This is a genomic window from Oceanicola sp. D3 (genome assembly GCF_006351965.1).
Taxonomy (GTDB): Bacteria; Pseudomonadota; Alphaproteobacteria; order Rhodobacterales; family Rhodobacteraceae; genus Vannielia.
This window is the reverse complement of sequence record NZ_CP040932.1, coordinates 3057012-3111937: the sequence shown is the minus strand read 5'-3', so window position 1 is coordinate 3111937 and position 54926 is coordinate 3057012. Positions and strand designations below refer to the sequence as shown.

56 protein-coding genes (2 of these 56 cut by a window edge) are annotated in these 54926 nt (G+C 65.0%); 22 read left to right on the top strand and 34 right to left on the bottom strand.

Annotation, left to right across the window (positions count from 1 at the left end; genetic code table 11):
- The 3 genes from FHY55_RS15580 to FHY55_RS20570 all read right to left on the bottom strand — a co-directional run.
- Nucleotides 1-1090 carry the 5' portion of a CTP synthase gene (locus FHY55_RS15580; protein WP_140015064.1) on the bottom strand. The gene continues 554 nt to the left of window position 1, outside the view, so 1090 of the gene's 1644 nt are visible here — the first part of the coding sequence; it begins with the start codon at nt 1088-1090; its stop codon lies beyond the left edge, outside the window.
- A 234-nt stretch (nt 1091-1324) separates the two neighbouring features.
- Nucleotides 1325-1699, bottom strand: a complete 375-nt coding sequence (secG, locus tag FHY55_RS15575; RefSeq protein WP_140015063.1) for a preprotein translocase subunit SecG — start codon at nt 1697-1699, stop codon at nt 1325-1327.
- A 122-nt stretch (nt 1700-1821) separates the two neighbouring features.
- Entirely contained in the window at nt 1822-1983 is a 162-nt protein-coding gene (locus FHY55_RS20570) for a hypothetical protein (RefSeq protein WP_168223025.1), read from the bottom strand.
- Between the two features lie 67 nt (nt 1984-2050).
- Between FHY55_RS20570 and FHY55_RS15570 the strand changes: the two genes are divergently transcribed.
- Complete coding sequence (locus FHY55_RS15570) at nt 2051-3346, top strand: adenylosuccinate synthase (protein ID WP_140015062.1); 1296 nt, start codon at nt 2051-2053, stop codon at nt 3344-3346.
- 14 nt (nt 3347-3360) lie between these two features.
- Nucleotides 3361-3576 (top strand): DUF2842 domain-containing protein, encoded by a 216-nt coding sequence (locus FHY55_RS15565; RefSeq protein ID WP_140015061.1) that lies wholly within the window; start codon nt 3361-3363, stop codon nt 3574-3576.
- Nucleotides 3577-3766: 190 nt separating this feature from the next.
- On the opposite strand, the gene FHY55_RS15560 is transcribed toward FHY55_RS15565, so the two are convergent.
- Nucleotides 3767-7333 carry a hypothetical protein gene (locus tag FHY55_RS15560; protein ID WP_140015060.1) on the bottom strand — a complete coding sequence of 1189 codons (3567 nt, stop codon included), beginning with the start codon at nt 7331-7333 and terminating at the stop codon, nt 3767-3769.
- A 138-nt stretch (nt 7334-7471) separates the two neighbouring features.
- Between FHY55_RS15560 and FHY55_RS15555 the strand changes: the two genes are divergently transcribed.
- Entirely contained in the window at nt 7472-8152 is a 681-nt protein-coding gene (locus FHY55_RS15555) for a thiamine diphosphokinase (protein ID WP_140015059.1), read from the top strand.
- Here the strand turns inward: FHY55_RS15555 and FHY55_RS15550 are convergent.
- The 3 genes from FHY55_RS15550 to FHY55_RS15540 are packed head-to-tail and all read right to left on the bottom strand — an operon-like array spanning nt 8082 to nt 10482.
- On the bottom strand, nt 8082-9014 hold the full coding sequence (locus FHY55_RS15550) for a DMT family transporter (protein WP_140015058.1): 933 nt from the start codon (nt 9012-9014) through the stop codon (nt 8082-8084). The two genes, FHY55_RS15555 and FHY55_RS15550, sit on opposite strands and share 71 nt — an antisense overlap.
- 51 nt (nt 9015-9065) lie before the next feature.
- Nucleotides 9066-9494 (bottom strand): YqaA family protein, encoded by a 429-nt coding sequence (locus FHY55_RS15545; RefSeq protein ID WP_140015057.1) that lies wholly within the window; start codon nt 9492-9494, stop codon nt 9066-9068.
- A 37-nt stretch (nt 9495-9531) separates the two neighbouring features.
- Nucleotides 9532-10482: a murein L,D-transpeptidase catalytic domain-containing protein gene (locus FHY55_RS15540; RefSeq protein ID WP_140015056.1), complete on the bottom strand. Its 951-nt coding sequence runs from the start codon at nt 10480-10482 to the stop codon at nt 9532-9534.
- A gap of 582 nt (nt 10483-11064) precedes the next feature.
- Between FHY55_RS15540 and FHY55_RS15535 the strand changes: the two genes are divergently transcribed.
- From FHY55_RS15535 to FHY55_RS15525, 3 genes are read left to right on the top strand one after another with little or no spacing between them, the layout of a single operon-like run.
- Nucleotides 11065-11331, top strand: a complete 267-nt coding sequence (locus FHY55_RS15535; protein WP_140015055.1) for a hypothetical protein — start codon at nt 11065-11067, stop codon at nt 11329-11331.
- 29 nt (nt 11332-11360) lie between these two features.
- A complete protein-coding gene (locus tag FHY55_RS15530) occupies nt 11361-12143 on the top strand; it encodes a hypothetical protein (protein ID WP_140015054.1) in 783 nt (260 codons plus the stop codon).
- On the top strand, nt 12140-13009 hold the full coding sequence (locus tag FHY55_RS15525) for a helix-turn-helix transcriptional regulator (RefSeq protein ID WP_140015053.1): 870 nt from the start codon (nt 12140-12142) through the stop codon (nt 13007-13009). Before FHY55_RS15530 ends, FHY55_RS15525 begins: the two co-directional genes overlap by 4 nt.
- A gap of 320 nt (nt 13010-13329) precedes the next feature.
- Here the strand turns inward: FHY55_RS15525 and FHY55_RS15520 are convergent, their stop codons facing one another.
- Entirely contained in the window at nt 13330-14547 is a 1218-nt protein-coding gene (locus FHY55_RS15520) for a M24 family metallopeptidase (RefSeq protein ID WP_140016145.1), read from the bottom strand.
- A gap of 159 nt (nt 14548-14706) precedes the next feature.
- Between FHY55_RS15520 and FHY55_RS15515 the strand changes: the two genes are divergently transcribed.
- Entirely contained in the window at nt 14707-15360 is a 654-nt protein-coding gene (locus FHY55_RS15515; RefSeq protein WP_140015052.1) for a pyridoxamine 5'-phosphate oxidase family protein, read from the top strand.
- Between the two features lie 218 nt (nt 15361-15578).
- Here the strand turns inward: FHY55_RS15515 and FHY55_RS15510 are convergent, their stop codons facing one another.
- Together FHY55_RS15510 and FHY55_RS15505 are read right to left on the bottom strand one after the other, a co-directional pair.
- Nucleotides 15579-15899: a thermonuclease family protein gene (locus FHY55_RS15510; protein WP_254695340.1), complete on the bottom strand. Its 321-nt coding sequence runs from the start codon at nt 15897-15899 to the stop codon at nt 15579-15581.
- 393 nt (nt 15900-16292) lie between these two features.
- Nucleotides 16293-17666 (bottom strand): L-serine ammonia-lyase, encoded by a 1374-nt coding sequence (locus FHY55_RS15505; RefSeq protein ID WP_140015051.1) that lies wholly within the window; start codon nt 17664-17666, stop codon nt 16293-16295.
- A 293-nt stretch (nt 17667-17959) separates the two neighbouring features.
- On the opposite strand from FHY55_RS15505, the gene FHY55_RS15500 reads away from it, so the two are divergent.
- The 7 genes from FHY55_RS15500 to FHY55_RS15470 all read left to right on the top strand — a co-directional run bounded on the left by FHY55_RS15500 (nt 17960) and on the right by FHY55_RS15470 (nt 25627).
- Nucleotides 17960-18877, top strand: a complete 918-nt coding sequence (locus FHY55_RS15500; protein ID WP_140015050.1) for a cation diffusion facilitator family transporter — start codon at nt 17960-17962, stop codon at nt 18875-18877.
- 75 nt (nt 18878-18952) lie between these two features.
- Nucleotides 18953-19732: a ribose-5-phosphate isomerase RpiA gene (gene rpiA, locus FHY55_RS15495; protein WP_140015049.1), complete on the top strand. Its 780-nt coding sequence runs from the start codon at nt 18953-18955 to the stop codon at nt 19730-19732.
- Between the two features lie 35 nt (nt 19733-19767).
- On the top strand, nt 19768-21138 hold the full coding sequence (gorA, locus tag FHY55_RS15490) for a glutathione-disulfide reductase (RefSeq protein ID WP_140015048.1): 1371 nt from the start codon (nt 19768-19770) through the stop codon (nt 21136-21138).
- Nucleotides 21139-21252: 114 nt separating this feature from the next.
- The gene (gene hflK, locus FHY55_RS15485) at nt 21253-22479 is read left to right on the top strand and encodes an FtsH protease activity modulator HflK (protein WP_168223024.1); all 1227 of its coding nucleotides are present in this window, start codon (nt 21253-21255) and stop codon (nt 22477-22479) included.
- Nucleotides 22479-23693, top strand: a complete 1215-nt coding sequence (hflC, locus tag FHY55_RS15480) for a protease modulator HflC (RefSeq protein ID WP_140015047.1) — start codon at nt 22479-22481, stop codon at nt 23691-23693. Before hflK ends, hflC begins: the two co-directional genes overlap by 1 nt.
- A gap of 3 nt (nt 23694-23696) precedes the next feature.
- Nucleotides 23697-23891: a DUF2065 domain-containing protein gene (locus tag FHY55_RS15475; protein WP_140015046.1), complete on the top strand. Its 195-nt coding sequence runs from the start codon at nt 23697-23699 to the stop codon at nt 23889-23891.
- A gap of 335 nt (nt 23892-24226) precedes the next feature.
- Complete coding sequence (locus FHY55_RS15470) at nt 24227-25627, top strand: Do family serine endopeptidase (protein ID WP_140016142.1); 1401 nt, start codon at nt 24227-24229, stop codon at nt 25625-25627.
- A gap of 113 nt (nt 25628-25740) precedes the next feature.
- Here the strand turns inward: FHY55_RS15470 and FHY55_RS15465 are convergent, their stop codons facing one another.
- Nucleotides 25741-26688 carry an alpha/beta fold hydrolase gene (locus tag FHY55_RS15465; protein WP_254695339.1) on the bottom strand — a complete coding sequence of 316 codons (948 nt, stop codon included), beginning with the start codon at nt 26686-26688 and terminating at the stop codon, nt 25741-25743.
- 3 nt (nt 26689-26691) lie between these two features.
- Complete coding sequence (locus FHY55_RS15460; protein ID WP_140015045.1) at nt 26692-26979, bottom strand: SCP2 sterol-binding domain-containing protein; 288 nt, start codon at nt 26977-26979, stop codon at nt 26692-26694.
- 81 nt (nt 26980-27060) lie between these two features.
- On the opposite strand from FHY55_RS15460, the gene FHY55_RS15455 reads away from it, so the two are divergent.
- The 5 genes from FHY55_RS15455 to FHY55_RS15435 all read left to right on the top strand — a co-directional run bounded on the left by FHY55_RS15455 (nt 27061) and on the right by FHY55_RS15435 (nt 32164).
- The gene (locus FHY55_RS15455; protein WP_254695338.1) at nt 27061-27696 is read left to right on the top strand and encodes a tetratricopeptide repeat protein; all 636 of its coding nucleotides are present in this window, start codon (nt 27061-27063) and stop codon (nt 27694-27696) included.
- 32 nt (nt 27697-27728) lie between these two features.
- Nucleotides 27729-30641 (top strand): helicase-related protein, encoded by a 2913-nt coding sequence (locus tag FHY55_RS15450; RefSeq protein WP_140015044.1) that lies wholly within the window; start codon nt 27729-27731, stop codon nt 30639-30641.
- Nucleotides 30638-31024, top strand: coding sequence for an RNA-binding S4 domain-containing protein (locus FHY55_RS15445; RefSeq protein WP_140015043.1), 387 nt, complete (start codon nt 30638-30640; stop codon nt 31022-31024). The genes FHY55_RS15450 and FHY55_RS15445 overlap by 4 nt, the downstream gene beginning before the upstream one ends.
- A gap of 46 nt (nt 31025-31070) precedes the next feature.
- Nucleotides 31071-31406 (top strand): ferredoxin FdxA, encoded by a 336-nt coding sequence (gene fdxA / locus FHY55_RS15440; RefSeq protein WP_140015042.1) that lies wholly within the window; start codon nt 31071-31073, stop codon nt 31404-31406.
- A gap of 248 nt (nt 31407-31654) precedes the next feature.
- Nucleotides 31655-32164 (top strand): CarD family transcriptional regulator, encoded by a 510-nt coding sequence (locus tag FHY55_RS15435; RefSeq protein ID WP_140015041.1) that lies wholly within the window; start codon nt 31655-31657, stop codon nt 32162-32164.
- 68 nt (nt 32165-32232) lie between these two features.
- Here FHY55_RS15435 and FHY55_RS20670 read toward each other — a convergent pair whose 3' ends face one another.
- The 4 genes from FHY55_RS20670 to FHY55_RS15420 form a co-directional block, all read right to left on the bottom strand.
- A complete protein-coding gene (locus tag FHY55_RS20670) occupies nt 32233-32442 on the bottom strand; it encodes a glutathione binding-like protein (RefSeq protein WP_210410494.1) in 210 nt (69 codons plus the stop codon).
- 84 nt (nt 32443-32526) lie between these two features.
- Entirely contained in the window at nt 32527-32781 is a 255-nt protein-coding gene (locus FHY55_RS20665) for a glutathione S-transferase family protein (RefSeq protein ID WP_210410493.1), read from the bottom strand.
- Nucleotides 32782-32924: 143 nt separating this feature from the next.
- Nucleotides 32925-34808 carry a cation:proton antiporter gene (locus FHY55_RS15425; protein ID WP_140015040.1) on the bottom strand — a complete coding sequence of 628 codons (1884 nt, stop codon included), beginning with the start codon at nt 34806-34808 and terminating at the stop codon, nt 32925-32927.
- 237 nt (nt 34809-35045) lie between these two features.
- On the bottom strand, nt 35046-35792 hold the full coding sequence (locus FHY55_RS15420; RefSeq protein ID WP_140015039.1) for a YebC/PmpR family DNA-binding transcriptional regulator: 747 nt from the start codon (nt 35790-35792) through the stop codon (nt 35046-35048).
- A gap of 144 nt (nt 35793-35936) precedes the next feature.
- Here FHY55_RS15420 and FHY55_RS15415 point away from each other — a divergent pair, with 144 nt between their 5' ends.
- Entirely contained in the window at nt 35937-37715 is a 1779-nt protein-coding gene (locus FHY55_RS15415; protein WP_140015038.1) for an SLC13 family permease, read from the top strand.
- A gap of 24 nt (nt 37716-37739) precedes the next feature.
- On the opposite strand, the gene FHY55_RS15410 is transcribed toward FHY55_RS15415, so the two are convergent.
- Nucleotides 37740-38615, bottom strand: coding sequence for a LysR family transcriptional regulator ArgP (locus FHY55_RS15410; protein WP_371706932.1), 876 nt, complete (start codon nt 38613-38615; stop codon nt 37740-37742).
- Nucleotides 38616-38692: 77 nt separating this feature from the next.
- Between FHY55_RS15410 and FHY55_RS15405 the strand changes: the two genes are divergently transcribed.
- Both FHY55_RS15405 and FHY55_RS15400 read left to right on the top strand, forming a co-directional pair.
- Nucleotides 38693-39319, top strand: coding sequence for a LysE/ArgO family amino acid transporter (locus FHY55_RS15405; protein ID WP_140015036.1), 627 nt, complete (start codon nt 38693-38695; stop codon nt 39317-39319).
- A 42-nt stretch (nt 39320-39361) separates the two neighbouring features.
- A complete protein-coding gene (locus FHY55_RS15400; RefSeq protein ID WP_140015035.1) occupies nt 39362-40282 on the top strand; it encodes a DMT family transporter in 921 nt (306 codons plus the stop codon).
- Nucleotides 40283-40344: 62 nt separating this feature from the next.
- On the opposite strand, the gene FHY55_RS15395 is transcribed toward FHY55_RS15400, so the two are convergent.
- The 17 genes from FHY55_RS15395 to FHY55_RS15315 all read right to left on the bottom strand — a co-directional run.
- Nucleotides 40345-41025 carry an SDR family NAD(P)-dependent oxidoreductase gene (locus FHY55_RS15395; protein ID WP_140015034.1) on the bottom strand — a complete coding sequence of 227 codons (681 nt, stop codon included), beginning with the start codon at nt 41023-41025 and terminating at the stop codon, nt 40345-40347.
- A gap of 1 nt (nt 41026) precedes the next feature.
- On the bottom strand, nt 41027-41479 hold the full coding sequence (locus FHY55_RS15390) for a DUF1178 family protein (protein ID WP_140015033.1): 453 nt from the start codon (nt 41477-41479) through the stop codon (nt 41027-41029).
- Between the two features lie 36 nt (nt 41480-41515).
- Nucleotides 41516-42007, bottom strand: a complete 492-nt coding sequence (locus tag FHY55_RS15385) for an NUDIX hydrolase (protein WP_140015032.1) — start codon at nt 42005-42007, stop codon at nt 41516-41518.
- A gap of 87 nt (nt 42008-42094) precedes the next feature.
- Nucleotides 42095-43369 carry a 3-deoxy-D-manno-octulosonic acid transferase gene (locus FHY55_RS15380; protein ID WP_168223023.1) on the bottom strand — a complete coding sequence of 425 codons (1275 nt, stop codon included), beginning with the start codon at nt 43367-43369 and terminating at the stop codon, nt 42095-42097.
- A gap of 69 nt (nt 43370-43438) precedes the next feature.
- The gene (locus FHY55_RS15375) at nt 43439-44545 is read right to left on the bottom strand and encodes a thiolase family protein (protein ID WP_140015030.1); all 1107 of its coding nucleotides are present in this window, start codon (nt 44543-44545) and stop codon (nt 43439-43441) included.
- Nucleotides 44542-45729 (bottom strand): AMP-binding protein, encoded by a 1188-nt coding sequence (locus FHY55_RS15370; protein ID WP_140015029.1) that lies wholly within the window; start codon nt 45727-45729, stop codon nt 44542-44544. Before FHY55_RS15370 ends, FHY55_RS15375 begins: the two co-directional genes overlap by 4 nt.
- Entirely contained in the window at nt 45726-46526 is an 801-nt protein-coding gene (locus FHY55_RS15365) for a metal ABC transporter permease (RefSeq protein ID WP_140015028.1), read from the bottom strand. The genes FHY55_RS15370 and FHY55_RS15365 overlap by 4 nt, the downstream gene beginning before the upstream one ends.
- Before the next feature lie 50 nt (nt 46527-46576).
- Complete coding sequence (locus tag FHY55_RS15360; protein ID WP_140015027.1) at nt 46577-47353, bottom strand: metal ABC transporter ATP-binding protein; 777 nt, start codon at nt 47351-47353, stop codon at nt 46577-46579.
- A complete protein-coding gene (locus FHY55_RS15355) occupies nt 47350-47835 on the bottom strand; it encodes a transcriptional repressor (protein ID WP_140015026.1) in 486 nt (161 codons plus the stop codon). The genes FHY55_RS15360 and FHY55_RS15355 overlap by 4 nt, the downstream gene beginning before the upstream one ends.
- A 54-nt stretch (nt 47836-47889) precedes the next feature.
- Nucleotides 47890-48333, bottom strand: coding sequence for a D-aminoacyl-tRNA deacylase (gene dtd / locus FHY55_RS15350; protein WP_140015025.1), 444 nt, complete (start codon nt 48331-48333; stop codon nt 47890-47892).
- Entirely contained in the window at nt 48330-49256 is a 927-nt protein-coding gene (locus FHY55_RS15345; RefSeq protein WP_140015024.1) for a carbohydrate kinase, read from the bottom strand. The genes dtd and FHY55_RS15345 overlap by 4 nt, the downstream gene beginning before the upstream one ends.
- A gap of 123 nt (nt 49257-49379) precedes the next feature.
- On the bottom strand, nt 49380-50486 hold the full coding sequence (locus FHY55_RS15340) for a TFIIB-type zinc finger domain-containing protein (RefSeq protein WP_140015023.1): 1107 nt from the start codon (nt 50484-50486) through the stop codon (nt 49380-49382).
- Between the two features lie 68 nt (nt 50487-50554).
- Nucleotides 50555-51025 (bottom strand): cytochrome b, encoded by a 471-nt coding sequence (locus tag FHY55_RS15335; protein WP_140015022.1) that lies wholly within the window; start codon nt 51023-51025, stop codon nt 50555-50557.
- 79 nt (nt 51026-51104) lie between these two features.
- Nucleotides 51105-52310: an SPFH domain-containing protein gene (locus FHY55_RS15330; protein WP_140015021.1), complete on the bottom strand. Its 1206-nt coding sequence runs from the start codon at nt 52308-52310 to the stop codon at nt 51105-51107.
- An 82-nt stretch (nt 52311-52392) separates the two neighbouring features.
- Entirely contained in the window at nt 52393-53115 is a 723-nt protein-coding gene (locus FHY55_RS15325; protein ID WP_140015020.1) for a hypothetical protein, read from the bottom strand.
- A 38-nt stretch (nt 53116-53153) separates the two neighbouring features.
- Nucleotides 53154-54089, bottom strand: a complete 936-nt coding sequence (locus tag FHY55_RS15320) for a DUF2927 domain-containing protein (protein ID WP_140015019.1) — start codon at nt 54087-54089, stop codon at nt 53154-53156.
- Between the two features lie 28 nt (nt 54090-54117).
- Nucleotides 54118-54926, bottom strand: the 3' portion of a protein-coding gene (locus FHY55_RS15315) for a toxic anion resistance protein (RefSeq protein ID WP_140015018.1). The gene runs 391 nt beyond the window's last position; only the last 809 of its 1200 coding nucleotides appear in the window; its start codon lies off the right edge, out of view — the gene reads right to left on this strand; its stop codon occupies nt 54118-54120.

Sequence of the window (54926 nt, the reverse complement as noted above, 5' to 3'; positions counted from 1 at the left end):
TGATCTTGCCTTCCGTGCCGCGCTCGCCAAAGCCGCCGGGCACGAGGATCGCGTGGAACCCCTCCAGATGCGGCGCGGCATCCTCGCGGTCAAACAGCTCGGCATCGACCCATTCGATCTTCACCTTCACCCGGTTTGCCATGCCACCGTGCGTCAGCGCCTCGGCGATGGATTTATAGGCATCTTCCAACTGGGTGTATTTGCCGACGATGGCCACCTTCACCTCGCCGTCGGTCTTGTGGATGCGGTCATAGACATCCTCCCAACGGGTCAGGTTGGGGCGCGGGGCAGGGGAGATCTGGAAGGCATCCAGCACCGCCTGATCCAGCCCCTCGCGGTGATAGGCCAGCGGTGCCTCGTAGATGCTCTTTAGGTCGGGCGCGGCGATCACCGATTCCGGGCGCACGTTGCAGAACAGCGCCAGCTTCTCGCGCTCCTTCTGCGGAATGGCCCCCTCGCCACGGCAGACAAGGATATCGGGCGCGAGGCCGATGGAGCGGAGCTCCTTCACCGAGTGCTGCGTTGGCTTGGTTTTCAGCTCGCCGCTGGCCTTGATGAAGGGCAGCAGGGTGAGGTGCATGAAAATGCACTGGCCGCGCGGCTTGTCCTGCGCAAACTGGCGAATGGCTTCAAAGAACGGCAAGCCCTCGATGTCCCCCACCGTGCCGCCAATCTCGCAAAGCATGAAATCCACCTCATCCTCGCCGATGGAGATGAAATCCTTGATCTCGTTGGTGACGTGCGGAATGACCTGAATGGTCTTGCCGAGGTAGTCGCCCCGGCGCTCCTTCTCCAGCACGTTCGAGTAGATCCGCCCGGAGCTGACCGAGTCCGTCTGCCGTGCCGCAACCCCTGTGAAGCGCTCATAATGGCCAAGGTCGAGGTCGGTCTCGGCACCATCGTCGGTTACAAAAACTTCGCCATGTTCAAACGGGCTCATCGTGCCCGGATCGACGTTCAGGTAAGGGTCCAGCTTGCGCAGCCGCACCGAGTAGCCCCGCGCCTGGAGCAGCGCGCCCATGGCCGCCGAGGCGAGGCCCTTGCCGAGCGAAGAGACCACACCGCCGGTGATGAAAATAAATCGTGCCATGTGGTGTGGGGCTCCCGTGTATTCGCCTTGAAATGCGCTGCGGCGTGGCCTCAAACCACGCTGCATCACGGGATTTGAGGTATAGAAGATTCGCGGACCAAAGTCCACACGCGCCGCAACATGATGTTGAGCTTTGTCGGGTTGCCCCAACGTCTTGTGGGTTGATGGTTAGGGCGCTGGTTCCACCCCTTGAGGTGGGCGCCATTACAGCCCCTTTGGCCGGGGCGGGCCACCTCAGTCGGCGGCTTGGGGCACCAGCGGCGCGTCGCCATCCGCAGAGGGCGGCAGCAGGTCTTCGCCTGCGGGCAGCGCGCCCTCATCGGCTGGGGCGTCTTGCGTGCCGGTGTCGGTGACGCGGTCCACAACCGAGGAAGACCCCGCATCGGCCGCAGCCAGCACGGTGAGCGCAATGGAGGTGCAGATGAAGCCGATGGCAAAGATCCACGTCAGCTTGGCCATGGCCGTGGCCGCCGCGCGTCCGGTCATCACACCGCCGCCGCCACCGCCGCCACCCATCGAGCCCATGCCGCCCTCGGAGCGCTGAAGCAGCACCACGCCGATCAGGCAAAGTGCCAGAATCAGGTGGACGATGAGGATGACATTTTCCATGAAGCTTTCCCGCGTGGTTCGGCGGGGTATCTAATCCGTCCGGCCCCACGCCGCAACCCCTCGCCGCCCCTGCTTGCCTGCGCCGCCCATGCCTTTTTTCTCCCCCGCGCGTTCCCTGCGCGTCATGCCCTTGCCACCGCCGCAGGGCAGGGCGGTGCAACCGAGGTGACGCAGGCCGCCCCTGCGCGCTTGAAGCGCTGCCCGGAGCCGCGCTGGCGCTCAGGGTGGTCACGCGGATCGCCCGCGCCAGCCGCATATTCAAGGCCCCGCGCGGGCTGCGGCATATTTGAGGTTTCGCCGCCCCGCCCGCCCCGATATACGGGCGCGGGCTTCCCATGCAGGAGATTAATCATGGCAAACGTTGTCGTCGTCGGCGCCCAATGGGGTGACGAAGGAAAAGGCAAGATCGTCGACTGGCTCTCGGAGCGGGCCGATGTGATCTGCCGCTTCCAAGGCGGGCACAACGCGGGCCATACGCTGGTGATCGACGGTGAGGTGTTCAAGCTGCACGCGCTGCCTTCGGGCGTGGTGCGCAAGGGCAAGCTCTCGGTTATCGGCAACGGCGTGGTGCTCGATCCGTGGCACCTGCTGAAAGAGATTGGCACCATCCGCGACCAAGGCGTCGAGATCACCCCCGAAACCCTGATGATCGCCGAGAACACGCCGCTCATCCTGCCCTTCCACGGCGAACTCGACCGCGCCCGCGAAGAGGCGGCGAGCAAGGGCACCAAGATCGGCACCACCGGCCGCGGCATCGGCCCGGCCTATGAGGATAAAGTGGGCCGCCGGGTGATCCGCGTGGCCGACCTTGCCGACGCCGCGACGCTGGAGGCCCGGGTGGACCGGGCGCTTCAGCACCACAACCCGCTCCGTAAAGGGCTGGGCGTGGAGGAGATCGACCGCGAGGCGCTGCTGGACCAACTCAAAGAGATTGCGCCGGGCATCCTCGAATACGCCGCCCCCGTCTGGAAGGTGCTCTCCGAGAAGCGCAAGGCGGGCAAGCGCATCCTCTTCGAAGGCGCACAGGGCGCGCTGCTGGATATCGACTTCGGCACCTACCCCTTCGTCACCTCCTCCAACGTGATCGCCGGACAGGCGGCCACCGGCGTGGGGATGGGGCCCGGCGCGGTGGATTACGTGCTGGGCATCGTGAAGGCTTACACCACCCGCGTGGGTGAGGGGCCCTTCCCGACCGAGCTGCACGATGATGACGGCCAGCGGTTGGGCGAGCGCGGCCACGAGTTTGGCACCACAACCGGGCGCAAGCGCCGCTGCGGCTGGTTCGATGCCGCCCTGGTGCGCCAGACCTGCGCGATCTCGGGCATCAACGGCATCTGCCTGACCAAGCTCGACGTGCTCGACGGCTTCGACACGCTGAAAATCTGCGTGGGCTATGAGCTTGACGGCAAGACGCTCGATTACCTGCCCACCGCCGCAGACGAGCAGGCCCGCTGCACGCCGGTCTACGAAGAAATCCCCGGCTGGTCCGAAAGCACCGAAGGCGCGCGCTCGTGGAACGACCTGCCCGCCGGCGCGATCAAATACGTCAAGCGGGTGGAAGAGCTGATCGGCTGCCCGGTGGCTCTGCTCTCCACCTCGCCGGAGCGCGAAGATACCATCCTCGTCACCGACCCCTTCGCGGATTGAGGAGGGCAGGGCGCATGGCACTCAGCTACAAGGCACGGCGGCGTTGGTCTCTGGTGATCCTGCTGATCGGGCTGCCGGCCTACATTGCCTTTGCATGGTGGCTGACAAGCCTGCTGCCCGACCTGCCGGTGCTGGTCGAGCTGCTGGTTTTCGTGGTGCTCGGCGTGGCCTGGACGATCCCGGTGCGCAAGGTCTTCTACGGTGTCGGCAAGGACGACCCCGACGCCTGAACCAAGGCACGCCGCACCCGGCGCAGGGCTGCTGTTTGATCGCGCGCCCTCACGGGCGCATTCCATCTAGTGTCGGTCGCCCGGCAGCGCCGTCGCGCGCCAAATCCAACCACCGCACATGAAAAGGCGGGGCGTGCCAGATTGGCCGCCCCGCCCAAACTCATAACCCGACGTTGCGCGGGCTGAAGCCTCAGAGCATCGCTCGGCGCTGCTCCTGCGTATAGCGAGAGGTTTGAGAAAGCGTGAACTGGCCGCGGCTCAGCTTCCGGATCTTGCCCTGGCGGAGAAGCTGGCCAAAGCTGCGCAGGCTGTCCTCGCGGGTAAAGCTCTCCACTTTGCCCAGTTCGGCCACCTGCTGCATGATCTGCGGGTGCGAGAAGTGGCCGCTGCCCTGCACGTAGGAGGTATAGGCCGCCGCGCATTCCAGCAGGTCTTCCAGGCCCTTGGCCCCCATCTTCTCGGAGAACTCCTCGAAGTTGGCGCAATCGGCGAAGATGCCGCTTGCTTCAGCGTCGGTCTTCACCATCTCGCCGGTGCTCTCGGGCTGTTCGGCAACGGCATCGAGTGTGCGCTCGGTCACGCGGCGCGGGCGAACAGGGGTGACGCGGCTAGCAGCCGCCTCTGCCTCTGCCTTGCCGGCCTCGTCGCTGCGCTGCTCGGTGACCAGCATCAGCGGCGTGGTCGCGCGCGGGCGGCGGGTTTCGGCCTTGCGCAGCACCGGGCGGCGCGGACGGGCCGGGGTGGCCGGTGCCGGTTCGGCGCTGTCCTTGGCCTCGGTATCCGCAGCCTCCGGGGCAGATGCCTCTTCCACGGGGGCCTCGGCCTGCGCTTCAGCTTGCGCCGAAGGCGTCGCCTCAGCCGTCACCTCAACCTCGGTTTCCACCGGTTTGGGGCCTGCGGCCTCTTCGGCCTCCGGGGGCGTGGCGTCGCTTTGCGTCGGCGCATCCTGCTCGCGCAGCGGGCGCACCACCGAAGCGAGGTCGTCCCGATAGACGCGGGCGTCGTCGTCACCCTCGTTCAGACGGTCGCCCTCGGCCTTGGTCGCGGCCACTGCGGCCTTGAGATGCGCGATAGCCGACCGGCGACGCTCCATTTCGGGGCCGCGCAGCTTGCCTTCGGTTTCGCTCATCAGGCGGTCCATGCGGGCGTCGGCCTGCTCGGTCTCGACAATGCGGTCGCGGCGGAACCGGGCAGCCTCATAGCGCGCTTCGCTTTTGGCTTCGGCAGCCATCTGGGCCACAAGGCTTTCAACGCCCGTGTCCGTCTGGTCTGCTTCCGGCTCGCTGGCCTCGGCCTCCGTCGGCGCGTCTGCCTCGGCAGCCTCCGGCGCGTCCTCGGCGGTCTCGGCTTCGAGCGCCTCGGGTGCGTCTTCGGTCTCCGCAGGCTCGGCAGTTTCCGCAGCTTCCTCCGCCTCGGCCACCTCAGCAGCCTCAACCGGCACCTCCGGCTCTTCGAGGTCGATCACCTGCGAAGCCAGCTCTTCCAGCGCCTCGGGGGCCATCTCGTCGCCCTCGTACGCCTCATCGGCCTCCGCAACGGGCTCGGCGTCTACCGTCACCTCCTCGGCAGGGGCCTCGGCCTCTTCCTCGGGCGCAGCGTCTTGCATTTCCGGCTCGGCAGCCTCGCCGCTTAGCTCCTGCTCAACGGCAGCGAGCTCGGCCAGAAGGTCGGCTTCGGCTTCCGGGGTCAGGCTGCTTTCGCCTTCAATCGCGGGCGCGGTTTCGGCGGGGGTGGCTTCAGCCGTCTCTTCGGCCTCTTCCTCAGCCGGTGCGTCACGGCGCAGGCCGATGGCAGCCAGGGCGGAGGCCATGGCCGACCGCTTGACCTTGATCACCCGCGTGCGGCGCGGCGCGGCGGCCTCGGCGCTCTCTTCCGGGCTCTCGGGCTGCGCGTCAGCCTCGGCGCTTTCTTCGCCGGATTGGGCCTCGGCCTCCTCCGTCGTTTTCAGCGCACCAAAGCCATAGTCTTCTTCCGAGAGCGCACCGATGACATCGGCCATATCGACCTCGCCATCTTCAGTCGCACCCTCAGCAGGCGCGGCCTCTTCGGCAGGTGCCTCCTCTGCAGCCTCTGCATCTTCGGCCACGGCCTCCTTGGTGGACGCCTCCGCCTCGGCATCAAAGCCTGCAAGCAAATCGTCAAAGTCACCGGTGGCCGCTTCGGCCTGAGCGGGGGCTTCCTCAGCCGCAGCCTCAGCCACGTCCTCGGCAGGGGCTTCTTCAGCCGCAGCCTCAGCCACGTCCTCCGCAGGCGCTTCCTCAGCAGCCACCTCAGCCACGTCCTCGGCGGGAGCTTCCTCAGCCGCCACCTCAGCTACGTCTTCGGCAGGCGCTTCCTCAGCTACGTCTTCAGCAGGCGCTTCTTCAGTCGTAGCCTCAGCCACGTCCTCGGCAGGTGCTTCTTCAGCCGCAACCTCAGCCACGTCCTCGGCAGGGGCTTCTTCAGTCGTAGCCTCAGCCACGTCCTCGGCAGGAGCTTCCTCAGTCGCAGCCTCAGCTACGTCTTCAGCAGGAGCTTCTTCAGCCGCAGCCTCAGCCACGACTTCGGCAGGGGCTTCTTCAGCCGCAACCTCAGCCACGTCCTCAGCAGGCGCTTCCTCAGTCGCAGCCTCAGCCACGTCTTCGGCAGGAGCTTCCTCAGTAACAGCCTCAGCCACGTCCTCGGCAGGTGCTTCTTCAGCCGCAACCTCAGCCACGTCCTCGGCAGGGGCTTCCTCAGCCGCGGCCTCAGCCACGTCCTCGGCAGGGGCTTCCTCAGCCGCAGCCTCAGCTACGTCTTCAGCAGGAGCTTCCTCAACCGCAGCCTCAGCCATGTCCTCAGCGGGGGCTGACTCAGCCTCAGCAACCTCTTCGCTATCCGCAAGCGATGCCAGAACGGCCTCGGTGGTCTTGTCGGCCTCGGGTGCAGTCTCTTCGGCAACTTCTGCAGTCTCTTCCTGCAGGTCGCCAGCGTCTTCAACCGGGGCGGCCAGCGGGGCGGTGGGGAACTCTTCTGCCATGCCCTTGGCAAGATCCTCGCTCACCGGCGCATCTTCCGACAGGAAGGCCTGGGGCACATCCTCTTCAAAGCTCTCCGGCTGCAAGGCCTCGCTCACGGCGGGGGCGCTGTTCACCACGGCGCGGATGCGCGCCAGCTTGGCGGCCACGCTGTCAGGTGCGGCGGCAGCAGCAGGGGCCGGCAGATCAGCATAGGGATCGTCCGCATCCAGCACCGAAAGCGGCTCAACCTCAACCTCCGGCGTGGGCTTGGCCTTGGCCTTTCCCTTCGCCTTGGATTTGGAGCGCGACTTGCCCTTGCCCTTGGACTTGCCCTTTGCCTTCGGGGCCTCGGCCACCTCCGGCTCGGCGTGTTCGTCTTCGGCAGAAGCCTCGATGTCGGTACTAGGCTCGACAACACCCGAAGGAGCAGCCTCCTCGGCGTCAGCCTCACCGGCCTCCGCCTGTTCGTCGGCAGCAACCCGGTCGGCGGGGGCTTCAACGGCAGCGACAGCGGCCCCGGCGCCTTCGGCCGCGCGCAGCAGGATGCCCGTATCCGAAACCTGCGCCTCGACCCGGCGGGAAATCTCCTTTTCGGCGATCCGCTGAAGCATGTCAGCGTCCGGCGTGGGCGGCTCTGCGCCAAAATACCTGTCGTCGGCGGCAAGGTCGCGGAAATACTCCGCAATTGCCTTCATCGTGCCGAAAGAGTCATCAAACCCTTCCAGCGTGCACGAAAAGGTGCCGTAGGACACCGTCAGAATCTTGCTCGATCCGATCATCTGTGTGCTCGCTTTCTCATAGCCCAGCGGGGTCTGTTTACCACGTATTGGTTCGAGAGAAGCAACAGACTGGGGAATTTTCGGGTATGATAATTGGGCTTCATTGTGACCTCGGGGGAAACCGGGCATACCCTTCGCATGGCGCAAATCCTCATCGATTCACCAGATATTATTACCCTTTTGGGTGGTGGAGAGGTTAACGACCACCGCCTTAATCCAGCCTTAATCCGGGCCCCCCGGCTGGTGGCCGCCGATGGCGGGGCCGATGCGGCGCTGGCGAGAGGGTTAACGCCCGAGGCGGTGATCGGTGATTTCGACAGTCTTAGCGCCGAGGCCCGCGCCAGCCTGCCGCCCGAAACTCTGCACCACGTTGCGGAGCAGGACAGTACCGATTTCGAGAAGGTGCTTCAACGGGTGCGGGCGCCGATGCTTCTGGCGGTGGGCTTTCTCGGGCGGCGGCTTGATCACCAGCTTGCTGCCTTGAGCGCCCTTGTGCGCCACGCCGCGCGCCCCTGCCTTCTGCTCGGCGCCGATGACATCGCCTTCGCCGCGCCGCCGGAGATCGCGCTCGACCTTCCGGTGGGCAGCCGCCTGTCGCTCTACCCGCTGGCCCCTGTGACGGGCCGCTCGGAAGGGTTGGAATGGCCCATCGAGCGCCTCGCCTTCGCGCCCTCGGGGCAAATCGGCACCTCCAACCGGGTCACAGGCCGTGTGCGCCTCAGCTTCGATGCGCCGGGTATGGTGGTGATCACGCCGCCGGAGGCGCTGGACGCTCTGCTGGAAGGCTTTGCCGCCCTGCCACCTGCTCGCGCCAGATGATGTAGAGCCCGGCGCAGATCGTTACGCCGATTCCGGCCAGTGCGAGGCCATCGGGGAACTCCTTGAAGATCAGCCAGCCGATAAGGGTCGAGAACGGGATTTCGAGATATTGCATCGGCGCCAGCGTGGCCGTGGGCGCATGGCGCAGGCTCCACGTCATCAGCAGATGCGCCGTGGTGCCAATGCAGCCCATCGCCGCGATCAAGACCCATGTGCGCGGGGCTGGGGCGATCACGTCAAACTCCGCCCACCAGCTGCCGTCCGCAATCAGCAGCAGCGGCGCCAGCAGCGCGGTGCCCATCAGCCCGCTCACCGATTGCATGGCAACCGGGTCCACCTCGGCCCGCATCATCCGCGTGACCAGCATGAAGAAAGAGAAGTTCACCGCCACCAGCACCGGCAACAGCGCCGCCCAGCCAACCTCCACAAAGGAGGGCTGAATCACCATGCAGGTGCCGGCAAAGCCCACCGCGCAGGCCGTCAAACGCCGCACGCCCACCTCCTCGCCCAAAAAGAACCAGCCGAGCAGCAGCATGAAGAAGGGCATCACGAAAGCGATGGCCACCGCATCGGCCAGCGGGAGAAACCGCAGGGAGAGAAACATCGACCCGATCCCGACGATATGCAGCACCGTGCGAAGCGCGGTAAACCCCAGCGCCCGTCGGCTCATTCGCAGCGTGCCGCCCGCCAGCAGCACGATCGGCACCAAGATCAGCGCCTGAATCGCAAAGCGAAAGAACACAAGCTGGCTCAGCGGCACATGCCCGCCCAGCAGCTTGGCCACACTGTCACCCAGGGGTGCCAGAAGGCAAAACCCAAGCATGAGCGTGATACCAAGAAGCGGGCGATCGGCCTGTTGCATGACGGAGTCATATGTCTCCCGGCCCGCCCGGGCAAGGGGCCGCGGTCCCGCCTAAATCCACGCGAGAGCCGCAGCCACCACAGCAAGGTAACGCCCCGCCTTGGCGAGGGTGACGATCAGCAGAAAGCTCGGCAGGGGCTCCCGCAGCACCCCCGCCACCACCGTCAGCGGGTCACCGATAAACGGCACCCAACTCGCCAGCAGGCTCCAGCGCCCCCAACGGTGATACACCGCCTCGGCCCGGGCCATCCCCTTGCCCGAGACCGGAAACCACCGCCTGTCCTGAAACCGCCGCAGGAACCGCCCGCAAAGCCAATTCACCACCGAGCCCAGCACGTTGCCCACCGTGGCAACGCCAAGCAGCAGCGGCACCGAAAGGGCAGGGTCCGTGACCAGATAGGCCAGCACCAACTCCGACTGCGCCGGCAGCAGCGTGGCCGCGACCAAGGCCGCGACGAAGAGGCTGAAATAGGGGGTCATGCGCGCTCGGCCGTTTGTTCAGCCCCGGCTCACCGGCTCACCGGCAAATCGGCAGTTCGCGCGGCTCGGTCTTTGGCAGCGACCTGCGCCAGCGGTTGATCACAGGCTGCAACTTGCGCTTGGGCCAGAAGCGTGGCGCACCGATCTCCCGCAGGCAGGCGCTGTTCCAATACAGCCCCGCATCCGCCAGCGAGGCCCGCGCCTTCACCGCCCTCGCCACCGCGTCGATGTCACGCCCCTCGGGGTAGATATAGAGCGTCGTCGGGCTGTTCTCGACCAGCCGCAAAATCTCCCGCGTCGCCTCGCCCGACCATGTGGTGCAGCCATTGCTCCGCCCGCCGGTATAATCCACCAGCCGCCCCACAGGCACATAGCCCTCCTCATCGGCGTAGGGGCTTCTTGGCATCTGCATCCGGCACTGCCACTTCACGAAGACTGCCTGATGCCCGCCAATCGCCCGCTCCCGCGCATTTGAGGTTTCTCCGCGCCCGTCAAACAGCAGGAAGGTGCGGTGAAACGGCGTCAGCTTGCCCGACTGGCGGACATAGCCCTTGAAAGAGGTGCGCGTCTTGGCGGTGACGTATTCGCCCCCCATCGTCAGCTTCGAGCCCTCCGCATTGCTGAAATGCCGCGCACATTGCCGCCCGTTGGCAAAATTCGCCCGCTGCAACTTGCGCCCGTTGCCATGCCCCGAAGACACCGCCCGAAACACCCGCTGCTTCTCGCAGATAATGTAATAACGGCCCGACCCGCCGGGCCGCGTGGCATCCTTCGCCATGTAACAGGGGTTGCGCACCTCGCGCCGCTTCACCCGCTCTTGGTAAAGCGCCCGCGCCCGGCTGAGCACCACAGGCGCAATCTGCCCTTCGCCGGTGCCGACATGAGCCTTGAGCCAGCCGGGAATGCCGGATTGTGCCGCGGATATGCCGGGCACCGCGCCACTCAGGGCGAAAATCACGGCAACGAAAATGCGCATTCTGCGTCTCATGGAAACCTCCTGCTCGGTGGGCCTTGCGGGGAGGGTAGCATGAGGACGGGCCGGGTGGGGAGGGGGATGGGGTGCTCTGCCGTTCGGACTGACACAGCCCGATGGTCAGGGTGTGCGGACAAAGCCGTCGTTCTCTGCACGCGCAGTTTGGGGCGCTCCGAGCGGCGGCTTTTTACAGGTAGCTATCGGGCGGTGGCCCTCCCGGTAGCTGCTGTGCGGCATAGAAGATTGCCGTGCGCGTCATTCTGGTCCGAATACTTGGCCCACTGAGGGTGGCGCATTTCGCCCGCATCCATCCTAGATGTCGCAACATCTCCGATGTCAGAGCTTGGCGCATTAAATGCAAGGGGCCGTAGATCATTCGATTCTAAGTGTGCTTGGGCTCTTTTTCGGAGCGCAGATTGCGCCCAAGCCCCTGCTGCAGGCGCTATTGTTTCATCTGATTGTGATATATGTGCTTTAATGTCAGATAGTTAGAATCCCTTCGGGCGGGGAAAAGTATGTATTGCTCTATCGTATGTATTTATTGTTGACTGCGAGAATAGTATATCAATATGTTATCTCCATACTATGGAGATCGACATGGAACTTACGAAGCATGCAAGGCAGCGCGCAGCACAGCGTTCAGTCCCCGAATCTGTGATCGCCGCGATCTATGCCTTTGGCACCCCCTACAGTGCGCGCGGCTGCACAGGCCTGAGGCTGGACCGCACCTCGATTGAGCTGGCGGCCGACGATTTGTCTCCGCAGGAGCTTGCGCGGCTTCGTCGATTCCATGGCGTCTACCTCGTCACCTCGGGGGCGACAGTCGTCACGGTCGCACATGCAACTTCTCGTCGCTTTCACTAAACCAACCCTTTCCCAAAGGATTCTGAACCTTGGAAAACTCCAACTTCCCCCAGAAATACCTCTCCTTGATCGCAACTAACGCTGCTGAGGCCCACCTCGCATCGCCTGCCCTGACTATCGCGGAAGAGGGCGAACTTCGGATCAAGTACGCGCCCTTTGACCACGTTACACTGAACGCACGTCTCGTCATCGTCGGCATTACTCCGGGCGCTACTCAAGCCAATGCTGCACTCAAGGCCAGCCGCGCGGCAATCCTCGCGGGTGCTGATTTGCCCGACGCCCTGGTTCGGGCCAAGTCCCACGCCAGCTTCAGCGGCCCGATGCGCGCCAACCTCGTTGCGATGCTGGATGCGATCGGCGTGGCCGAATACTTCAGTCTTTCGTCCTCGGAGCAATTGTTCGAAGCGGACAGCGAGCAGGTTCATTTCACCTCGGCGCTGCGCTATCCGGTGTTCCGGCAGGGCAAGAACTATAATGGGACGCCGAACATGCTGAAGACGCCGCTACTCCGACAGATGATCGACACCTGCTTGGCCGAGGAGGCGCGGCAGCTCCCTGAGGCGCTTTGGCTTCCGCTGGGGCCCAAGGCTGGGGAAGCCCTGCAGCATTTGGTGCAGTGCGGCCTTCTGCAGGGGGATCGTGTGCTTGCCGGGATGCCGCACCCTAGCGGCGCCAACGCGGAACGCGTCGCGGTCTTTCTTGGGCGCAAGTCACCGCAGGCAGCGTCACGCCAAACAAAAGGGGCTGCCCTGTGCACCGCGTTCAAGCGGCTGGGGAAGCAGATATCCGAACTGAAAGGAGGCCGCCAATGAGCCGTCGCACAACTTCTGCCCCGTCCGCTGATGAAATCATGGGCGAAGCGCTGAACGATCTGCGCGGGGTGCTTCTCGGCATCGCTTGCCAGATCGTCGTGACCTCCGGGGATGATGAACAGGCCGAAACCTTCCTTGGCATCTCTCTAGAAGACTTCTCTTTGGGGTCCATGCCGGGAGATGCCGATACCCAACTCCGGAACATTGATCTGAGCCGTTTCTGGATTGCGCGGCAGATCGAACGTGCCTGTTCCTTTGCCTTGCAGACCGGCACCGCGACCGAACGTGCCGCCTTCGATGAAGACGACTGGAATGACCTAGCGATCTTCTTGGAAGGAGCACCTCGAACCAGCTTCGCCGGAGAGCTGACCGCCTTGGTGCATGCGGACAGCGCGCTGCGCCGGACGCTTGAGATGGCCCTCGCCCGCATGAAACTGATGCATGGCGCGGCCCTGACCATCCGTGAGTTGTCGCTGCTTGCCGGGATCGGTGAAACAGCGGTGCGGACCTCTCTGAGCGCTGATGGCATCAAAACCGAAGGCAAGCCTGCACGCGTCAGTGCAGAACTGGCGGATCCCTGGCTGCTGCGTCGGAGGGGGTTTGTCCCGACCCTTCAGCTTGAAGGCGAGACGGAAGCCGCCTCTCCGCTAATCTTGGAAATCAGGACCCTGCTGACAGAGCGCCAGATGGAGGTCGAGGACCTAATCGCAAAGGCGGAGGTCGATGCGACTTGGCTGACAGAGTTGCTGTCAGGTGATCCTGTTGCTTGTGACGTCGAGCGTTTGTGTCGACTGGCGTCCGCTCTGGGGATCGACCCTGCTGCTTTCGCGGGCCGCGCAGTCGAGGCACTGCTAAAAGCGCGCTAAGCAGCGAAGTAGGTTTGCTCCTGCTATGGACAAGCCTGCGTGTCAGAGCAGCGAGTCCAGGGATTGGAAATAACGCACTGCACATCGAGTGCCGCGAAATCTCCATTCAATTTTGGCTGACGGCCACGAGGAAGTTTATCGCCAGGCAACGAAATCCCAGTTTGAAAGCGTGAAATGAGGTTTTCGCTTTCAGGCCGGGTGGTCGGCTAGTCTCGCCTAGGATCAGACGAATGCACTCGCAGCGAAGGTTCGGCAAGGTCGCGAAAGTTCGGGCTCGAAACGGACTTTCGGCAGATAGATCGCCTACAGCCCACACCGCCCTACGGCTTCACCACCAACCCCGGCGGCGTGGTCGCAAGATACTCCGCGCTCACCTCGTTGATCAGCATCGTTTCGGTCAGCTCGATCCCGCCGTCATCCAGCCAGAGCCCCGGCATGAAGTGAAACACCATGCCCGCCTCCAACTCTGTCTCGTCACCTTCCCGCAGGCTCATCGTCCGCTCGCCCCAGTCCGGCGGGTAGCTGAGGCCCACTGAATATCCACACCGGCTGTTCTTCTCAAAGCCATAGCGGTTGAGCGTCTGGGTGAAGGACAGCGCCACCTCGGCGCAGGTCGCCCCGGGCCGTGCCGCCCCCATCACCGCCGCCGTGGCCGCCATCAGCGCCTCCTCGGCCTTGCGATACTTGTTGGGCGGCTCGCCAAAGAACAGCGTGCGCGACTGCGGGCAATGATAGCGCCGGTGACACCCCGCGATCTCGAAGAAGGTCGGCGTCCCACGCAAGATCGGCGCGCCGTCCCACGTGAGATGCGGTGCCGTGGCATCCATCCCCGAGGGGGTCATCGGCACAATCGCCGGATAGTCGCCCCAGGCGCCCCGCGTGCCCAGCGCCCCGGCTTTCAGGATCTCCGCCACCAGCGCGTTCTTCTGCATCCCCGGCTCGGCAACCTCGGCGATCACCCGATGCATCTCGGTCACGATCTCGCCCGCACGCCGCATGTAGCTGATCTCGGCGGGCGACTTCACCGCCCGGCACCAGTTCACCAGCCCCGTCGCATCGGCCACATCCGCATCCGGCAACCCGGCGGTCAGGGCCAGATGGGCGGCGGCGGAATAATAGTAATTGTCGAGCTCCACCCCGATCCGCGAGGCCCCGTGCCCGCTGTCGCTCACCAGTTGTGCCAGCACGGTCATCGGGTGGGCATCCGGGTTCTGCACCAGCCAGTCCTCGTAGCCGAAGATATGATCCTGGCTCATCCAAACCGTCCGCCGCGCCCCCGCCGCATCCATCCCGCGCCCCCACCAAACCGGGTCGTCCTTCATGCTGACGATCACCGCCTGATGGACGTAAAACGACCAGCCGTCATAGCCCGTCAGCCAGTTCATGTTGGACGGGTCGGAAATGACAAGCACCTCCAGCCCCTTCTCCTCCATCGAGGCCCGCACGGCGGCGAGCCTCTCGTGGTATTCGGTGCGGGCGAAGGCGAGGGCCGAGGAGGGCAGGGAGGCCGCCGGGGCGGCACCGCCCTGCAGTGCCATCGGGGCGGATCGGGTGTGAGGCTTGGTGGTCATGCGGCGAGAGTGGGGGAGAGCGCGCGGCGGGGCAAGCGGAAGATGCACCCCGCGCACCTTGCCTCCATGCGGCCTTCATGCCTGAATGGCCCCGCGCCACAGCCCGGCGCCCCGAGGGAGGATGACATGGCCGAAGATACCGCACTCAACCCCGACTACCTGATTGCCGATGAGGCCGAGCTCGCCGCGCTCTTCCCCGCCACCCACCAGCTGGCGATCGACAAATGCATGCCTGCGCTCGACGCGCATTCCCGCGCCTTCATCGCCCGCGCGCCCTTCCTCTGCATCTCCACCCAGTCGCCCGACGGGCTGGCCGATGTCAGCCCGCGCGGCGACCCGGCGGGCTTCGTCCGCGTGCTGGATGACCACACGCTGCTCATCCCCGACCGGCCCGGCAACAACCGGCTCGACACCCAGCGCAACATCCTCGCCAACCCCGCCGTCGGCCTGATCTTCATGGTGCCCGGCTTCGACGAAACCCTGCGCGTCAACGGCACCGCCCGCCTCACCCGCGACCCGGCGCTGCTGGCCACGATGGAGGTGCAGGGCCGCCGCCCCACCACCGCCATCGCCGTCACGGTGCACGAAGCCTTCCTACACTGCGCCAAGGCCTTCCGCCGCTCCCGCCTCTGGGACCCGGCCACCCTGCAAGACCGCAAGGCCTTCCCCTCCCTGCGCGCCATGATCCACGACCAGACAACCGGGCGGCCCGCAGACCCGGCGGAGCTGGAAAAGCTGGATGCCGACCTCGAAGAGGCTTATCGGAGGTCGATGTATTAGGGGTGGTCACCAAGACGTTCCGACCCCACCGACCAAACCGTGAAATAAACCCAAGGCCAGCGCCCGTCCCGCATGGGGCGCCTCGCTACAAGCGCCTCAATCCCAGCCGCGCACCGCGGTGAAGTTCAGCCGAACCCTACCCAAGCGCTCGCCCCGTGGGGGGCGGGACAGAGGCTGGCCGGCGGTGCCGACCGGGTGAGTGGAGAACCCCTCTCCTATCAATCCTTCCGCCTGCTCTGCTCATAATTGAACTGCTCGAAAATGTGCATCCGACCATTGTGGCGGGCGTCGGCAAGCCACAACTTCTTTCGGACATCTGGAGGTTCAAAAGACTGGTATTTACCGCCCGAAAATTTTGGCCAGTCTATGGCCATCCCGATTTTCACCATCTCTTCCGACAAATCACGACCATCGGGCAGGGCGCACTTCGCTACTGTCCGACCATGGTGGTCGATATCTGTGATTTCTGCACGTATCAACTTTCCCTTGCAGAGTTTGACCAACGCCCATTTTGCTTTTTGACCATAAGGATGATTCAATTCGGGAGCATCTATTCCGAACAGTCGTATCTGAGTCTTTGCAATGACGATAGAATCGCCGTCTATGACCCAAGCAGGGCCCCGTATCTCTCCCCGAGGCCGAACTTTAGAAGAAGTTGTCGTATCGAAGCGCCCTCGCGGCAGTGAGGACCTGTTAGGCCTTGTCAGTGGTTTGACACGCCTCCGATAACCTCCCTTTATCGACCGTCGAATCGTCCTTCTAGCTGACTTCTTCAGCTCTGCTGCGGCCAATGCGGCTAAGAGCAACCCGGCGGCGGTCAATATAGCAACTATAGCTTCCAACAACCGGCTCCAATAAAAGCCAGCATGGTAGTCTGTCAGAACAATTGTGCAAGAATATTGGCGCCCGAACCATCCCGAGCGCCGGACCCCTCAACAATTCGGCACATTCACCGCCAGCCCGCCCAAACTCGTCTCCTTGTACTTCTCGCCCATATCCCGCCCGGTCTCCATCAGCGTCTTGATGCAGGCATCCAGCGGCACTAGATGCGAGCCATCCCCCCGCAGCGCCAAGCTCGCCGCCGACACCGCCTTGATCGCCCCCAGCCCGTTGCGCTCGATGCAGGGCACCTGCACCAGCCCGCGCACCGGGTCGCAGGTCATCCCGAGGTGATGTTCCAGCGCGATCTCCGCCGCGTTCTCCACCTGCTCCGCCGTGCCGCCCATCACCGCACAGAGCCCCGCAGCGGCCATCGCCGCCGCGCTGCCCACCTCGGCCTGGCAGCCCGCCTCGGCGCCCGAAATGGAAGCGTTGTGCTTGATCAGCCCGCCCACCGCCGCCGCTGTCAGCAGGAACTCCCCCACCTTCGAGGGCACCGCGCCGGGCACATGGTCCAGCCAATAGCGGATCACCGCGGGCACCACGCCCGCCGCGCCATTCGTGGGCGCCGTCACCACCTGTCCGCCCGCCGCGTTCTCTTCGTTCACGGCCATGGCGTAGCAGCTCATCCAGTCGTTGATCGTATGCGGCGCGGTCAGGTTCATGCCGCGCTCGGCCTGCAACGCCTCCCAGATCTTCGCCGCCCGTCGCTTCACCTTCAGTCCGCCGGGCAGCACGCCCTCGTTCTCCAGCCCGCGTTGCAAGCAGCCGTTCATCACCTCCCAGACACGCGCCAGCCCGCGCTCGATCTCCTCGGCGCTCCGGCGGGTCCGCTCATTGGCCATCTTCATCGCGGCAATGCTCAGCCCGCTCTCGGCGGCCATGTCGAGCATCTCCTGTGCGGACTTGAAGGCGAACGGCACCGGTGCGCCCTGCGCCGTGTCCGCCCCAGCCGCCAGCTCCTTCTCCGACAGCACGAAGCCGCCGCCCACGGAGTAATAGACCTCCCGGTCGATCACGTCGCCCTGCCCATCCAGCGCCTCGAAGGCCAGCCCGTTGGGATGGCCGGGCAGGGGGGCCTCGTAGTCGAAGATCAGGTCGTTCGCCGGGGCAAAGCGCAGCTCGCCCAGCCCCTCGGGCGCGATCATGCCCGTCGCCTTCACCTCCGCCAAAGCCGCCTCGCCCGCCTCGGCCTCATAGGTCTCGGGCACGAGGCCCGCGAGGCCCAGGATCACCGCCCGGTCGGTCGCGTGGCCCACCCCGGTGAAGGCCAGCGACCCATGCAGCCGGGCGCGCACGCCGGTGACGGCAAAGGGCAGGCCGCGCAGCCGGTCGAGGTAGCGCGCGGCGGCCACCATCGGCCCCATGGTGTGAGACGATGACGGGCCGATGCCCACCTTGAACATTTCGAAGACGGAGACGAACATGGCCGCCACCATGCCAGCGCCGCGCCTGGCGGCAAGCCTGAAAACGAAACTTCCCGCACGATGCCCGCACCGTGGCCAAGGCCGCCCGCTTTCGCGGTGCCGGAGCAGCGTCGTCAAGTCCCGGCGCGCGGCGGGTTAACCTGACGCCGTTTTGCAAATCTGCATATGCATGGGATGTGCATGGCCTGTGCATCGCTTGTGCCCCGGGTCGCTCCAGGGTTAACGCCGCTTCGGCAGCTCCGCAGATGCATTTCCGCATTGCCCGCGCAGTCCACCGCGTTACCTTCGCGCCCATGCCGCACGATCACCATCATCACCACCACGTCGATCCCGAGATGGGAGACCGCAAGCTCGCCCTCGCCGTTCTGGTGAACTTCGGGCTGACCGTGGCCCAGATCGTCGGCGGGTTGCTCTCCGGCTCGCTCGCCCTCATCGCCGATGCGTTGCACAACCTCTCGGATGCGGTGTCGCTGGTGATCGCCTTCGCCGCCCGCCGCATCGCTCGCCGACCGGCGGATGCAGGCATGACCTTCGGCTATGGCCGGGCCGAGATGGTGGCTGCACTGATCAACTATACCACCCTGATTTTGCTGGCGGTTTATCTCGCCTACGAGGGGGTGATGCGGCTCTTCGCACCAGAGGATGTCGAGGGCTGGACGGTGGTGATCATCGCGGCCATCGCGCTCATCGTCGATGCGGTGACAGCCCTGCTCACCTTCGCCATGTCCAAGACCTCCGCCAATATCCGCGCCGCCTTCCTGCACAACCTCGCGGATGCGCTGGGCTCTGTGGCGGTGATCGTCGCTGGCACGCTCATCCTGCTCTACGACTGGCGCCTGGCCGACCCGCTGGTCACCCTCCTGATCTCCGCCTACATCCTCTGGCACGCCCTCGCCGAGGTGCCCGGCGTCATCCGGATGCTGATGCTCGGCGCCCCGCCCGGACTCGATATTTCCGAGTTGTCCCAAGAGCTTGCGGCCATTCCCGGCGTCGCCTCCGTACACCATCTGCACCTCTGGCAGATGCAGGAGCACGAGGCCGCGCTGGAGGCCCATGTGGTGCTGGAAGAGGGCCGCTGGAGTGAGGCTGATGCGATCAAATCGGCGTTGAAATCCGCACTCGCCGCGCGCTTCCACATCCACCATTCCACCCTCGAGCTGGAATGTGCGGCCCATGCCTGCCGGGCGCCCCGGCTCATCGGCCACGGCTGAGGCCGTTTTGCCCTCGCACCCTGCGGCCCCAGCCCCTATAACCATGCCCGGACGGCCACCAGGGGGAGACCGCAGATGACTGACCTTTCGCCGATCGACAAGGCCAAGTTCGTCGCCGCCAAACGCGCGGTTGACTACGTGCAGGACGGCATGCGCGTGGGCCTCGGCACCGGCTCCACGGCGGCTTGGATGGTGCGCTGTCTTGCTGAAAAGATGCAGGAGGAGAAGCTCGATATCGTCGGCGTTCCCACCTCCACCCGCACCGCCGATCTGGCGCGTGAGCTGGGCATTCCGGTGGTGTCTCTGGACGAGGCCAAATGGCTCGATCTCACCATCGACGGGGCCGACGAGTTCGACGGCGAGCTCAACCTCATCAAGGGCGGCGGCGGGGCGCTGCTGCAAGAGAAAATTGTCGCAACCGCCTCTGACAGGATGGTGGTGATCGCCGATGCGGCCAAGGATGTCACCTCGCTCGGGGCCTTTCCGCTGCCGGTGGAGGTGATCCCCTTCGGCTGGCAAACAACCAAGGCGCTGGTCGAGGAAACCCTTATAAACATGGATGTTCTGGGCCGCGACACCAGCCTGCGCATGAACGACGATGCGCCCTATGTGACCGATGAGGGCAACTACATTCTCGATTTGCACCTGCGCCGCATCGGCAACGCGCGCCAGTTGAGCCTCGTGCTCAATCAGGTGCCCGGCGTGGTTGAAAACGGGTTGTTCATCGACATATGCGACGTAGTGATCATCGGTCACGGCGACGGGCGCGTGCAGGTGCGCGACATCAATGAAGGCACCGAGGAGGAAGAGAAGATCGACCTCCTTGAGGGAGACAACATCTTCGCCGACCTCTGAGGAGGAGAGGGCGGCCAGCGAGGCAAGGCAGACACATGGAATTTGATTACGATCTCTTCGTCATCGGCGGCGGCTCCGGCGGGGTGCGCGCGGCGCGGCTGGCCAGTTCGGAAGCGGGCGTCAAAGTGGGGCTGGCGGAAGAGTATCGCATGGGGGGCACCTGTGTGATCCGTGGCTGCGTGCCCAAAAAGCTGATGGTCTTTGCCTCGCATTTCCCCGAAGAGATGAAGCTGGCGCAGGCCTACGGCTGGACGGTGCACGCCGGCGGGTTTGACTGGGGCAAGTTCCGCCATCACCTGCACGCCGAGTTGGACAGGCTGGAGCAGATCTACACCCGCAACCTCGAAAAGGCCGGCGTGGAGATTTTCGGGCAGCGTGCTGTGGTGAAAGACCCGCATACCGTTGCGCTGGCTGATGGCACCGAATTCAAATGCCGCCACATCCTTGTGGCCACGGGCGGGGCCCCCAGCTTTCCGCCGCTGGAGGGGGCCGAGGAATACGGCATCAGCTCCAACGATGTGTTCCTCTTCGATGAGTTGCCAGAGAGCATCCTGATCATCGGCGGCGGCTTTATCGCCTGTGAAATGGCCTGTATTCTCAATGGCCTGGGAGTGAAAACGACGATCTTCCTGCGCGGGGCGCAGATTTTGCGCGGCTTTGATGACGAGGCCCGCGGCCACCTTGCCGACCACATGGAAAGCCTCGGCATCGAGATCCACTGCGGCACCTCCATTACCGACATGCAAAAGCTGGAGCACGGCGTTTTGGTGCGCACCAGCACCGGGCACGAGGGCATCTATGAGAAGATCCTTTTTGCCACCGGCCGCGACCCCAACACCAAGGGGCTCGGGCTGGAGGAGGCGGGCGTGAAGCTGGGCCGCATGGGCGAGGTGGTCGTCAACGAATTCAGCCAGACAGACGTGCCCTCGATCTACGCCATCGGCGATGTGACCGGGCGGGTGGAGCTGACGCCGGTTGCCATCCGCGAGGGGGTGGCCTTTGTGAACACCGTGTTCCACGGCAAACCAACGCCGGTGGATCACGAGCTGGTGCCCTCTGCCGTTTACACTCAGCCCGAGCTGGGCACCGTGGGCATCACGGAGAACGAGGCAGAGCGCGCGATGGAGGCAGGCGGCGAGGCCTATGAGGTGTATTCCACCTCCTTCCGCCCGATGAAAACCGCCTTCGCCCATACCGATGACCGGGTGATGATGAAGCTGATCGTCGGCAAGGAGAGCCGCAAGGTGCTGGGCTGCCATATCGTGGCCCCCGAGGCTGGCGAGATGATCCAGCTTGCCGGCATCGCCATCAAGATGGGTGCGACGAAAGAAGATTTTGACCGCACCTGCGCGGTGCATCCGACCATGGCAGAGGAACTGGTGACGATGAAAACCCCCGTGCGCTGAGGCGTCGCGGGGCGCGGGCGCAGTTGAATTTGGCGCTCCCGTAACCACCTGTGCTACAACACGAACCAACCCGCCCCCGAAGGCGGACCGGCAAGGAAGAGGAAAGAGACACATATGGCTGGCAATAACGGCGGCCCTTGGGGCGGCGGATCGTCTGGCGGTGGCTCCGGCGGTGGCAATGGCGACGATCGTGATCGTCCCAATCGCCCGGAGGGCGGGCGCAGGCCCGGTGAGGGGGCAGGGATCCCCGAGATCGACCAGATCATGAAAAAGGGTCAGGAGCAGCTGAAGGTGCTCATGGGCGGGCGTGGCGGCGGCAGCAATGGCCGTGGCCCCGGCGGACGTGGCCCGGGGGGCGGCGGCGCTCCCTGGCTCACTCGCGGCACCCTGCTGATTGGCGTCGGCGCAGCGGCCCTGCTCTGGGCCTTCTCCAGCTTTTACACTGTCCGGCCTGAACAACAGTCGGTCGAGCTGTTTCTGGGCGAGTTCTCCGACATCGGCACAGAAGGCCTCAACTTCGCCCCCTGGCCCTTCGTCACCGCCGAGGTGATCGACGTCACCACCAACCGCACCGAGGATATCGGCGTGCGGCGTGGCTCTTCGGGCAATGACGGGCTGATGCTGACCACCGACGAGAACATCGTCGATATCGACTTTCAGGTGGTCTGGAACGTGAAGAACGCGGCAGATTTCCTGTTCTCGCTGCAACAGCCTGAGCTCACCGTGCGCTCGGTGGCCGAGTCCGCCATGCGCGAAGTGATCGCGCAGTCCGAACTCGCCCCGATCCTCAACCGGGACCGTGCGGCGATTGAAGCGGCGGTGGATGAGCTGATCCAGCAGATCCTCGACCAGCAGGAAACCGGCATCAACGTGATCCGCGTCAACTTCAACAAGGTGGACCCGCCCTCGCAGCAGGTGCAGGTGACGGACATCAATGGCAACACCACCAACACCTCGGTGATTGATGCCTTCCGCGACGTGCAGGCCGCCGAGCAGGAGCGTGATCAGGTTGAACGTCAGGCCGATGCCTATGCCAACGGACGCCTCGCAGCAGCCCGTGGTCAGGGTGCGCGGATCCTTGAGGAAAGCGAAGCCTATCGCTCGCGCGTCGTCAACGACGCCACCGGTGAAAGCTCGCGCTTCTTGTCGGTGCTGGAAGAGTATCGCGCCGCGCCGGAAGTGACGCGCAAGCGCCTCTACCTTGAAACGATGGAAAAGGTGCTGGGCGATGTCGATAAAATTATCCTTGAAAATCAAGGTGAAGACGGTGGCTCGGGCGTTGTGCCTTACCTGCCGCTCAACGAGCTTCGCCGATCCACTACCAGCGGAGGGAGCAACTGATGAACCGCGCCTCCTATCTCATTCCCGTCGTCGCCATCGTGCTGGCCGCGCTGCTTTCGTCGATCTACATCGTCGATGAGCGTGAAAAGGTGCTGGTGCTCCGTTTCGGCCAGATCAAGCAGGAACGCGTCGAGCCGGGCTGGTACTTGAAAGTGCCGCTGCTCGACGATGTTGTGGACTACGAAGACCGTATCCTCTCCATCGAAACGCCGCTGATCGAGGTCACCCCGGCTGATGACCGGCGTCTCGTGGTCGATGCTTTTGTGCTTTGGCGCATCGTTGATCTGGTGCAGTTCCGTCAGGCCCTCGGTGCCGGTGACGAACGCGCTGCCGAGATCCAGCTGAACGACATTCTCGACGGTCAGATCCGCGCTGTGCTGGGTTCGGATGGTGTGACGTCCAACACCATTCTCTCGCCCGAGCGGACCTCGCTGATGGACCAGATCGAAGTGCGGGCCAACGCTCGTGCCTCGGCTCTGGGCATCGAGGTTGTCGACGTTCGGCTGCGGCAGACCAACCTGCCCGACCAGAACTTCGACGCCACCCTGCAACGGATGATCGCCGAGCGGGAACGGGAAGCCATCGACGAACGGGCCCGAGGCCAGGAAGCGGCCCAGAGGGTGCGCGCCTCCGCTGACCGGACCTACGAGGAGATCCTCGCCGAAGCTCGCCGTGATGCCCGCATCATTCAGGGTCAGGCCGATGCGGAACGAAACCGTATCTTCGCCGAAGCCTATGGGCAGGATCAGGAGTTCTTCGAGTTCTACCGTTCGCTGACCGCTTATGAGAACGCGCTGAAGGGTAACAATTCGTCAATGGTGATGAGCCCGGACTCGGAGTTCTTCAATTACCTGCGCAGCGATGGCTCCTCTGCCGGCGCGGCGCCGGCACCAGTTGATGAGGCTGCTGCGGCAGCGGCACGGGAGGCCAATGAGGCCGCCATCCGCGCCGCCGAGGAATCGGCTGCCGAAACGGCCAGCGAGGCCGAAGCGGTGACCGAGACCATGCCGGACCCGGTGAACATCCCTGATGAGGCCGAGATCGGCACAGAAGGGGACGCCGAGGGCGCTGCCGAGGGTGACACCAGTGAGGTTCCGATGGAGCCTGCCGGTGAAACCGACGCCTCCACCGATGCGCCGGGCCCTGCCGAGGATGCACCCGCTGAGGAGGCCCCGGCCGAGGAGGCTCCCGCCGACGACACCACGGGCAACTGACCCATGGCCTTGGCGCTCTACGCGCTTGGCGCAATCTGCATTGTGGAGGGGCTGGTGCTTGCACTGGCCCCTTCGCTTTATGAAGACATTCTGCGCTGGATCGTCTCCCTGCCGCACGAAGCGCGCAGGACGATCGGCTTTCTGGCGCTGACGGCAGGGGCGCTTTCCCTCTGGGCGGCGGCGTGGATTGGTGGATGAGGCGCGGTTTTCACGCCTCGGGGCAACGCACCCCCTTGCGCGACGCTTCCGTGGCTGAAACACTTTGCGCCGAGGGTTGACGCGGTATTCACGGCCAAGTGACGCACCGCGATAGCCATTGAGTTGCGCTTCTGCCTTCCTATCTGGGAAATAGACAGAAGCAGAGAGGGGCGCCTGACCGGCCTGACGCGCATTTCGCGCAGGCCCGTGCCGGCCGGTCCGCCCCGACGATCAAGGGAGACCATCCAGTGACTTCACAGGCAATCGCAACCCCAATGGTGCAGGACCGCCGAGGCGCTTTTGCGCTGCGCGGCCTCTTCGCCCTGCTCATCGGCATGGCGCTGCTGGCGGCGCAAGCCGTGAATGCGCAATCTCGCGCCATTCCCGGCAGCTTCGCTGACCTTGCCGAGCAGATCAGCCCCTCGGTTGTCAACATCACCACCTCCACCACGGTTTCGCGCCGCACTGGCCCCACGCCGCAGGTGCCGGAAGGCTCGCCCTTCGAGGACTTCTTCCGCGATTTTCTTGACCGTGAAGGCAACCCGGACCGTCCGCGCCGCAGCTCGGCGCTGGGTTCGGGCTTTGTGATCTCTGAAGATGGTTACATCGTGACGAATAACCACGTCATTGAAGGCGCGGACCAGATCACCATCGAGTTCTTCTCCGGCAAGGAGTTGGACGCCGAAGTGGTGGGTACCGATGCCAACACCGACATTGCTCTGCTGAAGGTCGAGCCTGAAGAGGCGCTGCCCTTTGTTCCCTTTGGCGACAGCAACACCGCCCGCGTGGGCGATTGGGTGATTGCCATGGGCAACCCGCTTGGTCAGGGCTTTTCGGTTTCCGCCGGGATCGTTTCGGCCCGCAACCGGGCGCTCTCGGGCACCTATGACGATTACATCCAGACCGACGCCGCCATTAACCGCGGCAACTCCGGTGGCCCGCTGTTCAACATGGACGGTCAGGTGATTGGTGTGAACACCGCGATCCTGTCGCCCAACGGCGGCTCCATCGGCATCGGCTTCTCCATGGCCTCCAACGTGGTGACCAAGGTGGTTGCCCAGCTCAAGGAATACGGCGAAACCCGACGCGGCTGGCTGGGTGTGCGTATTCAGGATGTCACCCCGGATGTGGCCGAAGCCATTGGCCTGACCCCGGCCAAGGGCGCGCTGGTCACCGATGTTCCCGAAGGTCCGGCCATGGAAGCTGGCATGAAATCGGGCGATGTGATCATCAGCTTCGACGGGCAAGAGGTGGAAGACGTGCGCGGCCTCGTGCGCCGGGTGGGCAACACCGAGGTCGGCAAAACCGTCCGCATGGTGGTGTTCCGCGATGGCAAGACCGAGACGCTGAAGGTCACCCTTGGTCGCCGTGAAGAGGCCGAAGGCGCTGTGCCCGCGGTGGCCGAGCAGGGAGAGGGCGCAGAGCCCGAAGCGCCGCAGGAGCAAGAGCTCCTGGGCCTCACCGTCACCACGCTGACCGATGAGCTGCGCGAGCAGATGAGCCTCGACGGCAATGAGGAAGGGCTGGTGATCAAGGAGGTCGACGAGATGTCGGAGGCCTACGAGAAGGGCCTGCGCGCGGGCGACATCATCACGGAGGCCGGCCAGCAAAAGGTGCGGGCGGTGAATGAGCTGGAAGACCGGGTGGAAGAAGCCCGCGAGGCTGGCCGCAAATCGCTCCTGCTGCTGATCCGCCGTGCCGGAGAGCCCCGCTTCGTGGCGCTCTCGCTGGAATAAATCGAGTTCTCATAGGCGAGAAAACCTGGCCCGCGCATCCAGCGCGGGTCTTTTTCTGTCAGGGTTGGGTTGGGGCAGGCAGGTGGGCGGCAGGCAGCTGTGTGCCGTGAATTTCAACCGCTATGCGCGTTGAAAAACGCGATTGTCCGGGCAAAGAAATCGGCCCGCACCTCGGGCGTTTCCATCAGGATCTCATGCTCCGCGCCCTCAGGCACCACGAGCTCCGCTCCGGGCCAGCTATCCATGCGTTTGCGCACCGCTGCCGGGTCTACGATCCGCTCATTGCCGCCCAGATAGGTCAGGCAGGGCAGGTCGGGGGCGGGCATGCGCATCAGCCCGCGCATTTCCACCAATGCCCGGTTCAGCCAATGCAGGCTCGGCCCGCCCAAGGCCAGCTCGGGGTGGGCGGTGAGTTGGGCGCGCATGTAGAGCCACATCTCTTCGTCACGGGTGAGCATGTTATTTTCGAATTCAGCGGTGAGCGCATAGGTTTCGGGCACGGTGCCGGGGGCAAACCTGCCGCCCATGCCGAGGGGGCGCGACAGGGTTGAGAGCACCCAGGCCGCGGGCCGCACCACCGGATGAAACCGGATGCCCCACATCGGGGCCGAGAATGCCGCAGCCTTCAGCTCCAGCCGATGCGCGGCGCGAAGCCCGATGCAGCCGCCCATGGAGTGGCCGATGAGCACGTGGGGCAGGGGGGCGGCTTCCAGCTCGCGCACCGCCGCCACCATCGCATCGACGTCGAGTTGATAGTCGTCAAACTCGTTGACATGGCCGGTTGCCGGGTCGGGCAGGGCACGATCGGCCAAGCCTTGGCCGCGCCAGTCCATCGCTGCCATGTTCAAGCCCGCGGCCACATATTCATGCGCCGCGCGGCCATATTTTTCAACGTATTCGGTGCGACCGGGGAAGAAGAGCACGGTGCCTTTGGCGGGGCCCTCCGCCTCGCTCGCCGGCCACCACGCCATGCGCACCCGCACCCCGTCGGCGCAGGTCAGCCAGTAGGCGCGGCCCCCCTCGGGGCCGTCCGCCTCATCATAAAGCGGTGCGTCCTGCACGCCTCAGCTCAGCGCGCCGCCGAGTTTCATGGCCATGCCCATATCACCATCCACCTTCAGGCGTCCGCCCATGAAGGCAGCGGTGGGGTTGAGATCGCCGGAGAGAATCGCCTCGAAGGTTTCGGCATCGGCGCTCATCGTCACCTCGGCCTCTTCGTCGCCTGCGCGGGCACCGTCGCTGTCGACCATGATCGCGCCTTCATCTTCGATCACGAACTTTGCCGTGCCGTCAAAACCGCCATCCAGCTTTTCGTTCAGGGCTGTTACAGCGCTCTCTACTACAGAACTCATGCCAATCTCCTTCCAATGTGACCGTACGGGGGCTTGGCTCCCCCGCCGCTTGCGCTAAACTCATGCACAGATATGCGAGTTATGGCCAGACCCCTCAACTTTCACGTCACGGCATTTGCCGTGCTGCTGGCATTTGCCGCACCCCTCGCCGCGCAAGACGAGGATGTGCCCGGTGCGCCGCCCGAAATGCCAACGCCTTCGGCAGATGTTGCTGCGCCTATGCCCGAGGAGGAAGGTGGCCGTGCGTCGCTTGATCAACTGTTTGCCGAACTGGCCCAGCCAGAGCAGATGGGCTGGCAGCGCATCGAGGATGCGATCTGGATCGAATGGTCGCGCTCCGGCTCTGCGCCAATGGATCTTTTGCTAAAGCAAGGCCGCGAGGCGCTTGAGCGGCAAGAGTACGATCTTGCCATCGAACATCTCACCGCGCTAACGGATCATGCGCCGGAGTTTGCCGAGGGCTTCAACGCCCGCGCCACGGCTTTCTTTCAGCTCGAAATGTATGGCCTCGCGCTTGAGGACATTCGCCGCACGCTGGATCTGAACCCGCGCCATTTTGCGGCGCTCACCGGGCTTGCCGTGATCATGGAACAGATGGGCGAAGAGGCTCGGGCGCTGACCGCCTATCAGAAAGTTCTGGAAATTCACCCGCATCGCCCCAATGTGAAGGAGGCCGTCGAGCGGCTTGAATTCACCGTGATGGGCAAGCGCATCTGACGACCTCCTAACGCTCTTATCGGAGAGGCCCCATGGGCGTCGAACCTGCGCGCATCACGGCCCTTCTGGGGCCCACCAACACCGGCAAGACGCATTTCGCCATCGAGCGGATGCTGGCCTATCCCTCTGGCGTGATCGGCTTGCCGCTTCGGCTTCTGGCGCGCGAGGTCTATGACCGGATCGTTGGGCTGCGCGGGCCGAATGCGGTGGCGCTGGTGACCGGAGAAGAGCGCATCGTGCCGCCCCGCGCACGCTACTGGGTTTGCACCGTGGAGGCGATGCCGCTGACCGGGGAGCATGATTTTCTCGCCATCGACGAGATTCAGCTTTGTGCCGACCCGGAGCGCGGGCATGTGTTCACCGACCGGTTGATGAACGCGCGCGGGCGGCACGAAACCATGTTTCTCGGGGCAGAAACCATGCGCCCCGCCATCGCGCAGCTGGTGCCCCGTGCCCAGTTTGTAAAGCGTGAGCGGTTTTCGCACCTCACCTACGCAGGTTCGAAAAAGATAAGCCGAATGCCCGCACGCTCCGCCATCGTCGGGTTCTCGGTTGAAAATGTATATGCCATCGCCGAGCTGATCCGCCGCCAGAAGGGCGGCTGCGCGGTGGTGATGGGCGCGCTGAGCCCGCGCACTCGCAATGCGCAGGTGGCGCTCTACCAGAATGGCGATGTCGATTACCTCGTGGCCACCGACGCCATCGGCATGGGCCTCAACCTCGACCTGCACCACGTTGCCTTTTCGGCCACCTCCAAATTCGACGGGCGGCGGATGCGCCCGCTCACCGCGCAGGAGATCGGCCAGATCGCGGGCCGGGCCGGGCGCTATCAGCGCGACGGGTCTTTCGGCGTAACGGGTGAGGCCTCGCCGCTCTCGGAAGAGGTGGTGGAGGCCGTCACCGAGCACCGTTTCGAGCCGGTCCGCCGGCTGGAATGGCGCAACCCCGAGCTGGACTACCGCAGCCCCGCCCATCTCATCGCTTCGCTTGAAGCCCGGCCCGACAACACGCTACTCACCCGCGCCCGCGAGGCAGACGACCTCGGCGCGCTCAAGGCCCTTGCCGCCGCGCCCGAGCTGGCAGCCCGGACCACGTCCCGCGCCGACACCAAGCTGCTCTGGGATGTCTGCCGCATTCCCGATTTTCGCGGCATCTCTCACGCCGAGCACACCAGCTTGCTGACCAAGATTTTCGCCGACCTGCACGAGTTTGGCCGCATCCCCGACGACTGGTTCGCGCGCCAGGTCAAACGGCAGGACCGAACCGATGGCGGCATTGATACGTTGTCCAAGCGACTGGCGTATATCCGCACATGGACATATGTCGCGCAACGCAAGGGCTGGCTTGACGACGAATCCCATTGGCGCGAGGCAACCCGCGCGGTAGAAGACCGCCTGTCGGATGCCCTTCACGGGGCGCTGACCCAAAGATTTGTCGACCGGCGCACATCTGTGTTGCTGCGGCGGTTGAAACAGAAGGAGAGCCTCGTGGCTGATGTGAACGACAAAGGTGAAGTGGTGATCGAAGGCCACACGGTGGGGCGCCTTGAGGGGTTCCGCTTCCGGCAGGCAGACACCGCCGATGCAGGTGAGGCCAAAACCCTTCGCGCTGCCGCTGTTGCGGCGCTTGGCCCGCAGTTCTCTCTTTTGTCTGACCGCTTCTACAACGCCCCCGATACCGAGCTCGACTATACCGAGCAGGGCGGGCTGATGTGGGGCGAGCATGCCGTGGGCAAGCTGGTGAAGGGCCCCGAAGCGCTCAAGCCGCAGGTTCAGGCCTTTGTCGATGACGAGGCCGGGGCCGATGTGGCCGAAAAGGTCACGCGCCGCCTCCAGCATTTCATCGACCGCAAGATCGCCGCGCTGTTCGAGCCTCTGCTGGCGGTAAAGGGCGATGAAGCGCTCACCGGCCTTGCGCGCGGCTTCGGCTTCCAGCTCATCGAGGCGCTGGGCGTCATCCCGCGCGATCAGGTGGCTCAAGATGTGAAGGCTCTCGATCAGGAGGCGCGCGGCGCGCTGCGCAAGCATGGCGTCCGCTTCGGCCAGTTCACCATTTTCATGCCGTTGCTGCTCAAGCCTGCGCCCACCCGGTTGCGGCTGGTGCTGTGGTCGCTCCACGAGGGGCTTCAGGAGTTTCCCGAAAGCCCTCCGCCGGGCCTTGTGACCATTCCGCGCCCCGAAGGGCTGGCCGAGGGCTATGCCGCGATGTCGGGCTACCGCCCCGCCGGGGCCCGCGCGATCCGGATCGACATGCTGGAGCGCCTTGCCGACCAACTCCGCAGCCAGGATAGCCGCGCGGGCTTCGAGGCGAACGCCGATATGCTCTCGATCACCGGCATGACGCTGGAGCAATTCGCTGACCTCATGGGCGGGCTGGGTTACAAGGCCGAGAAGGGCGAGCGCGCCAAGGTGAAGCCGGTGGATGCCGTCGTGCCAGAGGCGGAAGGCACCGCGCCCGAGGGTGATACCCCGGTGATGGACGCCGCCGAGACGCAGCCCGAGGGCGGCATTATCGAGCAACCCACGCCCGAGACCCCGGCAGATGACATCTCGCCCGAAGCCGAGGCTTTGCCCGATGAGGGCGTGGCTCCCGTGGCCGAAACCCCCGCCGAGCCCGCACCCGAAGAGCCCGTGGCCGAAACGCCTGCCGAAGAGCTCGCGCCGGGCACCGCGCCCGACGCCGAAATCGCAGGCCCTGAGATGGAGGTGTTCTACACCTTCACGTGGGGCGGCAATCGCGGCGGTCGTCGCAATGACCAGCAAGGCAACCGCCCGAAGGGGCAGGGCAAGGGCAAGCCACGCGGCAAGGGTGGCCCGAAGGGCAAAGGCGGCCCCCGCCGCGACGACGGGCCGAAAAACTTCCAGTCTCGCCCACCGCGCAAGGAAAAGCAGATCGACCCCGATAACCCCTTCGCGCAAGCGTTGATGGGCCTCAAGAAAGAGTGAGCGCGGCCGGGGACAGCCCGCGCCCCACGTTGCGCATCGACAAGTGGCTGTTCCATGCCCGCTTCTTCAAGACCCGCAGCCTCGCTGCAAAGATCGTGAGTGACGGCAAGCTGCGGGTGGATGGCACGCCCATCTCCAAACCGTCCCGCATGGTTTCTCCGGGGGATACGCTGACCTTTCCGAAGGATACGCATATCCGTGTTATTCGCATCGTGGCTCTCGGCACCCGCCGTGGGCCCGCGTCCGAGGCGCAAGAGCTCTACGAAGACCTTGCCCCACCAGAACGCCCGTACCACGATCCGTCACAGCCGCAGACTGGCGTTCGCCCCACGCAGCGAGATCGACGCACCGCGCTCCGAATGCGAGGCAAGTCGCTTGAATGACGGGATGGTTTGAAATACCTCTGCCCCGAACACTTCCGAGGCCCGCATGACCTATATCGTCAACGACAACTGCATCGCCTGCAAATACACCGACTGCGTCGAAGTTTGCCCTGTGGATTGCTTCTACGAGGGTGAGAACATGCTGGTGATCCACCCCGATGAATGTATCGACTGTGGCGTTTGCGAGCCTGAATGCCCGGCAGACGCGATCCGGCCAGATACCGAGCCGGAGATGGAGAAGTGGGTCGAGTTTAACCGCAAATACTCCGAGATGTGGCCGGTCATCGTGACCAAGAAAGACCCGCTGCCCGAAGCCGATGAGATGGATGGCAAACCGGGCAAGATGGAGCTCTTCTCGGAAGCCGCGGGCGAGGGCGGCTGAACCGGCGCTGCTCTGCCGATTTGACCATTCGGTAAAAACGTCGCGGCTCTGCGCTCGCGATGCGCTTTGAGAATCGTCATTTTTGTGATACATTCCTTGATGATGGAACGTAAATCCTGAGGCTCCCGACGCTGCGCTGCTCGGCCTACCCGGGGGAAATCAAAGCGCAAACAAGACCCGCTCCCGGGGGCATGTCCGCCGGGAAAGGGTCTTTTCGGCTCCAAGGGATCGGCTAAGGAAGGCCTTGAATGACAAAGAAGAAATCCGAGTTTCGCCCCAACGATTTCGTTGTGTACCCGGCCCACGGCGTGGGCAAGATCGTCTCGATCGAGAAGCAGGAGGTCGCGGGCTTCGAGCTGGAGCTCTTCGTGATCTCCTTCGAGAAAGACAAGATGACCCTGCGCGTGCCCACGCACAAGGCGACCGAGGTCGGCATGCGCTCGCTCTCCACGCCTGACACCGTCAGCCTGGCGATGAAGACCCTTAAGGGCAAAGCCAAGGTGAAGCGGGCCATGTGGTCGCGCCGGGCGCAGGAGTATGAGCAAAAGATCAACTCCGGTGACCTGATCGCCATCGCCGAAGTGGTGCGCGACCTGCACCGCACCGATGATCAGCGTGAACAGTCCTACTCCGAGCGCCAGCTCTACGAAGCTGCACTCGAGCGTCTGACCCGCGAAATCGCCGCCGTTGCCGGCAGCGACGAGGCCGGTGCCCAGAAGCAGATCGACGACGTGCTTGTGAGCCGCGCTGCTGCCTGACGGATACTTCCCGTGATGAATTTGAGGCCGCGCCTACCGGGCGCGGCTTTTTTCGTTGTCAGGGCTGCTCAATCCGCTGCGGCGAAAAGTGCCATCTGACCCGCATGGGCCTTACGAAAAGTGGGCCGCACCGTGGCGCGATGTACATAGGCCTGCAGGGCCGGGTGGCCCTCCAGGCCGTCGAATCTGGCTACCAGCCGCAGCACGTCCGCCATGCAGATGTCGGCCACCGAGAACGCCCCTGTTAGCCATTCCCGTTGGTCTAGATAACGCTCCATGTGGGCCAGTCGGGCCGCCAAGAAGCCATTCAGCGCCTCGGTGCCGGGGGTTCTCGTCTGGTCTCCGGAGAATTGCAGTAGCGTCTACGGCAAGCTCGCCGCCTCTACCGAGTTGAGTGCCGCGAAGAGCCACTGGGTCACCTGGGCCTGGGCCTCCGTACGTTCGGGCATCAGCTTCGGGCTCTGGCCCGCGATATGCAGAAGTATGGCTCCGCTTTCAAACATCGAGAGGTTGCCTTGTGTGATCCACGGCACCTGCGAGAAAGGCTGATGGGTGCTGTGGCTGTCCGGCCGGTCCCTGAAGGGAGTGGTGGCGACCCGGTATCTTCCAGCGCCCATCGCAGGCGCAGGTCTCGAACGAAGCCGCGTGGCAGGTCCGGCACCTAGTCGAAGGTGTGGAGGGTGATTGCGGCTATAAGAAACCCCTCCTGCCTAGTACGTGGGTGGATATCAACCTATCGTTCGCCAAGCAAGAGCACGGCTCAATCCTCGTCTTCCCGCGCCCGCTCCTCCTGAATTTCCCGCACCAGCGCGGCCTCCAGATCCGAGTTCAGGTCGCGTGCGCGCCGTACATAGGCCTCGTTCTGGGTGAGCGGCACCTCGGGTTGCCAAAGCTCTGCAAGCTCGCGCAGCGTGTGCCTGTCGTGCTTGTAAAAGCTCTTCTCGACCTCGCTCGCTTCGAACTCGGAAAATTCCATGTTCTCCAACACATACCGTCCGGCCCTCAGGCTGGAGTCGAAGAGCTCGCGGACGATGTCATTGGCCCCGGCTTTGTAGAGCTCGTACACGTGCAAGCGGTCGTGGGCGCGGGCGACGATGTGGATATCGGGCCGCGCTTCGCGGGCATAGCGCACCAGTTGCACCGCCGTTTTGGGGTTGTCGAGCGCAACCACGAGCACCTGTGCGTGGTGAATGCCAGCTGCGTGCAAAAGCTCGGGGCGGGTGGGATCGCCAAAGAAGCCTTTGAAGCCGAAGCGCCGCAGCAGGTTGATGGTTTCAAGGTTGTGGTCAAGCACGGTCGTCTGCACGCCAGCGGCGCTCACCATCCGGCTCACGACCTGCCCGAAGCGGCCCAGCCCGGCGATGATGACGGGCGCGTTTTCGTCCATTTCGTCGGGCTCCGGGGCCTCGCTCTCGTCCGCCATCCGCTCCGAGAGCTTCTCGTAGAGGATGAAGAAAAGCGGCGTCAGCAGCATGGTCATGGCCACCACCAGCAGCAGGATCTGCGCCAGCACCGGATCCAGCATCCGCTGCCCGGTCATGAAGCCAACCAGCACAAAACCGAATTCACCGGCCTGCGCCAGCCCCAGCGTAAACAGCCATTGCCCCTTGGTTCGCAGGCCAAATATCCACCCCAGCGCAAAGAGGATCAGCCCTTTCACCAACATCACGCCAAGCGTCAGCCCGATGATGGTGAAGATGTTGCTCCACAGCACGGCGAAGTTGATCCCCGCGCCAACGGTGATGAAGAACAGCCCGAGGAGGAGGCCCTTGAACGGGTTCAGGTCGGCCTCGATCTGGTGGCGGAACTCCGAGTTGGCCAGCATCACGCCGCCGAGGAAGGTGCCGAGCGCCGGAGAGAGACCGACGAGGTTCATCAGGAAGGCAATCATCACGACCATCAGCAAGGCGGTGGCGGTGTAGAGCTCGCGCAGCTTGGCCATGTGGATGAAGCGAAACAGGGGACGGGTCAGGAAGATGCCCGCAAGGATCACTGCCAGCACCGCGCCCAGCGTCACCAGCGCCACGCCCCAGCCCGGCAGCCCCTCCACCAGCGAAAGCGAGTGTTCGGCGCCGTGCCCTGCTTCCTCGGCGCGCTGGATGGCTCCGCTGCCGTCAAGTTGGGGCACCATTGCCACCGGGAGCAGCGGCAAAACCGCGAGAATCGGGATGACGGCGATATCCTGCGTCAGCAGCACCGAGATGATCGACCGCCCGCCGGGTGATTGCATCAGGCCTTTTTCGCTGAGGGTCTGCAGCACGATGGCGGTGGAGGAGAGCGCAAAGGTCATGCCTACGGCCAGCGCCAGGCTCCAGGAGAGCCCCAGCGCCATGCCGCAGCCTGCGATGACCAGCGAGGTGCCAACTACCTGCAGGCCACCAAGCCCAAGCAGCCGGTGCCGCATGTTCCACAGGGCCTTTGGCTCAAGTTCGAGGCCGATCAGGAAGAGCATCACGACGACGCCAAACTCTGCAAAGTGCTGCAATTCCTGCGTTTCGGATCCGACAAGGCCGAGGATCGGCCCGATCACGATGCCCGATAGCAGGTAGCCCAACACCGAGCCGAGACCCAGCCGTGCCGATATGGGCACCGCGACCACAGCCGCGCTGAGATAGATCACTGCCTGATAGAGAAAACCTTCCATCTGCCGCCCGTCCGTCTTGCCTCCTCACACCTAGCAGGACACCCGAAAAAAGGAATGCCCACGCAGGCTGATTGCGACGATAAATCATTCGGTCGAAGGCTTGGACTCGCTTTAGGGCGCGCGATGGCAAACATGGCCCAGTCTGATGCAGGCAGGTGGAACGAAAAAGGCCGCGCCCCGGAGTGGGGCACGGCCTATTTTTCGTGTTTTTAGCGTTGCCGTTTTTTGCGCGCGAGCTCAGGCGGAGAGCTGCTCCATCACCTCGTCGGACACCTCGAAGTTGGCGGTGACGCGCTGCACGTCGTCATCATCCTCCAGCACTTCGATCAGGCGCATCAGCTTTTGCATACCTTCAAGGTCCAGCTCGGTGGTGGTGGTGGGGCGCCAGACCAGCTTGGCGGTTTCGCTTTCGCCCAGTTCGGCTTCCAGCGCAGTGCTGACCTCGTTGAGGTCGGTATCGGCGCACCAGATCACGTGGCCCTCTTCGGAGCTCTCGGCATCTTCCGCGCCGGCCTCGATGGCGGCCATCATCACGGTGTCTTCATCGCCCACAGCGGCCGGGTAGGTGACTTGCCCCTTGCGCTCGAACATGAAGCCGACCGAGCCGGTCTCGCCAAGGTTGCCGCCGTGCTTGCCGAAGGTGCTGCGCACTGTGGAGGCGGTGCGGTTGAGGTTATCGGTCATCGCTTCAACGATCACCGCCACGCCGCCGGGGCCATAGCCCTCGTAGCGGATTTCCTTGTAGTCATCGCCGCCCGCCGCCTGGCTCTTGTCGATCGCGCGCTGGATCACATCCTTGGGCACGGATTGCGATTTGGCCTCTTTCACCGCGAGGCGGAGGCGTGGGTTATTGTCGGGGTCGGGATCGCCCATCTTGGCCGCCACGGTGATTTCCTTGGCGAGCTTGGAAAAGAGCTTGGAGCGGGCGGCGTCTTGCCGACCTTTGCGGTGCTGAATGTTCGCCCATTTGGAATGGCCGGCCATGGGGGCCTCCGTTTGATGCTGTGTGCCTGATCTGGCGGGGTATATAGGGCAGAGCAGGGGCCGGGGGCAAGGTGCGTGGCGGCTTTCCTTCTGGCGGCGGGAAGGCCATGATCGGCGGGTAAAGGCGAGCGGGGACGGTCAGCGGTGACAGGCGAACAGATTACACTCTTCGCGCTCTTCGGGGCGGTCTTCGGGCTGCTGCTGTGGGGGCGCTTCCGATATGACCTTGTGGCTTTCGCGGCGCTGCTCACCGGGGTTGTCCTTGGTGTGGTGCCCTCGGACCGGGCCTTTGAGGGCTTTGGCCACCCGGCGACCATCGTGGTGGCGCTGGTGCTTGTCGTCTCGGCGGGGTTGGTGAACTCGGGGGCTGTGCTTCTGATCACCCGCACGCTTGTCAGCTCGACCCGGGGGCTTGGCGGCCACATCGCCTTGATGGGCGGGGTGGGCGGGTTGCTAAGCGCCTTCATGAACAACGTGGCCGCGCTGGCGCTGCTGATGCCGGTGGATATCCAGACCGCGCGCAAAGCCGGGCGCGTGCCGGGGCTCACCCTGATGCCCCTGAGTTTTGCCACCATTCTGGGGGGCATGGCCACGCTCATCGGAACACCGCCCAACATCATCATCGCCGCCGTGCGGGGCGATGCCCTGGGCGAGCCGTTCCGGATGTTTGACTTTGCCCCGGTGGGTGCGCTCACCGCCATTGCGGGCCTTGCCTTTGTGGCACTTGGCGGCTGGCGGCTGATCCCCGGCACGGGCGACGGGGCGGGCGCTGTGCAGGTCGGTGAGATGAAGAACTACATCGCCGAGCTGACCGTGCCCGAAGGCTCTAAGTTCGTTGGCCTCCGTGTTCGCGAGATCGAAGAGGCCGCGCTGAAGGCCGATGTTGCCATTCTGGGCCTCGTGCGCGGTGGCAAGCGGCTTTATGGGGCGCAGCGGCTCACCAAGGTGGAGGCCGAAGATGCGCTGGTGCTGGAGGCGGTGCCGGATGCGCTCGACGAGTTCCGCGCCTCGCATGGGCTTGTTTTCTCTGATGAAAAGCGCCGTGAGCTGCTCGAGGACGCGGGCGAAGGGCTCGGGTTGATCGAGGTGGTGGTGCCGGCGGATGCGCGAATTGCCGGTCGGTCGGCCCATGGTATCGGGCTGAGCTGGCGTCAGCGCACGATCCTCATGGGGATCTCCCGGCAGGGCAAGCGGATCACCAGTCAGGTGCGCAAGGAGGAGGTCAAGCCGGGCGATATTTTGCTGCTGCTGGTGCCAAATGACCGGGCGACGGAGGTGACCGCTTGGATCGGCGCGCTGCCACTGGCAGACCGGGGGCTGGCGGTGACGCAAGACAGCAAGACCTGGCTCGCCATCGGCATGTTTGCGGCCGCGGTGGCTGCGGCCTCCTTTGGGCTTGTCTATCTTCCCGTCGCGCTTGGGCTTGTCGTCGTGGGCTATGTGCTGACGAAGATCCTGTCCCTGAGCGAGCTATACACTCACATCGAGTGGCCCGTCGTGGTGCTGCTCGGCTCGATGATCCCGCTCGGCGCGGCGCTGGAGGCTTCGGGCGGCACGCAAATGATCGCAGGCGCGCTGGTGGGGCTCACGGAAGGGTGGCCGGCATGGGCCATTCTCACGGTGCTGATGGTGGTGACGATGACACTCTCGGATGTGCTCAACAACACGGCCACGGCAATCGTTGCCGCGCCCATCGGCATCCAGATGGCGAATTCGCTGGGGGTCTCGGCAGACCCGTTCCTGATGGCGGTGGCCGTTGCCGCGTCTTCCGCGTTTCTCACCCCCATCGGGCACAAGAACAACACGCTGATCCTCGGGCCGGGCGGCTACAGTTTTGGCGATTACTGGCGGATGGGCCTGCCGCTGGAGATATTGGTCGTGGCCGTGTCGATCCCGCTTATCTTGGTGTTCTGGCCGTTGTGAGGCGCGCGGTGGGCCCCTCTCATCCTAGGCAAGATGGCGCGCGGCGGCGCGTTTGACCCGGGCCGTCAGATCGGTCAGCGCGGGGGCGGCGAGGCGGGAGACAAGCCAAAAGAGTGGCCGGTCAATGGTGAGGCCGGGCTTGAGTTCGCGGAGTGCCCCGGATGCAAGGTGTGGCGCGGCGATGGGCGCGGGGTTCATACCCCAGCCGAGGCCTGAGCGGGCAGCGTCGATAAAGGCTGTGGTGGCGGGCATGATATGCAGCGGCGGGGCAGGCGTTGTGCCGGTGGCGGCCTCCATCCACTGAATTTGCAGCCTATCTTTGATTGAGAAGGTGAGGCAGGGCGCGCGAGAAAGCGCCTCGGGGGTAGGGCCATCGGGAAAGTACCGTGCGGCGAAGGCCGCGTTGCAGGTGGCATGGTAGCGAAGAACACCGAGAGGGTGCACGTCGCAGCCCTGTACCGGGCCGGGCTGAGCAGAAATCGCGGCAAGCACCTCGCCCCGGCGGAGCCAGTCGGCGGAGTGGTCTTCATCGTCTATGACCAGATCAAAGCTGATGCCCTCCACACCCGCCATGGCCTCGATGAACCATGTGGCAAGGCTGTCGGCATTCACCGCAAGGCGAAGGGTGGCGGGCGCGGCGGGTTGGCCGAGGTCGGCGGCGAGCGCCCGGGAGAGCAGCCCCATTTCCTCGGCGTGGCGGTAGAGGCGGGCGCCGGTTTCTGTGGCTTCGCAGGGCGTGGTGCGGCGGACGAGCGGGGTGCCCATCTTCTCCTCCAGCTTTCGGATGCGCTGGGAGACGGCGGGCGGGGACACGTTGAGCGCTGCTGCGGCTGCCTCGAAGGAGCCGGTGCGCAGGACGGCATGAAGGGCGAGGAGAGCCGGATCTGTGAACATAAGCATAGCTTAATCAGGCTTCACATCTTTCACTAGGCTTAACCTGCGTTGCCGGATATGCGGGGCCGAAAGGAGAGACGGCGATGTGGGATGCGGCAATTGCGGGGTTTTCATTGGGGCTCAGCCTGATCGTGGCGATTGGGGCCCAGAACGCCTTTGTATTGCGACAGGGGCTTCGGCGGGCCTTCGTGCTGGAGGTCGCGCTGCTGTGTGCGTTGTCGGACGCGACTCTGATTGCCATCGGCGTTGCCGGTTTCGCCACGCTGGCGGATGTGATGCCCGCGCTATTGCCGTGGTTTCGCTGGGGGGGCGTGGTTTTTCTGCTGGCCTATGGCGCGCGCAGCTTCCTTGCCGCATGGCGGGGCGGGGAGGCACTTGAGGCGACCGGAGCGGCAAGCGGAAACGGCGCTGGCAGCGCAGTTTCACGCTGGAAGACGCTCGCCACCTGTGCTGCGCTGACCTTCTTCAACCCGCATGTCTATCTCGACACGGTGGCGCTGACCGGCTCGATCTCGACCCGCTATGCACCGCATGAGCTGGCCTTCGGGGTTGGCGCGGTCATCGCCTCTTTTACCTTTTTCTTCTCGCTGGCCTATGGCGCCCGGTTGCTGGCCCCGCTTTTTGCCCGCCCCGCTGCATGGCGGGTGCTCGACGTGTTGATCGGGGCGGTGATGTGGGCCATCGCGGCGGGGCTCATCCTGGGCGCATGATCGCCGGTTGACCTTGTCGTGTGACTCGCGCACATAGTTTACATGACAACGACCTCCCCTTCGGATGCAGCCCCGAGCCGCCCTGTTGCGGGTGTGCTCTGGATGGTTGTCACAGGCGTTCTCTTCGTCGCAGTCACCGCCTCGGTGAAGCTGACGGACGGGCGCGTTCCGGCGCCTCAGGCGGCTTTTTTGCGTTATACGCTGGGGCTCATCTTCATTCTGCCGATGATCCCGGCGATCCGGGCGGACAAGCTGTGTTGGCCGGAGATCCGCGTGTTCACGCTGCGCGGCGCGGCCCACACGGTGGGGGTGATGCTTTGGTTTTACGGGATGAGCACGATCACCATCGCCGAGGTTACGGCGCTTAACTACATGTCGCCTGTTTATGTGACGCTGGGCGCGGTCCTGTTCCTTGGCGAGCGGATGGCGCTGCGGCGGATCATGGCCGTTGGGGTGGCCATGCTGGGCGCGCTTATCATCCTGCGGCCCGGCTTTCGCGAGTTGCAGGGCGGGCACTGGGCAATGGTGCTGGCGGCCTTCTGCCTCGCGGGCAGCTACCTCGTGGCCAAGCAACTCTCGGGCCGTCTGAGCGCGGCAACGCTGGTGGCGATGCTTTCGATTGCGGTTTCGATCGGGCTTACCCCTTTTGCTTGGGCCGTCTGGGTGCCGGTGAGCTGGTATGACCTTGGCATTCTGTTCCTGACAGCGGCCTTTGCAACGGGCGCGCATTACAGCATGGGGCTTGCCTTCAAATGCGCGCCGGTGACGGTGACGCAGCCGGTGACGTTCTTGCAGCTGATCTGGGCGGTGGCGCTGGGCTACTTCATGTTCGATGAGGGGCTAGACAGCTGGGTCATCATCGGCGGCACGGTGATCATTGCGGCCGTCAGCTTCATCACATGGCGGGAGGCGATGGTGAACCGCAGGCAGGTGACACCGCAGGCCGGGGAAACCAAGTTTTAGTCAAGACGCGCGCCCGCAGGATGCGCGTCAGGCGGCTGAGATAGTGCGTTCCGCGTGGCGCGCTAGAAGGCGTGTTCGCGCCGATCCCATGTGAGAAACGCGCCGGTGGTGGCCAAGGAAAGCTCTTCCACACGCGCGGCAAGCCCATTTGCGGCCTCGTCGACCGATATCTCGGCTGCACTGCCGCCCATATCTGTGCGCACCCATCCGGGGTGATAGATGCCCACTGCGATGCCATCGCCGCGGAGGTCGGTGGCGAGGTTGCGACCGAGGTTGAGCACGGCGGCTTTGGAGGCGCGGTAGATGTAGCTGCCGCCGGGTGCGCGGGTATGCGAGGCCATTTGCGACGAGATCAGCGCAATCCTTGGAGCCTGAGCTGCCCGCAGGTTGGGTAGCAATGCCTGAACGGTGAGAAAGGCCGCGGTCACGTTAACGGCAAAGCTATCGGCCCACATCTCAGGCGGATAGCCGCCCTCAAGGCTCTGGCCCTTATCGGGGTAGATGCCCGCGTTGCAGATGAGGCGCTCCAGCGGGGCGCCCTCCAGCTGATCGGCAAGAGCGGCGATCGAGGCTGGGCTGGTCATCTCCGCCTCGGCCCAACGGATACCTTCAGCGGCGGGCGGCGCCCTGCGGCAGGTGCCGATGACGGGGCCCTGAGCGGTGAGGCGCTGGGCCAGCGCAAGGCCGATGCCACGGCTGGCGCCGGTGACGAGCGCGGCAACGGGCGCGGCGGTACTGGCCATGTCAGTTGGTCTTGCGTGGTGACGCGAAGGGTAGGGGAAGCACCGGCACGCCATCTTCGATAAGGGCTTTCGCGTCTTTCAGACGGGCCTCGCCATGAATGCTGCGGCCCGGCTCCTCGCCCGCGTGCATGGCCCGGGCGACGCGAGCAAACTCTCCGCCAACATATTCGCTGTCGCGCTCCACCTTACGGCGCAGCTCGGCGATGGCCTTTTCTTGCGGGGTGGCGGGCGCAGCAAGCGGGCGTTCGTTGCTTGGCTCGGAGGGTTCTCGGACTTCTGGTGCACTTGCTCCGGAGCCAAGGCGGGGGGCCATGACCGATTTTTCAACCTCCGAAGCACCGCAAACCGCGCAAGACAGATGGCCCGCGCGGGCGAGCGCGTCATAGGCTTCGGCACCGGCAAACCAGCTTTCAAAGCTGTGGCCTTCGCGGCATCGCAGGCTGTACTTTATCATGCCAGCTTATCTAGCCCCGGGGTGGTGAAGTTTCAATTAGCGGATCTTCTGGAGATCAGTCAGATGCGCCGGATCGAACCGCTCGAGGATTGCTCTCAGCTCGGGCTCCGTCACCTTTGCAGCCGCCTTCTTCAGCGAAAACCACTTGCGTTTGCGCTGCTTTCGCTCGGGGTAGTTGCGGCGCAGTTGGGTAACGAGCAGCGGGTAAACGGCGACAAGGCAGGGCAGGCCTTTGCGGGGGCCGGAAAGCTTGGAGTAGCTGTAAACGCCAAGACTATGAGGCAGGGTCATGCCAAGTGCGCCCGCTTCTTCCCAGGCTTCCTGCGCCGCTGCTTGAGCACCTGAAAGCCCATCCATCGGCCAACCCTTGGGAATGATCCAGCGTTTGCGGGTGCGCGACGAGATCAGCAGAATCTCGGTTTCGCCAGCTTCCTGCCGGAAGCAGAGCGCGGCGAACTGGGTGCGCAAGCCACGCTTGGACCGGCCTGCGAGGCGGACGGGCACGTGGATTGGTTTCATCTGGCTCATTTTACGAGTCACTTCACTCTCTTTGGCACAACCCTAGCATCTGAGGCGGGGCTGCGAAGGGCCGGAGAAGGGAATTTTACGCAGCTGTCACAGTTTGGCGGTTTCTTCTGCAAGCCCGGCGGCGCGTGACACCTCGGTGAGCAGGGGAGAGATATCGGTTTCACGCGATTTGGCCACGGCAAAGGCGGCTTCGGCCATGCGGGCCTGATCCTCCGGCGTCAGCGTGGCCAGCGTTTGAGCCAGCGCCTTGGCATCAGTTACCTCAACGGCGGCAAGAGCCTCGTGCAACTGTGCGAAGGCATCGCGCTGGTTGAACGAGGAGGGGCCGTGCAGGAGGGCGCAGCCAAAATGCACCGGCTCCCACGGCGTGTGGCCGCCCTTTTCCACCAGCGAGCCACCGGTAAAGCAGAGCCCGCTGAGCGCATACCAAAGGCCCATCTCGCCCATGGTGTCGGCGAGGTAGACCGGTGCGGTGCCGGGGGGCTCTGCCTTGGAACGGGTGGCGAAGGGCAAGCCTGCCTTTGCGATCAGCCCGGCCACTTCGGCGCTGCGGCGTGCGTGTCGGGGCGCGAGGATCAGCCGCAGGGCGGGGCGGGTTTGCAAGGCTTCGGTGAAGGCAGCCAAGACCTGTTCTTCTTCGCCCGGGTGGGTGGAGGCGGCGAGCAGGGTTTCGGCCCGCTCGAAGTGAGGCGCGAGCCGGTCCAGCTCGGCAGGGTCGACCGAAGGCGGCGGGGCGGAGGACTTCAGGGCAAATGGCTTTGCGATTGCGGTATCGGGCAGGCCGAGGGCCGCGAAGCGCTCGGCGCTTTCGGCATCCTGCGCCGAGAGCAGGGTGATGGAGGAGAGCACCTCGCGGGCCAGCCCCGGCCAACGGGCCCAACGCCCTGCCGAGCGGGCGGAGAGGCGTGCGGAGATGACGACTACGGGAAGGCCGGCCTTGCGCGCCGATGTCAGCCGGTTTGGCCAGAGCTCATTTTCAATGACGATCAGGGCTTGCGGCACATGTAGATCAAGAAAACGGCGCAGCGTGGCGCGGGTATCAAGCGGCGCGAGGCGAGCGATTGTGCGGGGCAGCATCCAGCCTGCCACGAGGTCACGCCCAGTGGTCGTGTTCGACGTGATGGTAAGGTGCAGGCCCGGATGCGCCTCAAGCAGCCGTTCGATCACCGCGCGCGCGCCCGCAAGCTCGCCATTGGAGGCGCCGTGCAGCCAAATCCTTGGGCCTGTCAGGCGCGGTTCTTCACGGGTGGCAAGGCGCTGGCGGATGTCATCGGCGGTTTCGCTCCGGCGCAGCAGGCGCAGAGCAAAGTTGAGCGCGATTGCCGGGAGGGCAAAGCTGAGAAGCAGTCGATAAAGGTACAAGATTTCTCTGCCTGTTCGTGCGGTCGCGCGAGCGTTACCCGGCACCGGGCAAGCTGGCAAGGCGCGAGGTTACCGACGGCGGAAGACCGCAGCGCTCCCAAGCCCGCCTGCAGCGGCGATGGCGGCGAGCCCGGCGGACGGGCCGTTGGGTGCGCTAAGGGCGTGAAACAGACGGCAAGCCAAGATTGCGCCGGATGCGCCAATCGGGTGGCCCCGCGCTAGCGCGCCGCCTTGAGGGTTGGTGTGGGCCTCGGGCAGGCCAGTGGCCGAGAGTGTGGCGAGGGCTTGAGCGGCGAAGGCTTCCATCAGTTCGAAATGGTCGATCTGCGCCGGCGACAACGCCGCCTCGGCGAGCACCGCGTGAATGGCGTCGACGGGGGCGAGGCCGGGCTGGCAGGGGTCGCCCCCGCGCATGGCGGAAGGCCCGATGCCCACGGCTGGAAGCTTCAGGGCGCGGGCGTGTTCCTCCGTGGTGACGAGGAGCAGGGCGGCGCCATCTGCCTCGGGCGCGGTGTTGGCCAGCGTGATACGCCCTGCGAGCGGTTTGGCGCGGGCCAACAGGCGGGGCGACAGCGCGCGGGCGTAGGGATCTGTCGCCAGCCCTTCGAGCGGCGCAATTTCGGGCAGAGGCGCGGCGGCGAGGGCCTTGGCGTGGCTGGCAGCCGTAAACGCATCTTGCGCGGCACGCGGAATGGCGAGTGCGTCAGCCGCCTCGGCCATATCAGGGTCACGGGCCGGGTCCGGTGAAAAGCGGGGGCGCAGGTAGGGCTGCGGCGGCCCGCCGTCGGGATCGGTGGCAAGACGGATGGGGCGGCGCGAGAAGCTCTCGGCCCCGCCAGCGAGGACGACGCGGGCGCGGCCGGTTTCGATCAGGCTGGCGGCGAGCGTGATCGCGTCCAGCCCGCCAGTGCATTGCCGGTCGATGGTGAGCCCGCCGACACGGTCTGGCAGGCCAGCGGCCAGAGCCGCCACGCGGGCCGGGTTGCCGCCAGCGCCGAGGGCATTGGCGAGGATGAGCTCGTCGATATCATCCGTAGAAAGCCCCGTGTCGGAAAGGCAGGCGCGCGCCGCATGGGCGGCGAGCTCTGGCGCGTCGATGCGGGCGAGGGCCCCGCCGCGGGGCGCAACGGGAGTGCGGCGGGCCGCGATGATGACGGCTTTGGGCGCGGGGCTCATCCAGTTGCCTCATCGCTGCGCTCTTCGGTGCGGCGGGCCTCTTCGCTTTGCTCATCGGCTTGCAGGCGGGCGGCAATGGCGGCGAGGTCGGTTTTGCCGGAGGCGCGGCGGGGCCAATCTTCGGGAGCGATTTGAGTGAGGCTGCGCGGTCGGGCCAGCGGCGGCAGGGCGGTAAGAGCGAGAGCCTCGGGCGCTACGGTGCCGCTGTAGGCGGCGACAAGACGGTTGCCGCGTTTGGCATCAGGCTGCGCAATGACGGCGGCCTCGGTAACGCCGGGCAGCGCGAGGAGCGCGGCCTCAACCGCTTCAAGTTGCACCGTTTGTTCGGCGATCCGCACGGCGCGGTCGGCCCGGCCCACGATGGACAGCAGACCGTTGGTAAGGTGGCCGCGCTCGCCCACTGTAGTGAAGCCGCTCGCATCGCGCTGCGGGTCTGGCGTGCTGCCATAGCCTTCGAAGAGGTAAGGGCTCCTCACCCAGACCTCCCCAGCGCCATCCGGGCCGGGGTTTCGGATGTCGAGTGTGACGCCGGGGTAGGGGGCACCGTCAATTGTTATGAAGCTGGTTTCGGCTGCGCCGTAGAAGCTGTACAGCTGCGCCTCGGGGAAGAGGGCGCGTGCCTTGGCCTCACTCGCGGCATCCAGCACGCCGCCGCCGATGAGGAGCCGGGTGACGGAGGGCGCGGGTGGCCCGGTGAGCAGGCGGATTTGCGAGGGGGTCGCCCAGAGCAGGGTGATCGCGCGCGCTACAAGCGCCGCTTGCTGGCGATCGGGCCGAAGACCGTGGAGCAGATGTGCCTCGGCGCCACAGTGCAGGGCCTCAAGGGCGCCATAGAGCGTGAGAGAATGCGCGAGGCTTCCGAGGGTGGCAACCCGGGCGTTGGGGCCGAGGGACCACGCAGCGCGGTTGATTTCGAAGCTGGCAATCCAGCTGGCCTGCGTGCGGCGGATGTGGCGCGGGCGGCCGGTGGTGCCGCCGGTCAGGGTTTCAAACGCGGGCACGGGCTGCGGTTGGCCGAGGTGCAAGGTGGGCGGCGCGAGGCGAAAGGTGGCCCTTGGGGCCGCGTCGAGTGCGGCGCACAGGAGGTCGGCCTCACTGCTCTGGGTTTCGGGCGGGCCGAGTGGCACGGGGCCGCCCGCGCCAAAGAGACGGGCGGTGGCGGCAGCGATAAACCAGCCGCTCATCGTACCCGTTGCAGCAGAGGCCGGGCCATTGCGGTCAGGGCAAAGAAGGCGGCGGCGGTGCACACGATGGTGGGGCCGGTTGGGCTGTCCCACTGATAGGAGAGGCGCAGCCCGCCGAGGGCGGAGCAGGCGGCGATAACCACCGCAAGCGCGGCCATGGCCTCGGGCGTACGGGCCAGCGGGCGGGCGGCGGCGGCAGGCAGGATCAGCAAGGCGGTGATCAGCAGCGCCCCGACAACCTTGATCGCAACCGCCACGGTGAGGGCGAGAGCGAAGACCAACAGCAGGTTCTCGCGGCGCGGGTTGATGCCGGAGGCGCGGGCGAGATCGGGCGAGACCACGGTGATCAAGAGTGCCTGCCAGCGCCAGAGCAACGCCGCTGACGTCAGCGCGGCACCGCCCCAGATAAGCCCGAGATCGCTGCGAGAGACGGCGAGAATATCGCCGAAGAGATAGGCTTCAAGGTCGAGCCGGGCGCCCCCGGGGATCAGCGCCACCGCCAGCAGCCCCGCCGCGAGCGCAGAATGGGCAAGGGCTCCGAGCAATGTATCTGTACCGGTGCGGCGGCCGGAGAGGGTGCCGATGGCCAGCCCCATGGCGAGGGCGGCGGCGGCAACACCGACCGGGATGGAAATACCAAAGCCGAGCGAAAGCGCCACGCCCAGCAGGGCGGCATGTGCGGTGGCGTCACCGAAATAAGCCATGCGCCGCCAGAGCACGAAGCAGCCGAGCAGCGCGGACACAAGCGCCACGCCGAGCCCGGCGAGGGCAGCACGGATGAGGAAGTCGTCAAGCATAGCGGCGCGATGTGCCTGGGCGGAGAGATGAGGCGGAGCGTTGGGCCGTGTCAGTGGGCATGATCGTGCCCCTGTGCGTGCTCATGATCGTGCGGGTGGGCATGGTCATGCCCGTGGTCGTGAGAGTGATCATGCTCATGGCGGTAGAGGGCCAGCGCGCCATGGGTGCCGGGGCCGAAGAGCGCGCGATATTCGGCAGAATTGCGCACCACCTCAGGCGTGCCTTCGCAACAGACGTGGCCGTTGAGGCATATCACCTTGTCCGAGGCGCTCATCACCACGTGCAACTCGTGGCTGACCATCACAACAGCGCATCCGATGCTGTCGCGCACATGTTCGATCTGTTGGTAAAACGCGGCCTGCCCGGGTTGGTCGAGGCCCTGGGTCGGCTCGTCGAGCAGCAGAATTTGCGGCTCGGCCAGAAGAGCGCGGGCCAGCAATACGCGCTGAAGCTGGCCGCCCGAGAGGTCGGCCAATTGGCGGTGCTCAAGCGCTGTGACTTCGGCATAGCGCAAGGCGCGATTGCGAGCATCGGCGCTGACGCGGCGAGGCAGCGACAAAAACCGGGCGACCGTCATCGGCAGGGTCGGGTCCAACGCGAGCTTTTGGGGCACATAGCCAACGCGCAGGCCGGGCGCGCGTGTGATCTGGCCGGAGGCTGGCGCGAGATCGCCGATCAGGGATTTCAGAAGGCTTGTTTTGCCCGAGCCGTTGGGGCCGACGATGGTGGTGATTTCCCCCGGCTCAAACTCGGCGGAGACCCCGGCGAGCACCGTCTGCCCATCGCGCTTGAGGGTGATGTCGTGAACCTCGATCAAGGCCGTCATGCCTTGCGCCCTGTCTGGCAGGCCGGGCAAAGGCCGCGCGCCTCCACCACGGCGTCTTCCACAGTGAAACCCGCGCCCTTGGCATCGGCGGCCAAAGGCGCCTCTGTGGCCGGCGCTTCGGCGACGAGGCCACAGTCGCGGCAGATGAGAAAGGCCGCCTCATGACCTTCTCCCGCCTCGGGGTGGGTGCAAGCGATATAGGCGTTGAGCCGCTCGATGCGGTGCGCAAAGCCTTGTTCTGTCAGGAAGTTCAGCGCGCGATAGGCCACCGGCGGCTTGTCTCCCAGGCCTTCGGCCGCGAGCCTGTCGAGCACATCGTAAGCCCCGAGCGCCTTGTGACTTTCGAGCAGGATTTCGAGCACGCGGCGGCGTACGGGGGTCAGCCGCGCTCCACGCGCCGCGCAGGCCTGCTCAGCGGCGGCGATGGCCCCGGTGATGCAGGCGCGGTGATCGTGCGGGGCGAAGCCGGTAGTTTGGGGCATATGGGGGCCGTTATGTTATAACAAGCCGTTACCTAGCCCCTACAGGGCGCGGGTTCAACCCTCGGTATCGAGCCAGATGGTGATTGGACCGTCGTTGACCAGCGCCACCTTCATATCTGCTGCAAAGCGGCCCCGCTGCACCGGCACGCCAAGCGCTGCGAGCGCATCGGCGAAATGTTCATAGAGGGCGCGGCCCACTTCAGGTGGCGCAGCGGCGGAAAAGCCGGGGCGGTTGCCGCGCCGCGTATCAGCGGCGAGGGTGAACTGGCTGACCACAAGCGCTTCGCCGTTAATATCGGTCAAGGCGCGGTTCATCTTGCCCGCCTCATCTTGAAAGATACGCAGCTTTGAAATGCGGGCGGCCAGTTTTTCGGCTTCGGCCTCGCTGTCGCCCTCCATGGCGCAAACCAGCACCAACAGCCCCGGCCCGATCTGCGAAATCCGCTCGCCCTCGACAGTGACGGAGGCCTCCAGCACTCGCTGCAGCAGCGCCCTCATGCCAGTTCTGCGGCCCAGGGCGGGTTTGCGCCAGCGCGCTGCACGGTGACGGCGGCAGCGCGGGTGCCAAGGCGCAACGCTTCAATAACCACCTCCTTGGGCGGCCCCTCGGCCAGTGCCGATTTGGAGAGCGCCCCGGCCCGGTCGAGCCCGGCGAGCAAGCCTGCGTTGAAGGTATCGCCCGCACCAACGGTGTCGACCACCTCAACCCGTTCGGCCAGCACAGTGTGGGCCCCGGAGGCCGTGTAGGCGGTCACGCCCTTGGCCCCTTCGGTGACGCAGATCATCTTGGGCCCCTTGGCCAAAAGCGCCTCTGCATGGGCCGATGGGTCGGCATCGCCGAACATCCACGCGAGGTCTTCGTCGGAGAGCTTGAGGATGTCGGTATGGGCGAGCATGGCTTCTGTGCGGGCGCGATACTCGGCCTCGTCGGGGATAAAATCGGGGCGGACGTTGACGTCCATCATGATGAGCTTGCTCTTGGAGTGGCGCTTCATGAGGGAAAAATAGGTGTCACAGCAGGGCTTTACGGCAAGAGAGATGCCGCCGAAGAACACGGCTTTGGCGGTGCGTGGCAACGTTGGTAGGTCTTTGACGCGGATCATCCGGCCGGCGCTGCCCTCGTCGAAAAAGGCATATTCGGCCTGGCCATTGGTGAGCCGGACGAAGGCCAGCGTGGTGGGGCGATCCGAGCGCATCAGCAGATCGGGTGTGACCTTGGAGGCGGTGAGCCCCTCGACCAGCTGCGCGCCGAACATATCGGTCGAGACGCCCGAAACCAGCCCGGCCTCGGCACCGAGCCGCCCGAGGGCGATCGCCGTGTTAAAGACCGAGCCGCCGCAGACGGGCAGAAACATCGCCTCACCATCCGCAGCTTCGCGGGGCAGCATGTCGATCAGGGCCTCGCCCGCGCAAATGATCATGGGTGGTCCTCCACTCGCACCGTTACCGCTAACGGTGCCTTGTTTGCAATGGCTCTAGCCGATAGCGGGGGCATGGCGCAAGAGGCTGGCGCAGAGCGGGTCTTGCCCTATGCCAGCACTCGCCTACTGGCTCATCGCCACCGCGTAGCCCACGGCCCCGGCCACGATCAGGCCCAGCACAACGGCAAAGGCGATCTTCCAGGCCGACCAGGGCCGCTCGCCCTGCACCTTGCCCGACTGGCCGTTGACCACAAAGCGGTAGCTCTTGCCCTTGTACTTGTAGGCTGCCAGCCAGACCGGCAGGAGGATGTGCTTGAAGGTGATGTCGCTCATGTCGGTGCTGAGCGAGGCAATCTTCTGCTGGTCGCCGCCGATATCAAAGCGCACATCGCGACGGATCTGAGCTTCCATGATGCCCTTGGCCTCTTCAAAGCCCTCAGCCAGTTCCACCTGATAGCCTTCAGCGCGAAAACCGGCGAGGAAGTGGGGCGCGTAGGGCTCCAGCCCTGTCAGGTTCCACGGTTGCAGGCCATCGGTGTACTTTTTCGGCAAGCTGCGGGAGGCCAGCACAAGAACGTCGTCAAACCAGCGCGCAACCCGGCCTTTCACCGGGGTCCATGCGATCTTGCGAACGCGGCGCTGCTCGGGCTTGCCGTCCCGCATGACCGTTTGCGTGACGTAGTAGTACACCCCCCGCATGCCGGTGTAGCGGCTCTTGGTGTCGGCATCATAGGTCCAGTAGGGCACGTAAATGCCCTGCATCCGGCGGCCCTTGCGGGCGTACTGCTGAAGGCCCCCGGGCGCGAACCAGAGCTTGCCGAGCCACTCGTTCATCGCATCCCGCGCCTGCTCTTCCTTCAAGGCGAAGGGCACGAGGCCCTTGGGTTTGATATGGCGGTGGGTGCCGGTGTCGGTAACGATGGGGGTCGCGCAGAAGGGGCATTCGGTGGCGTGGTCGTGCTCGTCGAACTCCACCTGCGCGCCGCAGCTATCACACTGCAGAACGCGGGTTTCCTCCATCTCCGCTTCGGGCAGTTGCGCCCTCAGCGCGGCCTCATAGTCCAACTCGGTGATGGCAGGCGCGGCCTGATCTTCATCCACCGCCTCCTCGCGATGGCCGCAGTGGTCGCACATCAGCGCGCCCGATGTCGGGTCAAACCGCATGTCTGCGCCGCACGCGGGGCAGGGGAAGCGGTGCTCTTCGGTGGCGGAGGATTGGCTGTCGGTCATGAAAATCGCGTCTGGGTCAGAATGCTTTGGCAGCAGGTTAAGGGAAGGGGCCGGTGGGTGCTAGGGGGCTAAGGCCGGCGCAGCCCCATCCGCGCCATCAGACCGTCTTTCACGATGAACTGGTGGTAGAGCGCGGCGGCGGTGTGGGCCGCGGCGGTGAGCAGCAGCAGGGTCTTCAGCAGCTCGTGAACATCGGCGGCCTCTTCCCATCGCAGGTAGAAAGCAAAGCCGCCCGACCACGGCGTGGCGATGGCCAGCGCATAGAGTACCCAGTGGGTCAGCTCGGCCACACGCTGCTGCCATGCCGGATCATTCTTTGGCGGGGGTGGCGCGCCGCGAAAGAGCCGCAGGGCGAGGCGGGCGAGCATGAGGAAGAAGACGGTGAGGCCAATGATGCCATGCAGGGGCAGTGCGGCGTCGGCGGGCATGTCTTCCCATTCGTCCATCTGGTCGGAGAGCAGGAAGGCGGCGATGATGAGTGCCACCACGACCCAGTGGAGGACGACTTGCAGGCGGGAGTAGCTGGCGGGGCGGGGCATGGGGCTGGTCCTTCAACCGCAAGCGCCGCGCCGGTGTGGGCGCGGCGCTGTTTCGTTCACGCGATGCTGAGCCGGTGCCTCATACCCCCGGCGGCGGGGGCGGCGGGAGGATGGTGAAGAGTTGGGCCAGCTCGGGGATGTCGCCTGCTTTCAGCCAGCCATCCTGACCGGCGGTCCAGACCGTGCTGTCGCGGGTGAGGCTGCCCTCTTGCACCATGCGGCCCATGCGAGCCTTGGAGAACGGGCCTTCGGTGGCGCCGTTGGCGGCCACGTGCCAAAGCTTCTCCACCGGCGGGGGCGGCGGGGGCGGGGGCGCGGCATGGGTTGGCGCGGGGGCATAGCCGGGCTGGCCGCCGGGCATGGCGGTGCCATGGGCGGGGGCTCCCCAAGGGCCGGGCTGGGGCTGCTGGGCGTGGCCCTGCGGGTTCATCGCGGCGCCCATCTGGTTGGCCATTGCCATGCCCATACCCATGCCAAGGCCGGCGCCCATGCCATTGCCCCCGGCTCCGGGGTTGGCGGCGGCGGCGCTCATCGCTTCGGCTGCGGCGAACTGGGTGTATTTGCCCAGATCCCCGACCACGCCCATGGAGGTGCGCTTGTCGAGCACCTCCTCGACGGCGGGGGGCAGGGAGATGTTCTCGATATAGAGCTCGGGGATGATCATGCCGTATTCGGAGAGCGTCTTGCTGACCTCGGCAGAGATGAGCTTGCCCATGTCGCGGGTGTTTGCGGCCATGTCGAGCACCGGGATGCCGCTTCCGGCCATCACGCGGGAGGCTTCCTGCACGATGATGTTGCGGATCTGGAAGGTGATCTCGTCAGAGGTGAACTCGCCGTCGGTGCCGACGATTTCTTGCATGAAGAGGGCCGGGTCGCTCACCTTCACCGAGTAGGTGCCGAAGGCCCGAATGCGGGTGGGGCCGAACTCGGGGTCACGCAGCATGACCGGGTTCTTGGTGCCCCACTTGTTGTCGTTGAAGCGGGTGGTGTTGACGAAATAGATCTCGCTCTTGAACGGCGACTGGAAGCCATGGTCCCAGTGCTGGAGCTTGGTCATGATCGGCATGTTGTTGGTTTCCAGCATGTACATGCCGGGAGAGAACACATCGGCCAGCTGGCCTTCGTGGATGAACACCGCTGCCTGCCCTTCGCGGACGGTCAGCTTTGCGCCATACTTGATTTCGTGGCCGTAGCGCTCAAAGCGCCAGACCATCGTGTCGCGGGTGTCGTCTGTCCAATGGATGACGTCGATGAATTCGCCTGAGAGAAAATCGAGAATGCCCATGGCGGCCTCCTGAAAAGTTAATGCGGTGACTATAGCCAACGAGCCAGTGCTGGCCAGTGCCTATCGCGGCGCGGGTTGGGTGCTAGGGGTTTGGCGTCGCGGGGGGCGGCGCAAGAAAGGTAGCACCGCTGCCCATGTCGGGCAGGCCGAAGGCGGCGAGCAGGCCTGGTGGGGGCGGGTGAGGCACGAGCGCCAGAGCCGCAGGCACCTCACGCCCCTCGCCAAGTGGCAGCATCACCATGGGGCCGGTAACCTCGCGGGCGAGGCTGACAAGTGGACTTTGCTCCGGCTCGCCGAGGAGGCGTTCCATTGCCCAGTCGGCAAAGCTTTCGAGCGGCTTGTAGCGGGGTGTGATCAGCAAGGCCGAATCCTGCTGATTTGGGCGTCGCAGGGTGCCGGTGTTTCCGAGGTGGGTGGCAAGGACATCCCCGGTGTCGAGGATCAGGAAAGCGGGGGCTTCGTAAACAGATCGCATGGCGCGCGGCACAGATGGCGTTTGAGGCGGGCGACCAAGCAGAAACACCCGCTGCCCCTGCCAGAGAAAGCTGCGCAGAAGTCGCACGCCTCGTGCGATTGGCACCTGCGCCAAGGCGCGAGGGCTCTCGGAATTGTTGGTATAAAGTGTTGCGTCTCCAAGGATGGGGGAGAGAATGCCTTCCACCCGGCAGTCAGTCGCTTGCGCCGCCAGCGAAGGTGTCAGGCGGGTGGCGTCGTCGTCCTCGCAGGCGCTTTTGGCCAGAGCAGGCAGGGGCGCAAGGCAGCAGAGCAGTGCCAAGAGGATCAGGGGTTTCGATCCGGCTGACAAGTGGCGCGACGAGCCCGGTCGCCGCAGCAACCGTGCGATCAAACCCGGCCCCCCATCGCCTCGGCAACGATCTTCTTGACGATCGGTTTGGCCTCCAGCGCCGTCATGCCCGGCTCAAGGCGCTTGTCGTAGAGGATGCGCAGGAGCATTTCATCATGGGTGGTGAGCAGGCCAAATTCTTCGTCATCGTTGAAGATCGAGGGGCGGGCCTCGGGGCTGTCATTGGCAAGCCCCAGCCCCTGCGCCAGTTCCTCGTGAATGCAGGACAGGCGCAGCAGATCGGGGTGTTCGGCGCGGATGATCGCCACGGCGCGGGTGTAGACAGAGCTGGTGGCGGTGGTGGTGGCAAAGACGAGGCAGAGCGTGTCGCGCGGCAGGTTCTCGATGGTGCGGATGGCGGCACGGTCGATGCCCGGCACCAGCCGCTGCAACTCGGGGCCGATGGCGGCGCGTTCATCTTCGTTCAGCATCAAGACGGTGAAGTTGCCATTCCCGGTGCCCATTGACATCGGATGGCCGGTCGCCTTGCCAAGGCGGCGCACATAAGAGGCTACGTTGGCGCGATCCTTGGCGCGCTGGGCCTCGGGCACGCTCTCACCGAAGCGCAGTCCAAAGCGGACGGGTTGTTGCCAGCGGCGCAGGCTGGATTCCGACTGCTGGGCAATCAGCGCCCCGCCGCGGGAGACATACTCATCAAAGAGCGCGATGCGGATGAAGTTCTCGGTCAGTTGCCGGTCGGAAAACGGCGTATCGGGGCCACCGCCATCCCGGCGCAACAGGCCACGGGCCAGCAGATCGGCTTGAACGCGGGCATAGTGGCGCGAGGCGATTCGGCTCGCCTCGGAGCGCTCCTTCGGCCCCGGTTCAGGCAGGTCCGGGCGTTCAGGCGGGGTCGGAGAGGTGACCGGGCCGGTTACCTCCTCGCACCCTGCAAGGGCGAGGGCGGCGACAAGCATCGCCACTCTCGGGATCATTGGCATGCGGCGCAATGCGCGGCTCCTCTCAGCTTTCCGAAACGGCGGTGCCCGCCGCGTCGCCCAGCCCGGTCTTGCGGGCCTTGGCAGAGGCGAGCGTCTCTTTCAGCTCGTGCTCCATCTTCTGAAGTTCCTCCTCGGCCTCGGCGCGCTTGCGCTTGCCCTCATCGGCAATTTGCAGGCTTTCCTGAATGGTCGCCACCAGCTCGGCGTTGGCCGTCTTGACCGCCTCGATATCAAAAACGCCGCGCTCCATCTCGGTGCGGATCTTGGCATTGGTCTCGCGCAGGTTCTTGGCGTTCTGCGTCAGCAGCTCGTTGGTGAGGTCATTGGCAGAGCGCACGGCCTCGGCGGCCTCGGCGCTGCGCTGGATCGTCACCGCCTGCGCCAGCTGGGTCTCCCAGAGCGGCACGGTGTTGACGAGGGTGGAGTTGATCTTGGTGACAAGGCTCTTGTCGTTCTCCTGCACCAGTCGGATCGAGGGCAGGCTCTGCATCGTCACCTGACGCGTCAGCTTGAGGTCGTGCACCCGGCGCTCAAGGTCATCACGGGCGGCACGCAGATCACGCAGCTCTTGAGCCTTCATCACGCCCTCTTCCTCGGGGGCGGCCTGCACCTCGGCCTCCTTGGCGGGGATCGTGGTGGCATCCAGCTCGGCAATCTTGGCCTCGCCAGCGGCGATGTAGAGCGCCAGTTCGTCGTAGAAGTTCAGGGTCTTCTCATAGAGCACGTCGAGCGACTTGATGTCCTTCAGCAGCTTGTGCTCATGGCCTTCAAGCTCGCTGGTGATGTTGTCGATCTGGTCCTGCACGTCCTCGAAACGGCTGAGGAAATTTG

What these genes read in the sequence shown, in the direction of transcription:
- secG (WP_140015063.1), bottom strand. Translation starts at nt 1,699, where the DNA reads ATGGAAAATGTCATCCTCATCGTCCACCTGATTCTGGCACTTTGCCTG.
- FHY55_RS20570 (WP_168223025.1), bottom strand. Translation starts at nt 1,983, where the DNA reads ATGCCGCAGCCCGCGCGGGGCCTTGAATATGCGGCTGGCGCGGGCGAT.
- FHY55_RS15570 (WP_140015062.1), top strand. Translation starts at nt 2,051, where the DNA reads ATGGCAAACGTTGTCGTCGTCGGCGCCCAATGGGGTGACGAAGGAAAA.
- FHY55_RS15565 (WP_140015061.1), top strand. Translation starts at nt 3,361, where the DNA reads ATGGCACTCAGCTACAAGGCACGGCGGCGTTGGTCTCTGGTGATCCTG.
- FHY55_RS15560 (WP_140015060.1), bottom strand. Translation starts at nt 7,333, where the DNA reads ATGATCGGATCGAGCAAGATTCTGACGGTGTCCTACGGCACCTTTTCG.
- FHY55_RS15555 (WP_140015059.1), top strand. Translation starts at nt 7,472, where the DNA reads ATGGCGCAAATCCTCATCGATTCACCAGATATTATTACCCTTTTGGGT.
- FHY55_RS15550 (WP_140015058.1), bottom strand. Translation starts at nt 9,014, where the DNA reads ATGCAACAGGCCGATCGCCCGCTTCTTGGTATCACGCTCATGCTTGGG.
- FHY55_RS15545 (WP_140015057.1), bottom strand. Translation starts at nt 9,494, where the DNA reads ATGACCCCCTATTTCAGCCTCTTCGTCGCGGCCTTGGTCGCGGCCACG.
- FHY55_RS15540 (WP_140015056.1), bottom strand. Translation starts at nt 10,482, where the DNA reads ATGAGACGCAGAATGCGCATTTTCGTTGCCGTGATTTTCGCCCTGAGT.
- FHY55_RS15535 (WP_140015055.1), top strand. Translation starts at nt 11,065, where the DNA reads ATGGAACTTACGAAGCATGCAAGGCAGCGCGCAGCACAGCGTTCAGTC.
- FHY55_RS15525 (WP_140015053.1), top strand. Translation starts at nt 12,140, where the DNA reads ATGAGCCGTCGCACAACTTCTGCCCCGTCCGCTGATGAAATCATGGGC.
- FHY55_RS15520 (WP_140016145.1), bottom strand. Translation starts at nt 14,547, where the DNA reads ATGGCACTGCAGGGCGGTGCCGCCCCGGCGGCCTCCCTGCCCTCCTCG.
- FHY55_RS15515 (WP_140015052.1), top strand. Translation starts at nt 14,707, where the DNA reads ATGGCCGAAGATACCGCACTCAACCCCGACTACCTGATTGCCGATGAG.
- FHY55_RS15505 (WP_140015051.1), bottom strand. Translation starts at nt 17,666, where the DNA reads ATGTTCGTCTCCGTCTTCGAAATGTTCAAGGTGGGCATCGGCCCGTCA.
- FHY55_RS15500 (WP_140015050.1), top strand. Translation starts at nt 17,960, where the DNA reads ATGCCGCACGATCACCATCATCACCACCACGTCGATCCCGAGATGGGA.
- rpiA (WP_140015049.1), top strand. Translation starts at nt 18,953, where the DNA reads ATGACTGACCTTTCGCCGATCGACAAGGCCAAGTTCGTCGCCGCCAAA.
- gorA (WP_140015048.1), top strand. Translation starts at nt 19,768, where the DNA reads ATGGAATTTGATTACGATCTCTTCGTCATCGGCGGCGGCTCCGGCGGG.
- hflK (WP_168223024.1), top strand. Translation starts at nt 21,253, where the DNA reads ATGGCTGGCAATAACGGCGGCCCTTGGGGCGGCGGATCGTCTGGCGGT.
- hflC (WP_140015047.1), top strand. Translation starts at nt 22,479, where the DNA reads ATGAACCGCGCCTCCTATCTCATTCCCGTCGTCGCCATCGTGCTGGCC.
- FHY55_RS15475 (WP_140015046.1), top strand. Translation starts at nt 23,697, where the DNA reads ATGGCCTTGGCGCTCTACGCGCTTGGCGCAATCTGCATTGTGGAGGGG.
- FHY55_RS15470 (WP_140016142.1), top strand. Translation starts at nt 24,227, where the DNA reads ATGGCGCTGCTGGCGGCGCAAGCCGTGAATGCGCAATCTCGCGCCATT.
- FHY55_RS15460 (WP_140015045.1), bottom strand. Translation starts at nt 26,979, where the DNA reads ATGAGTTCTGTAGTAGAGAGCGCTGTAACAGCCCTGAACGAAAAGCTG.
- FHY55_RS15455 (WP_254695338.1), top strand. Translation starts at nt 27,061, where the DNA reads ATGGCCAGACCCCTCAACTTTCACGTCACGGCATTTGCCGTGCTGCTG.
- FHY55_RS15450 (WP_140015044.1), top strand. Translation starts at nt 27,729, where the DNA reads ATGGGCGTCGAACCTGCGCGCATCACGGCCCTTCTGGGGCCCACCAAC.
- fdxA (WP_140015042.1), top strand. Translation starts at nt 31,071, where the DNA reads ATGACCTATATCGTCAACGACAACTGCATCGCCTGCAAATACACCGAC.
- FHY55_RS15435 (WP_140015041.1), top strand. Translation starts at nt 31,655, where the DNA reads ATGACAAAGAAGAAATCCGAGTTTCGCCCCAACGATTTCGTTGTGTAC.
- FHY55_RS20670 (WP_210410494.1), bottom strand. Translation starts at nt 32,442, where the DNA reads ATGGAGCGTTATCTAGACCAACGGGAATGGCTAACAGGGGCGTTCTCG.
- FHY55_RS20665 (WP_210410493.1), bottom strand. Translation starts at nt 32,781, where the DNA reads ATGGGCGCTGGAAGATACCGGGTCGCCACCACTCCCTTCAGGGACCGG.
- FHY55_RS15425 (WP_140015040.1), bottom strand. Translation starts at nt 34,808, where the DNA reads ATGGAAGGTTTTCTCTATCAGGCAGTGATCTATCTCAGCGCGGCTGTG.
- FHY55_RS15420 (WP_140015039.1), bottom strand. Translation starts at nt 35,792, where the DNA reads ATGGCCGGCCATTCCAAATGGGCGAACATTCAGCACCGCAAAGGTCGG.
- FHY55_RS15410 (WP_371706932.1), bottom strand. Translation starts at nt 38,615, where the DNA reads ATGCTTATGTTCACAGATCCGGCTCTCCTCGCCCTTCATGCCGTCCTG.
- FHY55_RS15405 (WP_140015036.1), top strand. Translation starts at nt 38,693, where the DNA reads ATGTGGGATGCGGCAATTGCGGGGTTTTCATTGGGGCTCAGCCTGATC.
- FHY55_RS15400 (WP_140015035.1), top strand. Translation starts at nt 39,362, where the DNA reads ATGACAACGACCTCCCCTTCGGATGCAGCCCCGAGCCGCCCTGTTGCG.
- FHY55_RS15395 (WP_140015034.1), bottom strand. Translation starts at nt 41,025, where the DNA reads ATGGCCAGTACCGCCGCGCCCGTTGCCGCGCTCGTCACCGGCGCCAGC.
- FHY55_RS15390 (WP_140015033.1), bottom strand. Translation starts at nt 41,479, where the DNA reads ATGATAAAGTACAGCCTGCGATGCCGCGAAGGCCACAGCTTTGAAAGC.
- FHY55_RS15385 (WP_140015032.1), bottom strand. Translation starts at nt 42,007, where the DNA reads ATGAGCCAGATGAAACCAATCCACGTGCCCGTCCGCCTCGCAGGCCGG.
- FHY55_RS15375 (WP_140015030.1), bottom strand. Translation starts at nt 44,545, where the DNA reads ATGAGCCCCGCGCCCAAAGCCGTCATCATCGCGGCCCGCCGCACTCCC.
- FHY55_RS15370 (WP_140015029.1), bottom strand. Translation starts at nt 45,729, where the DNA reads ATGAGCGGCTGGTTTATCGCTGCCGCCACCGCCCGTCTCTTTGGCGCG.
- FHY55_RS15365 (WP_140015028.1), bottom strand. Translation starts at nt 46,526, where the DNA reads ATGCTTGACGACTTCCTCATCCGTGCTGCCCTCGCCGGGCTCGGCGTG.
- FHY55_RS15360 (WP_140015027.1), bottom strand. Translation starts at nt 47,353, where the DNA reads ATGACGGCCTTGATCGAGGTTCACGACATCACCCTCAAGCGCGATGGG.
- FHY55_RS15355 (WP_140015026.1), bottom strand. Translation starts at nt 47,835, where the DNA reads ATGCCCCAAACTACCGGCTTCGCCCCGCACGATCACCGCGCCTGCATC.
- dtd (WP_140015025.1), bottom strand. Translation starts at nt 48,333, where the DNA reads ATGAGGGCGCTGCTGCAGCGAGTGCTGGAGGCCTCCGTCACTGTCGAG.
- FHY55_RS15345 (WP_140015024.1), bottom strand. Translation starts at nt 49,256, where the DNA reads ATGATCATTTGCGCGGGCGAGGCCCTGATCGACATGCTGCCCCGCGAA.
- FHY55_RS15340 (WP_140015023.1), bottom strand. Translation starts at nt 50,486, where the DNA reads ATGACCGACAGCCAATCCTCCGCCACCGAAGAGCACCGCTTCCCCTGC.
- FHY55_RS15335 (WP_140015022.1), bottom strand. Translation starts at nt 51,025, where the DNA reads ATGCCCCGCCCCGCCAGCTACTCCCGCCTGCAAGTCGTCCTCCACTGG.
- FHY55_RS15330 (WP_140015021.1), bottom strand. Translation starts at nt 52,310, where the DNA reads ATGGGCATTCTCGATTTTCTCTCAGGCGAATTCATCGACGTCATCCAT.
- FHY55_RS15320 (WP_140015019.1), bottom strand. Translation starts at nt 54,089, where the DNA reads ATGATCCCGAGAGTGGCGATGCTTGTCGCCGCCCTCGCCCTTGCAGGG.